The 57671-nt window shown below is 41.1% G+C and carries 42 protein-coding genes, 1 tRNA gene and 4 pseudogenes (1 of these 47 running past the window's edge); 23 read left to right on the forward strand and 24 right to left on the reverse strand.

Annotation, left to right across the window (positions count from 1 at the left end):
• The 3 genes from WN50_RS15145 to pcrA form a co-directional block, all read left to right on the forward strand.
• Positions 1 to 940: endonuclease/exonuclease/phosphatase family protein (locus WN50_RS15145; RefSeq protein ID WP_049559685.1), on the forward strand; the 940-nt coding region annotated here is incomplete at its 5' end.
• Between the two features lie 265 nt (positions 941 to 1205).
• Positions 1206 to 2195, forward strand: coding sequence for an NAD-dependent epimerase (locus tag WN50_RS15150; protein WP_046279546.1), 990 nt, complete (start codon positions 1206 to 1208; stop codon positions 2193 to 2195).
• Positions 2196 to 2302: 107 nt separating this feature from the next.
• Complete coding sequence (gene pcrA / locus WN50_RS15155; RefSeq protein WP_046279547.1) at positions 2303 to 4645, forward strand: DNA helicase PcrA; 2343 nt, start codon at positions 2303 to 2305, stop codon at positions 4643 to 4645.
• Positions 4646 to 5013: 368 nt separating this feature from the next.
• Here the strand turns inward: pcrA and WN50_RS15160 are convergent, their stop codons facing one another.
• From WN50_RS15160 to WN50_RS15190, 7 genes are all read right to left on the reverse strand, one after another.
• Positions 5014 to 5382 carry a YccF domain-containing protein gene (locus tag WN50_RS15160; RefSeq protein WP_046279458.1) on the reverse strand — a complete coding sequence of 123 codons (369 nt, stop codon included), beginning with the start codon at positions 5380 to 5382 and terminating at the stop codon, positions 5014 to 5016.
• A gap of 32 nt (positions 5383 to 5414) precedes the next feature.
• A complete protein-coding gene (locus WN50_RS15165) occupies positions 5415 to 6035 on the reverse strand; it encodes a tetratricopeptide repeat protein (protein ID WP_046279459.1) in 621 nt (206 codons plus the stop codon).
• A gap of 136 nt (positions 6036 to 6171) precedes the next feature.
• On the reverse strand, positions 6172 to 7251 hold the full coding sequence (locus WN50_RS15170; RefSeq protein WP_049559688.1) for an RNA-guided endonuclease InsQ/TnpB family protein: 1080 nt from the start codon (positions 7249 to 7251) through the stop codon (positions 6172 to 6174).
• Between the two features lie 58 nt (positions 7252 to 7309).
• Positions 7310 to 8395: an ATP-dependent 6-phosphofructokinase gene (locus WN50_RS15175; protein WP_046281523.1), complete on the reverse strand. Its 1086-nt coding sequence runs from the start codon at positions 8393 to 8395 to the stop codon at positions 7310 to 7312.
• A 365-nt stretch (positions 8396 to 8760) separates the two neighbouring features.
• Complete coding sequence (locus WN50_RS15180; protein WP_046281522.1) at positions 8761 to 9219, reverse strand: hypothetical protein; 459 nt, start codon at positions 9217 to 9219, stop codon at positions 8761 to 8763.
• A gap of 120 nt (positions 9220 to 9339) precedes the next feature.
• Positions 9340 to 9882, reverse strand: a complete 543-nt coding sequence (locus tag WN50_RS15185) for a hypothetical protein (RefSeq protein ID WP_046281521.1) — start codon at positions 9880 to 9882, stop codon at positions 9340 to 9342.
• 444 nt (positions 9883 to 10326) lie between these two features.
• A complete protein-coding gene (locus WN50_RS15190; RefSeq protein ID WP_046281520.1) occupies positions 10327 to 11610 on the reverse strand; it encodes an FGGY-family carbohydrate kinase in 1284 nt (427 codons plus the stop codon).
• Between the two features lie 228 nt (positions 11611 to 11838).
• On the opposite strand from WN50_RS15190, the gene WN50_RS15195 reads away from it, so the two are divergent.
• Positions 11839 to 12504, forward strand: coding sequence for a peptidoglycan-binding domain-containing protein (locus WN50_RS15195; protein WP_046281519.1), 666 nt, complete (start codon positions 11839 to 11841; stop codon positions 12502 to 12504).
• A gap of 90 nt (positions 12505 to 12594) precedes the next feature.
• Here WN50_RS15195 and WN50_RS15200 read toward each other — a convergent pair whose 3' ends face one another.
• On the reverse strand, positions 12595 to 12945 hold the full coding sequence (locus WN50_RS15200) for a hypothetical protein (RefSeq protein WP_046281518.1): 351 nt from the start codon (positions 12943 to 12945) through the stop codon (positions 12595 to 12597).
• A gap of 255 nt (positions 12946 to 13200) precedes the next feature.
• On the opposite strand from WN50_RS15200, the gene WN50_RS15205 reads away from it, so the two are divergent.
• Positions 13201 to 14445, forward strand: coding sequence for a bifunctional sterol desaturase/short chain dehydrogenase (locus tag WN50_RS15205; protein WP_046279668.1), 1245 nt, complete (start codon positions 13201 to 13203; stop codon positions 14443 to 14445).
• A gap of 70 nt (positions 14446 to 14515) precedes the next feature.
• Here the strand turns inward: WN50_RS15205 and WN50_RS15210 are convergent, their stop codons facing one another.
• From WN50_RS15210 to WN50_RS15245, 8 genes and pseudogenes are all read right to left on the reverse strand, one after another.
• Positions 14516 to 20314, reverse strand: coding sequence for an AAA family ATPase (locus tag WN50_RS15210; RefSeq protein ID WP_046279669.1), 5799 nt, complete (start codon positions 20312 to 20314; stop codon positions 14516 to 14518).
• Positions 20315 to 20632: 318 nt separating this feature from the next.
• Positions 20633 to 21184 (reverse strand): annotated as a pseudogene (locus tag WN50_RS15215) (serine/threonine protein kinase); the annotation flags it as partial.
• A 257-nt stretch (positions 21185 to 21441) separates the two neighbouring features.
• Positions 21442 to 22035, reverse strand: a complete 594-nt coding sequence (locus tag WN50_RS15220) for a VOC family protein (protein WP_046279671.1) — start codon at positions 22033 to 22035, stop codon at positions 21442 to 21444.
• 286 nt (positions 22036 to 22321) lie between these two features.
• A complete protein-coding gene (cmoB, locus tag WN50_RS15225; protein ID WP_235440976.1) occupies positions 22322 to 23320 on the reverse strand; it encodes a tRNA 5-methoxyuridine(34)/uridine 5-oxyacetic acid(34) synthase CmoB in 999 nt (332 codons plus the stop codon).
• Between the two features lie 228 nt (positions 23321 to 23548).
• Positions 23549 to 24310, reverse strand: coding sequence for a carboxy-S-adenosyl-L-methionine synthase CmoA (cmoA, locus tag WN50_RS15230; RefSeq protein WP_046279672.1), 762 nt, complete (start codon positions 24308 to 24310; stop codon positions 23549 to 23551).
• Positions 24311 to 24313: 3 nt separating this feature from the next.
• Positions 24314 to 25033 (reverse strand): tRNA1(Val) (adenine(37)-N6)-methyltransferase, encoded by a 720-nt coding sequence (locus WN50_RS15235; protein ID WP_046279673.1) that lies wholly within the window; start codon positions 25031 to 25033, stop codon positions 24314 to 24316.
• Positions 25026 to 26204 (reverse strand): U32 family peptidase, encoded by a 1179-nt coding sequence (locus tag WN50_RS15240; RefSeq protein ID WP_046279674.1) that lies wholly within the window; start codon positions 26202 to 26204, stop codon positions 25026 to 25028. Before WN50_RS15240 ends, WN50_RS15235 begins: the two co-directional genes overlap by 8 nt.
• A 7-nt stretch (positions 26205 to 26211) precedes the next feature.
• A complete protein-coding gene (locus WN50_RS15245; RefSeq protein WP_046279675.1) occupies positions 26212 to 27444 on the reverse strand; it encodes a peptidase U32 family protein in 1233 nt (410 codons plus the stop codon).
• A 104-nt stretch (positions 27445 to 27548) separates the two neighbouring features.
• Between WN50_RS15245 and WN50_RS15250 the strand changes: the two genes are divergently transcribed.
• The 3 genes from WN50_RS15250 to WN50_RS15260 all read left to right on the forward strand — a co-directional run bounded on the left by WN50_RS15250 (position 27549) and on the right by WN50_RS15260 (position 30660).
• On the forward strand, positions 27549 to 29006 hold the full coding sequence (locus WN50_RS15250; protein ID WP_046279676.1) for an aminotransferase class I/II-fold pyridoxal phosphate-dependent enzyme: 1458 nt from the start codon (positions 27549 to 27551) through the stop codon (positions 29004 to 29006).
• A gap of 61 nt (positions 29007 to 29067) precedes the next feature.
• Complete coding sequence (cbiT, locus tag WN50_RS15255) at positions 29068 to 29670, forward strand: precorrin-6Y C5,15-methyltransferase subunit CbiT (protein WP_046279677.1); 603 nt, start codon at positions 29068 to 29070, stop codon at positions 29668 to 29670.
• A 99-nt stretch (positions 29671 to 29769) separates the two neighbouring features.
• Positions 29770 to 30660 carry a phosphatidate cytidylyltransferase gene (locus WN50_RS15260; RefSeq protein ID WP_046279678.1) on the forward strand — a complete coding sequence of 297 codons (891 nt, stop codon included), beginning with the start codon at positions 29770 to 29772 and terminating at the stop codon, positions 30658 to 30660.
• A 41-nt stretch (positions 30661 to 30701) separates the two neighbouring features.
• Here the strand turns inward: WN50_RS15260 and tnpA are convergent.
• Positions 30702 to 31098, reverse strand: a pseudogene (gene tnpA / locus WN50_RS15265) (IS200/IS605 family transposase); the annotation flags it as partial.
• Between the two features lie 167 nt (positions 31099 to 31265).
• Between tnpA and WN50_RS15270 the strand changes: the two are divergent.
• The 4 genes and pseudogenes from WN50_RS15270 to WN50_RS15285 all read left to right on the forward strand — a co-directional run.
• Positions 31266 to 31508: pseudogene (locus tag WN50_RS15270) on the forward strand (hypothetical protein); the annotation flags it as partial.
• A gap of 113 nt (positions 31509 to 31621) precedes the next feature.
• Positions 31622 to 32512 (forward strand): annotated as a pseudogene (locus WN50_RS15275) (RNA-guided endonuclease InsQ/TnpB family protein); the annotation flags it as partial.
• Between the two features lie 355 nt (positions 32513 to 32867).
• Entirely contained in the window at positions 32868 to 35294 is a 2427-nt protein-coding gene (locus tag WN50_RS15280; protein WP_046280442.1) for a response regulator, read from the forward strand.
• 396 nt (positions 35295 to 35690) lie between these two features.
• Complete coding sequence (locus tag WN50_RS15285) at positions 35691 to 36068, forward strand: response regulator (protein WP_046280446.1); 378 nt, start codon at positions 35691 to 35693, stop codon at positions 36066 to 36068.
• A gap of 143 nt (positions 36069 to 36211) precedes the next feature.
• On the opposite strand, the gene WN50_RS15290 is transcribed toward WN50_RS15285, so the two are convergent.
• The 3 genes from WN50_RS15290 to WN50_RS15300 form a co-directional block, all read right to left on the reverse strand.
• The gene (locus WN50_RS15290) at positions 36212 to 37279 is read right to left on the reverse strand and encodes a putative bifunctional diguanylate cyclase/phosphodiesterase (RefSeq protein WP_046280441.1); all 1068 of its coding nucleotides are present in this window, start codon (positions 37277 to 37279) and stop codon (positions 36212 to 36214) included.
• A gap of 250 nt (positions 37280 to 37529) precedes the next feature.
• Positions 37530 to 38759, reverse strand: a complete 1230-nt coding sequence (locus WN50_RS15295) for a response regulator (RefSeq protein ID WP_049559696.1) — start codon at positions 38757 to 38759, stop codon at positions 37530 to 37532.
• Positions 38759 to 39898, reverse strand: a complete 1140-nt coding sequence (locus WN50_RS15300; RefSeq protein WP_049559699.1) for a sensor histidine kinase — start codon at positions 39896 to 39898, stop codon at positions 38759 to 38761. The genes WN50_RS15295 and WN50_RS15300 overlap by 1 nt, the downstream gene beginning before the upstream one ends.
• A gap of 189 nt (positions 39899 to 40087) precedes the next feature.
• Between WN50_RS15300 and WN50_RS15305 the strand changes: the two genes are divergently transcribed.
• Both WN50_RS15305 and WN50_RS33415 read left to right on the forward strand, forming a co-directional pair.
• Positions 40088 to 40510, forward strand: coding sequence for a response regulator (locus tag WN50_RS15305; RefSeq protein WP_046280440.1), 423 nt, complete (start codon positions 40088 to 40090; stop codon positions 40508 to 40510).
• A 48-nt stretch (positions 40511 to 40558) separates the two neighbouring features.
• Positions 40559 to 43000 (forward strand): PAS domain S-box protein, encoded by a 2442-nt coding sequence (locus WN50_RS33415; RefSeq protein ID WP_049559702.1) that lies wholly within the window; start codon positions 40559 to 40561, stop codon positions 42998 to 43000.
• A gap of 7 nt (positions 43001 to 43007) precedes the next feature.
• Here WN50_RS33415 and WN50_RS15315 read toward each other — a convergent pair whose 3' ends face one another.
• Positions 43008 to 43721, reverse strand: coding sequence for a Uma2 family endonuclease (locus WN50_RS15315; protein ID WP_235440977.1), 714 nt, complete (start codon positions 43719 to 43721; stop codon positions 43008 to 43010).
• Between the two features lie 78 nt (positions 43722 to 43799).
• Here WN50_RS15315 and WN50_RS15320 point away from each other — a divergent pair, with 78 nt between their 5' ends.
• The gene (locus WN50_RS15320; RefSeq protein ID WP_049559705.1) at positions 43800 to 45062 is read left to right on the forward strand and encodes a glycoside hydrolase family 10-like protein; all 1263 of its coding nucleotides are present in this window, start codon (positions 43800 to 43802) and stop codon (positions 45060 to 45062) included.
• Between the two features lie 49 nt (positions 45063 to 45111).
• Here WN50_RS15320 and WN50_RS15325 read toward each other — a convergent pair whose 3' ends face one another.
• The gene (locus WN50_RS15325) at positions 45112 to 46431 is read right to left on the reverse strand and encodes a hypothetical protein (RefSeq protein ID WP_046280001.1); all 1320 of its coding nucleotides are present in this window, start codon (positions 46429 to 46431) and stop codon (positions 45112 to 45114) included.
• Positions 46432 to 46893: 462 nt separating this feature from the next.
• Here WN50_RS15325 and WN50_RS15330 point away from each other — a divergent pair, with 462 nt between their 5' ends.
• Both WN50_RS15330 and gatC read left to right on the forward strand, forming a co-directional pair.
• A complete protein-coding gene (locus WN50_RS15330) occupies positions 46894 to 47415 on the forward strand; it encodes a photosystem I assembly protein Ycf3 (protein WP_046280002.1) in 522 nt (173 codons plus the stop codon).
• A 95-nt stretch (positions 47416 to 47510) separates the two neighbouring features.
• Positions 47511 to 47801: an Asp-tRNA(Asn)/Glu-tRNA(Gln) amidotransferase subunit GatC gene (gatC, locus tag WN50_RS15335; protein ID WP_046280018.1), complete on the forward strand. Its 291-nt coding sequence runs from the start codon at positions 47511 to 47513 to the stop codon at positions 47799 to 47801.
• Positions 47802 to 47983: 182 nt separating this feature from the next.
• On the opposite strand, the gene WN50_RS15340 is transcribed toward gatC, so the two are convergent.
• Complete coding sequence (locus WN50_RS15340) at positions 47984 to 48889, reverse strand: alpha/beta fold hydrolase (protein ID WP_046280003.1); 906 nt, start codon at positions 48887 to 48889, stop codon at positions 47984 to 47986.
• A gap of 729 nt (positions 48890 to 49618) precedes the next feature.
• Between WN50_RS15340 and WN50_RS15345 the strand changes: the two genes are divergently transcribed.
• The 6 genes from WN50_RS15345 to WN50_RS15370 all read left to right on the forward strand — a co-directional run bounded on the left by WN50_RS15345 (position 49619) and on the right by WN50_RS15370 (position 56082).
• Entirely contained in the window at positions 49619 to 51868 is a 2250-nt protein-coding gene (locus WN50_RS15345) for a DUF1796 family putative cysteine peptidase (protein ID WP_046280004.1), read from the forward strand.
• Positions 51869 to 52164: 296 nt separating this feature from the next.
• Positions 52165 to 52347, forward strand: a complete 183-nt coding sequence (locus tag WN50_RS15350; RefSeq protein WP_046280005.1) for a hypothetical protein — start codon at positions 52165 to 52167, stop codon at positions 52345 to 52347.
• Between the two features lie 261 nt (positions 52348 to 52608).
• A complete protein-coding gene (locus WN50_RS15355; protein WP_046280006.1) occupies positions 52609 to 54093 on the forward strand; it encodes an acyl-CoA synthetase in 1485 nt (494 codons plus the stop codon).
• 719 nt (positions 54094 to 54812) lie between these two features.
• Positions 54813 to 55316, forward strand: a complete 504-nt coding sequence (locus tag WN50_RS15360; protein ID WP_046280007.1) for a DUF4168 domain-containing protein — start codon at positions 54813 to 54815, stop codon at positions 55314 to 55316.
• A 49-nt stretch (positions 55317 to 55365) separates the two neighbouring features.
• Positions 55366 to 55860 (forward strand): DUF4168 domain-containing protein, encoded by a 495-nt coding sequence (locus WN50_RS15365; protein ID WP_046280008.1) that lies wholly within the window; start codon positions 55366 to 55368, stop codon positions 55858 to 55860.
• A 149-nt stretch (positions 55861 to 56009) separates the two neighbouring features.
• Positions 56010 to 56082: transfer RNA gene (locus WN50_RS15370), tRNA-Arg, on the forward strand.
• A 22-nt stretch (positions 56083 to 56104) separates the two neighbouring features.
• Here the strand turns inward: WN50_RS15370 and WN50_RS15375 are convergent.
• Positions 56105 to 57671: the 3' portion of an EAL domain-containing protein gene (locus tag WN50_RS15375; RefSeq protein ID WP_046280009.1), read on the reverse strand. 1001 nt of this gene lie beyond the right edge of the window; 1567 of the gene's 2568 nt are visible here — the last part of the coding sequence; its start codon lies off the right edge, out of view; the stop codon is at positions 56105 to 56107.

Genomic DNA, 57671 nt, shown 5'->3' on the forward strand with positions numbered 1-57671 from the left:
GGCGGCAATTGCAACTTTTCTGGGTTTTTTGGGTCGCCAATGGTGGGTTTTCCAACTCCTCGATCATTTGCGAGTTCAATTGAGTTTAATTTTACTGCTGGCTATTTTATTAAATGGGATTAAATATCGCTTTTGGAGTTTAGCTTTTAGTCTCCCCTTATTCCTGAACGTCCTGTTAATTTTGCCTTTGTTTATCCCACATTCTCAAAATATTAACGCTGTTCAAGGGAATAATACTGCTCAAAATTCCTTACAGTTACTTCATCTGAATCTTGACCGCAACAACACAAATTATACACCCACACTGCAATATTTAGACCAACAAAATGCCGATCTAATTTTTCTCCAAGAAGTGACACCCGCATGGTTAAATCAGATTGAATCTAATCTTACTCGTTATCGGGTTGTCGAGTCCCGTCCGCTAAAAAATTCTCATGGAGTTGCCTTTTTAGTCCCGACAAATTTACCCCCATCTCTGCAAATTAAAAACACAGAAATTCTTCATTTTCCCTCAAATTCCGAACGTCCGATGATTGCCACTCAGATACAAGGGAATCAAACCCTATCTATTCTCAGTTTACACGTTACTCGTCCTCGAAATAACGGCACTTCTAACTTTCAACAAACTGAACTAGATGCAGTAGCCGCTTGGAGTCAGCAACAACAAAATCAGGGAAATCAAGTAATTATAATAGGTGACTTTAATCTTACCCCTTGGTCAAGTCGATTTCGTCAGTTTTTACAAGCCGCTCATTTGAGAAATTCTCAACGAGGTTTTGGACTTCAACCCACTTGGTTAGCAGGTTTACCTCCTTTTATGATGATTGCAATTGATCACGCGGTGTACAGCGAGGATCTGATGACTTTAGACCGAAAAATAGGCCCTAAACTTGGCTCAGATCATTTACCGCTTTGGCTAGAAGTCACTCCCAGAGGTTAACTCAGTTGATTGAGGATAGGGCTTGAAAATTACCTAATACTTAACAATTTTGATAAAATATGCTATGACATTAATAGAACGGTTAAAATCATTGAAACGGGTTGCATTTGTCTAAGCTGTTCTTTGCCGTTACAATTAGTGCATAATCTTACAGAACAGCGACTTGCTAATCTGAAGCTCTAAAGCCGATTAGTAAATTGGGTCTATAGAATCAACGTTAACACCAAAAGAAGTCAAAACCTGAAGTTTAGAAGGGGAAAGTTTTGTGAAAATCTTAGTGACAGGCGCGGCTGGATTTATTGGATTTCATTTGTCTAAAAGGTTACTGCAACGAGGGGACACCGTTATCGGATTAGATAACCTCAATTCCTATTATGATGTTTCTTTGAAAAAAGATCGACTTGAGCAAATCAGTTCTTCAAAAGATTTCACCTTTTATCAATTAGACTTGGCCGATCGCGAACAAATAGAAAAGCTCTTTTCTGAACAAAAATTTGAAGTTGTTGTCAATCTAGCCGCTCAAGCCGGAGTTCGCTATTCTATCACGAACCCCCATGCTTATGCTGATAGCAACCTCACGGGTTTTATGAACATTCTCGAAGGTTGCCGTCATACAAACGTGGGTCATTTGGTTTTTGCATCTTCGAGTTCAGTCTATGGGGCAAACAAAAAAATACCCTTTGCGGTTGAAGATAACGTTGATTATCCCGTCAGTTTATATGCAGCCACAAAAAAAGCAAATGAATTAATGGCTCACAGCTACAGCCATCTCTATAATATGCCCTTAACAGGCTTACGTTTCTTTACCGTTTATGGGCCTTGGGGTCGTCCAGATATGGCAGTTTTTCTGTTTACAAAAGCCATTCTTGCAGGAGAACCTATCAAAGTCTTTAATTATGGTAAAATGCAACGAGATTTTACCTATATTGATGATTTAGTTGAAGGCATTGTCCGGGTAATAGATAACGTTCCTCAGCCCAATACAGAAGCTGAAAGCAACTCAAAAGCTCCTTACAAAATCTACAATATTGGCAATAATAAACCCGTTGAACTTTTGCGAATGATCGAAGTTTTAGAGAACTGTATTGGGAAACAAGCCGTCAAAGAAATGCTTCCGATGCAACCCGGAGACGTGCCGATCACTTATGCAAATGTTGATGCTTTAGTTCAAGACGTTGGCTTTAGTCCCGATACCCCAATTGAAGTCGGAATTGAACGATTTGTAGAGTGGTATCGGACTTATTACAACTGCTAATTCTAACTTGATAAGTTTCTCTGTTACTCCTCCCCTGATTAATTTTAGTCAGGGGAACCTTGAACATGGTAGCCTAAACTATAGCGGAAAATTTCCCTTTTGCAGCCATGACTCAGACCGTTGACTTCCTTAGCCATCTCAACCCCTGCCAACGCCAAGCCGTCGAACATTTTTGCGGTCCGATGCTCGTTGTGGCGGGAGCAGGTTCGGGTAAAACTCGGGCGTTAACCTATCGCATTGCCAACCTATTGCGAACCCATCACGTTCATCCCGAGAATATTTTGGCGGTGACATTTACCAACAAAGCCGCCCGAGAAATTAAAGAACGAGTCGAGACAATCTTTTCTGAACAACAGGCGCAAACTCAGTATCAAAAACCCTTTTCCGCCTTGACTCCCCCCGAACAAACGAAGTTGCGATCGCAAGTTTATCGCAGTATTACTAAACATCTGTGGATGGGAACTTTTCACAGTCTTTGTGCGCGAATTCTTCGCTACGATATCAACAAATATACCGACGAAAAAGGCAGACAGTGGCAACAAAACTTCTCGATTTTTGATGAATCCGATGCTCAAAGTTTAGTCAAGCAAATCGTCACCAAACAGCTTAACTTAGATGAGAAAAAGTTCGAGCCTCGAAAAGTTCGCTATCAAATTAGTAACGCCAAAAACTTAGGGCTTTCTCCCCTAGCTTATCAACGAGAAAATCCTGAATATAATGGTCGAGTCATTGCCGACGTTTACAGCATCTATCAAGATAATCTCGCCGCCAATAACGCCCTAGATTTTGATGATTTAATTCGAGTTCCCGTTGAACTATTCCAGCAAAACGAACAAGTTCTAGCCTATTGGCATCAAAAATTCAGCCATATATTAGTCGATGAATATCAAGATACCAACCGCACTCAATATGATTTCATTCGGCTATTAGTCACCAACGGCGAACATCCGAGAACCTTTAACAACTGGAAAAATCGTTCAATCTTTGTCGTCGGAGATGTCGATCAATCGATTTATTCTTTCCGCATGGCAGACTATACCATTCTGTTAGAATTTCAAGAGGATTTTGGGGACGGTTTAGCCGATGACGACACCCGCACCATGATTAAATTAGAAGAAAACTATCGCTCACGGGAAAATATTCTCGAAGTCGCCAATCAACTCATTCAAAATAATACCACCCGTATTGAAAAAGTATTGCGTCCGACACGCGGAGAAGGGCCGCCTATTTTCTGTTATCAAGCCGACGATGAAGCCGCAGAAGCCCGATTTATTGCCACTCAAATTAACAATTTAACCCAACAACATCCCGAATTAGGTTATGGTAGTTTTGCAATACTTTATCGCGTTAACGCTCAATCTCGTGCCTTAGAAGATGCTTTAATTAAAAGCAATATTCCCTATCGAGTTGTGGGCGGCTTAAAGTTTTATGATCGCAAAGAAATCAAAGACGCAATTTCATATTTACGAGTGATTGCCAATCCTGCTGATAGCATGAGTTTAATGCGAATTATCAATACACCCCGCAGAGGAATTGGTAAAACTACCATTGATAGCTTAGTCAATGCGGCGCAACAATTGGGCGTTCCCCTGTGGGAAATTGTCAGCGATCAAGACTCAGTAAATACCTTAGCTGGACGTTCAGCAAAAGCTGTTAATCAGTTTGCTCAAATGATATCATCTTGGCAAGAACGAATCGCATCCTACACGGTGCTTGATATTTTAGACGGTGTAATGCAGGAATCTGACTATATTCTAGATTTGACAAATCAAGGCACAGATGAAGCCGAAAGTCGCCTTGAAAATATTAAAGAATTGAGTAACGCCGTCGCACAATTTCAAGAAGATTCTGAAGATACAACCCTCGGCGGATTTTTAGCCAGTGCTTCTCTAGCGTCTGATTTAGATAATCTCCAGGAAGGGGAACAAGCCGTTTCTTTAATGACGCTTCATTCCGCCAAAGGCTTAGAATTTCCGATAGTATTTTTAGTGGGAATGGAACAAGGATTATTCCCCAATTTCCGCAGTTTAAATGATCCCTTAGCCCTCGAAGAAGAACGGCGACTTTGTTATGTGGGAATTACTCGCGCAAAAGAACAGTTATTCCTCTCACACGCCCGAGAACGTCGTCTCTGGGGATATTTAGAACCCTGCATTCCTTCGATGTTTTTGAAAGAATTACCCCCAGATCTCATCAAAGGTTATCTCCCGGTTACTCAACCTGCAAAATCAACTAAAAAGACTCAAAAAACTCCCGAAAAAAAGAATCAAACCCCCTCAAAAGTCGAAAGCTTTGCTGTTGGCGATCGCGTACTTCATCGATCTTTTGGAATTGGAGAAGTCACCCATATTTTTGGAAACAAAGGTAAAATATCCATCGCCGTTAAATTCACAACTTCCAGCCCGAAAATTCTTGATCCGCAGATTGTTCCTTTAGAAAAATTAGAGTAAAATTTGATGGGGATTTTCCCCCTAATAAAAGTTTATATGATCATGTCCGACTAATCAAGAATCATTCTGTAGGGGCGGGTTCTAAACCATCTCTGACACCTATTACTAAATTAAAAAAACCCGCCCCGCCTTCAGAACACGCATTAATCAACCGGACATGGTATGATAGGAAAAAGTGATGAAAATGGTCAACTTTTATTAGATGAACCTTTAGAGATTAAATCATATGAAATCGAAAAAATAATGCTACAGATCAATTTCCTGCAAGAGGGGGCGGGTTTATTAAGATGATGTGTGGGATATATAAATGGGTTCGGAACCCGCCCCTACAGCATTATCAATCATATGTAGCAAATATTTAATCGTTTTTAACGAAGTTCTCGCCCAAAAGGAAATAGAGCCAGTGGAATCAGTTTAAAATGTTGTTGAGCAAAAGGAATCCCGATAATCGTAATCAATAAAATCAGCCCATGAACTAAATGAGAAAGGGCAATTTCCCAACCAAAAAAGATCACCCAAATCACATTAAAAATCATCGTAAAAGGATTAGAAAAACCTTCTAACACCACATTTTCTTTGCCAAAGGGCGTCATGGTTGCAAAACCGAGTTTAATCGCTTGCAGTCCAAACGGAATGCCAATAATCGTTAAACAAGTTGCCAGCCCACCCAAAATATATCCTAAACCCGAAAGAAAACCGCCAAAAATCAACCAGATAATATTTCCGATCAGACTCATTTTTTATTCTCCTTTATAGCGTTAACGGCATTTTACACCCATTCTCGTAACGTTTGATGCACAACAGCCAGATGCCACATATAATCCTCTAAGGGGTATTCAGAAGCCGCTTTGATAATAAACTCTTTGGCTTGCGCTTCATCCTGTTGGGCTTCATAATACAATCCCACATAGAGATGAGCATAAAACTGTCCTTGTTTTCCTAACTGTTTACCCGTTTTAACTACATCTTCGGGCTGACAATTTCCGCAAAAAAGTTCATAAACCTGTCGCATCACCTGGCGGGGATCATTACGCACAGATAATAGCGCATCTCTCGCCGCTTCCGCCCCTAAAAGTTGAGCCATACAGAGATATCGCCAAATCGTTTCTTCCACATCTTGCGAATTAACGACTAAATCCAGTTCAAATTGATTCGCTCCCGCTTGAAATTGTCGAACATAATAATAGGATAAGCCCCGTTGCCACAAATAAGGCTGAAGGGTTGGTTCAAGTTCTTCGGCTTTGTCAAAATCTTGAATCGATTCTTCGATTTTAGCCAATTTAAAATGAACCATCCCTCGCTGAATATAAGCTTTGGGATCAAAGGGTCGAGAAGCAATTTCATCGTTCCAATGAGCCAATTGATTTTGGAGAAACTCTTGACGATTCATATCAGAAAAAACAGTTCCGGGTGACTAAACATAATCATCTCACTGCTATCGAAAACTGATATAACACGGTATAAACCGTATTAATGTTTCGTTCCTGCATCACCCCGGACTGTCGGCAGCACCCGGTCAGACAGGCTCAAACCGAATAGCCTTCGGCGTAATGCTTTAAGTTGAGGCTCGCATTCAAATCGCGATCAATTGATATGTCGCAAGCTTCACAGATGAAAACTCGTTCTTTCAGTGCTATTTCTTGAACGTGACCGCAATTTGAACAGGTTTTAGTTGACGGATAGAAGCGATCTGCAAAAACCAGAGTCGAGTCGTACCACGAGGATTTATATTCGACTTGACGACGAATTTCATAAAGAGCAGAATCGGCAATAGCACCCGCTAACTTGTGATTTTTCAACATCCCAGAAATATTCAAGTCTTCTAACCCGATGACTGCGTGGTTTTTCCATAGCCATGAGGTGAGTTTGTGAATTGTATCTTTCCGAATGTTGACAATTCTTTGTGAAGCTCTTGCTAATTTGAGCTTGGCTTTATTCCTGTTGTTTGAACCCTTTTGCTTTCTCGAGAGTTCGCGCTGAAGTTTTGCCAGATTTTTTTGAGCTTTTTTGTGAGCTGCTGGATTAACAAAAATAGTACCATCTGAACAGGTCGCCAATGCCTTAACCCCAACATCAACACCCAAATAAACTCTTGATTTAACAGTCTGTTCTGGCTCAAACTCGTAGGCTACAGACAGATACCAAGAATCAGCGACTCGACTAATTGTGACTCGTTTAGTCTGAATTTCCGGGAGGGGTTCATAAGTGAATATCCATCCAATAAAAGGAAGCTTCAATCTCTTCCCCGAAAACCTCATTACCTTGCCACAGTTATCAATCGTAAAGCTATCGTTTCTGCCTTTTTTCTTTAATTTAGGATGTTTGGCAACGCCTTGAAAAAAGCGACTGAAAGCTTCTCCCAAGTGCATAAAGGCAAATTGATAAACTCTAGAACTTAGCGTTGACTGCCAGGGATAGTTTGGCTTAATGTGATTGGTGTAGAACTTTTTTAGCTTATTCGTTGAAGGTTTTAAACCCTGCTTGTAAGCTTCATTCCACATCGCTAACGCCCAGTTCCAGACCCACCTAGAATATCCGGCGTGGGTCGCCATTAAGGTTCTTTGACGGTTGTTAAGTTTGAGTTGGGTTTGAAAGGCTCGTTGCATAGATCTATTATCTGATCTTACAGATCGTACCGTTTTGTACCATAAATCGTCTACTAAGTTACTTCTCTCCCAAATAGATGCCCATACTACGAGCCGTTTTCACTAAAATTTCATTGGGATCAACAGCCCGATATTGAGCGATCGCCTCAGCAATGGGGACACTATCGACCTCTCGATTATGCCAAATCACCATACGATCATATTTTTCCTCAGCAATTAAATCAACGGCCGCCACCCCAAAAGCCGAACCAATCACCCGATCCGTCATCGTCGGTGTTCCGCCCCGTTGAACGTGACCTAAAACCGTCACTCGGGTTTCCGCCCCACTACAAGCCGCAATTTTATCCGCTAAATATTGACCAATACCTCGGAGTCGAGATTCTCCATGAAAATCTGTATTCGTCAGCGCCTCTCCGCTTTCTGTACGCACCGCCTCAGCAACGGCAATCAAACAATAGTTTTTACCCTGTTTTTGACGTTCGCGAATTTGGTCACAAATCTTTTCCAAACTATAGGGAATTTCTGGGATCAAAATCACATCCGCCCCACCAGCAATTCCCGCTCGTAACGCAATATGTCCGGCGTCACGTCCCATGACTTCCACAATCATCACCCGACTGTGACTGGCTGCGGTAAAGTGTAAACGATCAATTGCCTCTGTCGCAATCGTTGCAGCCGTGTGATATCCTATCGATAATTCCGTACTTCCGACATCATTATCAATCGTTTTGGGAATACCAACGAGATTGAGATTTCCTTGTTGGGCGATTTTTCGTAAGATCGCTAAACTCCCATCTCCACCAATCCCAATTAACGCATCTAATTCGAGTAGATGGTAGCCTTCAATGATTTCACCACATCGATCTTGTACGCTTCCATCTGGCATCGGAAACGCAAACGGATTCCCTTTATTTGTCGTTCCCAGCATGGTTCCCCCATGCGTCAGAATTGACTGTACTTTCTCAATCGTTAAATTGATAGCATCCGGTGGACGAGACATCAAACCATTCGTGGCTTGACGAATTCCCCACACTTCCCAACCGTAAGTCCCAACTGCTCGATATACGGCGGCTCGAATGGCTGCATTCAAGCCTGCACAGTCTCCCCCACTGGTTAAGATGCCGATGCGTTTGTGTTCTCCCATAATTCACATCCTGCACTCACGTAATTTAAGATTAAGTCTTCTCCGTTTCAATACCGCTAAATTTTCTTCTGACTTAATCTTTTATGTATTAGTACCCAGTGGTTAAGACCTGGCTTACTGATTTTAACAGCAAACTGTACTTCTGGCGATCGGCTGATTTAAAAGTTCATACTCCCGGTCAAATTCTCTGATGTCCCCCTCTGGGTGCTTTCATATTTATCTTACCCTGAGAATTCAAACCCGACTTCAATCAAAAAAATAGCAGACAGAACGCTTTAATTGTTGCTCTGTCTTGCTATCATAAAACTTAAGCACTCGTTAACTGAGAAATCACATTTTTGCGTAGGTGAAAAGTTCAGTTCATCTTAGAAAGGGCAGCTAATAGGAGGAAATTGTGTTCCAGCGTTGATGCGGTTGTAGCCATTCAGGTCAAGAATTACACTTGTATAAATGACTTTCTTTCCTTCTTTTTTACCCCGACGAACGCGCAGAGAACCCGCCACATCCCAAACAACAAAATCTTCTCCACAATTTCTTAAAATGGCTTCATCACCGGGTTCGGACAATTCTACCGCAGCACCTGTAATGGTATTTCCATTCACTTGACCGCTAATACAAATATTATTAGAACTATTCGCTTGACTCAATTGACCTGTGATATTATTTCCTTTTTTACGGAATAAAAAGATTAAAGATTCAGTTTGAGCCAGTTCTGTTTCTGTAATAGGAGTGCTAGCGGTTACATAGCGATAATTTCCATCCGGTAAGCTAGAAACTTTGGGTTGAGAATAAGATTGTTGGGTTTCAGGTTTGATTTGTACCACGGTAGAACTCCTTTGCTGGTTTACTTATTTGCTTAATTACAATCTAACTTTTCAGTCTTCAGGATGAAAGTCACTTGTTCGAGTGACATAAAACTTTGATAGCCCTGATGGGTTAACCTTTTAACTTTTGAGTGGAGATTTAGTAGAATGAAGTTTCACCTGTTCCCGAGGATTTTCTTGAATAAATTCCACTTTCAAGGATTTAAAACCCTCTCGAATTTCTTCTATTTGCACCTCAGTTTCTGCTTCATATTCCAGATCACTCCGTAAGTTATCCGCTTTCACCAAAATTAGTTCATAGAGAGAAACTCTCTTACTCATGGGAACAGAAGCGATCCAACCATTTAAAGTGAAAGCGACTGTTCCTAAAGGTGTGACTAATTCTTGGATTTCAGGCTTCTTGGAAGATCCACAAATAGCCGTTGCTGCGGTTAATGCTAGTGCAATTCCAATTGACCAACGATTAAATCGTCTTGACCAGATTAACTCTTTATTCTTTTCGGCTTGATAAGCCTTGATTTCCTCAGTAAGCTTGACTTTTTTATTCCCTAAATCTTCATTACTATTCTCATGTTTATCCCCTTGCTCTACAGGATTTAAGGAATCATCAGGCGGAGTTGATGTTGTCGATTCAGAATGGGTTTTAATAGTGGTAGATGTCATGGTTGATTCCTCCTATGCAGGATATCTTTAAGGTTGATAGTTGTGTATTTTTAATCTAACGTTTAGCTGAATCAGCTAACAGTCACTCATTTAAGTGAAGTCAGTTTGTGAGCTAAATATCAGATTCAGTTGCTCTTAATCACACCCAAATCATTGATTCTAATTTACTTCTCTTTTCTCTCAGAGTTACCCTGTAATCCGGATAAATTTTTACTAAGATCACCCTGAATCAGTCACCTTTTTGAGTGATGTTTTAACATCAGTTGATCTAAGTGTCACTCATTTGAATGATACAACTTGACATTTAATAATAGGGGCCTATGGCATAAGCCCATATCCGTGTTTTTAGTTGATGAAACACTCGGTTTTTCTACTTCATCGTAGAAACAGCTATTCAGCAAGCGAGACGCTTGCACTACTGTTATCCTTTTCAATATTTTTTGATCAGCGATTTTGCATCGCTAAACGAGCCGCACCATAAGCAGCAGCAGTATGTATCGGTTTCACCATTGGTACTTGAAGATAACGTTCTCTCATCCTCGCCCAAACTTGATTTTTAGCCCCTCCTCCGGCTGTATAAACTTGAGTTAGCGGCGTCGCGCCTAACTGTTGCAAAAGTTGATAACCCTGGGCTTCAATACGGGCTATACTTTCGAGTAAACCGTGCAGAAACTCTACAGAATTCTCAGGGCGAGGTTCAAGTCGGGGCGGAAGTTCAGGATCATTAATCGGAAAGCGATCGCCTTTTTTTAATAAGGGATAATAATCTAAGGGACTGCTAAGATTAGGATTAATTTGCTCACTCAGCGTTTCTAATTCTTCATCTGTAAAAAACGCCCGCAATACCGCCCCCCCAGTGTTTGATGCGCCTCCAGTCAGCCACAAGTTCCCCAAACGATGGCTGTAAATACCATATCGAGCGTTATTAACGGGGGTATGGCTCAACAGTTTTAACACCAGAGTCGAACCCAAGGAAGTCACCGCTTCACCCGGAGAGGTTGCGCCACTGGCGAGAAAGGCAGCTATACTATCGGTGGTTCCCGCACAGACAACACAGTGTTTTGGTAGGTTGAATTGTTCAGCAATTTCTGAAGTAATTGCACTGATCGGGGTTCCCGGTGCCACCACTTTAGGCAATTTGAGTTTGAGGCGATTTGACTCACAATTCACTTGATTTGTCAACCAACCAGGGTAGCATAAATGAGTGATGTCGTAGCCAAGTTTAAGCGTGTTATGATAGTCGCTAATACCAAGTTTCCCATGTAGCAAAAACCCCAACCAGTCCGCTTGATGCAGAAAGTAGAGCGGCTGAAAAGGAATGCTTAATTCGGAGTGATGATGTTCCCACCACAGCAGTTTTGCTAAACTAGAAGTCGCACTCAAAACAGGATGATTTGCCGGGGCGATCGCTTTTAATTGTTCCATGATTTCCACCCCTCGTCCATCGTTATAAAGCAGAGGGGATGTAATGGGTAAACCCAGTTGATCGCACAAAAGAGCCGTTGCTGATGTACCATCAATCGCGATCGCCTGAGTCTGTCTGCGAAGTTCTAAGGGGATTTTGCCAATTAAATCAAATAAAGTTGTTTTCCAAATAGAAGGCCATTCATCAGGGGAAGAAGATGCAGGAAATGGAGATTCTGCTTCCCCATAGATTTGACCTTTTATATTGGTAATCACCAGACGTCCGCCGGAAGTTCCAAAATCAATCCCGATGTAAAAATTCATCTAAAATTAACCCCAAAATAGTTTTTAACTTCAGATTTTAGAGTATGATAGTGGGTTTGTGATCAATGATTAAAACCGAGCATTTATTAACTTTTGATAAAAAGTACGTGATCGAGTATTTTAGCTCTGGACTTTTAGGCAATTGATGGTTATAAAGTAGGATATACCAGGGAAATCCCACCGGATTAACCCCTGAAGAAATACTTTAACGAGCTTGCAGAGGATTTCATGGATAACCTAGCTTTTACTCACTTAGTCTCCGCTTTTGAATCACCTCGTCAGTCCAATGTTGACGGGAGCCTCGTTCTATTCCGGGGTCTAAACTGGAATAAAGTATCTGGTGCTTGCTGGCTACCGATTGTCTCTCTGGCGATTGGCGCTGCTGTCGTTAGTGCCAGTCAACCTGCCAACGCCGCACTGTACTATGGTGATCGCGGTTCTGATGTCAAAGAGGTTCAGCACAAGCTGGCTTACTACGGCTACTTCCATTACAACGCCACTGGCTACTACGGCAAGCATACCAAGCACGCGGTTAAAGCATTTCAGTATAGCCAAGGTTTACACGCTGATGGTATAGTTGGCCCTAGCACGGCTGCTGCGCTGGGTTTGAACTGCTATAGCAGCTCCTGCTACAAGTCTAGCTATCACAAGCCTAGCTACAAGCAGGCCAGCCATCACAAATCCTATGGCTCTAGCCTGAGTCATGGTTCTAGCGGCTACAAGGTTGTCAAGCTGCAAAATAAGTTAGCTAACTATGGCTACTTCCATGCCAATTCTACTGGCTACTACGGCAAAATTACTGCCCATGCTGTGAAAGCTTTCCAGCGTGACTACGGCTTACACGCTGATGGTGTTGCAGGCCCGAGAACCCTGGCTGCTATGGGTATTTATTAATCTCCTTTAAAGCCCATCAAAAAACCCTACACCTATTATAGATGTAGGGTTTTTTCAGTTAGATTTCGTTTTCAAAAACCGTTAAGCGAACTATTTTTTCATGTCCCGAGCCATTTTGAGGAACTCGTCCATCTTCGTGTCAGGACGCCGGCGCTCTGTAGATGGGGTGGGAGCGGAAAAAGAAGAGGAAGAGGAAGATGAAGGAGTAGAAGCGTTGCCATTAGAAGCAGGTTTCGACATCTCCATCGCCGCTTTCGTCATAGAATCAGAGACCTTAAAGGGCTGTCCACCGGACATCTTGGGGAAGCTCTTCTTGACCTCTTGCTGCTGACGCATGAATTCAACATTGCCAAAGGTTTTGGCATCGTCAGAATCCAGGTAGAAAGCCCCTGATTCAGTATTTTCTGACTTTTTACCAAATAAACCAAATAGTCCTGCCATCTAATACTCCGAATAGCTGTATGATAATTTTTCGTCCTTATGTAAAATATTATCAAATTTTATGTAAATATGAATCGAATCTTAATTTTTTCACGGCTGGCTCCTGCTATTGAGTAGAGAAGGGGTAGAAGTCTTAAAATGTCTATATCTCTTGACTAGAGGTAGATTGAAACCGTCATAGAGTTCTCAACGACTGCACAGAGGCTCACTCAACAGACCAACTCAATATGAGAAAAATTAACAGGTAATCGGTTTATGATTAATGTTTGGATCGGACATATCGCTTGGGGACTGGGTACTGTACTAGGAGCCGAACTGGTGAGAGATTTTTACCACGTCCTGTCTCACATTTGGTCGCCCCTCTACCGTTGGCACGTTTGGCATCATCGGGTATTTCGTCCAGATTATACCGTTGTCAGTGACCAAATATATCGCCAGGGAAACTGGTATCACGACGTACCCGAAGCGATCGCCATGCTAACATTTAGCTTAATATTTGGAATCATCGCCCATTATTTCGCCCCTGAACATCTTGGGTTTGCGATCATTGGTAGTGTGTATAGCCTGAGTTTTTTGTTTCCGGCGATCGCCCGAGGAATGGGTATTCCCAAAGTCGATCAATTAACAGATATTACTCATCTTCCCGGACAATTTTTGAGTCCGCCTTCTCACTGGTTTGTTAACCGTCCCTATCACTGGCGACATCACTTTGACAACCAAAACGCCTATTTTTGCGGTACCCTGACATTTGTAGATAAACTGATGGGAACAGCACTTTCTCTCAAAGGTAAAACAATTGCAGTCACAGGCGCTTCTGGAACATTAGGGCGATCGCTTTTGTTACAACTTCATCAAGCAGAAGCCAAAATTATCGCCCTGACTTCTAGAGATGAAACGGTGACTCTCAATGTCAAGGGCGAAGAATTTCCGGTCAAAACTATAACCTGGAAAATTGGAGAAGAAAATCAACTTAAAGAGTTACTTGAAAAAGTCGATATTCTGATTTTAAATCATGGGATTAACGTTCACGGAGAACGCACCCCAGAAGCGATTTCCCAATCCTATGAAGTCAATGCTTTTTCCAGTTGGCGGTTACTAGAATTATTTCTTTCAACCGTTCAAACGAACGCAGACAAAGCCAAAAAAGAAGTCTGGGTGAATACCTCAGAAGCAGAAGTCAGTCCAGCGTTGAGTCCGTTGTATGAACTTAGTAAACGAACGTTAGGAGATTTAATTACACTGAGACGTTTAGATGCGCCCTGCGTCATTCGGAAATTAATATTAGGGCCATTTAAAAGTAATCTAAATCCGATTGGAGTGATGTCGCCTGATTGGGTTGCCAAACAGATTGTTAAACAAGCCCGTTCTGATATTAGAACAATCATTGTAACCATTAATCCGATTACTTTTCTTGCCTTTCCGATTAAAGAGTTTTTTGTTTCCATCTATTTCAAACTCTTTAGTCAGAAACCTGTTTCGACGAACCGAACCTCTGAATGAGGAGATGGGGAGATAGGGAGATAGGGAGACTGATCACTGAAAAACTGTTACCTATTGCAAGATTGCCTGTTTATTTAATAGGAAGTGTAATCTCAAATTGAGTTCCGTGACCTAAAGTCGAATTAACAGAGATTAAACCTTTGTGTTTTTCGACGACAATTTGACGTGCGATCGCCAACCCTAATCCAGTACCTTTTCCGACGGCTTTCGTTGTAAACAAGTGATCAAATATTTTGGGTTTTACGGCTTCATTGATCCCATGCCCATTATCAGTAATGGTAATTTTAACATTTTCATTTTCGACTGATGTTTTAATAATAATTCGGTTAGGATTTGCTTGAATTTCAGCAAAACTTCGCCCAATATTCGACTCATCCAACGCATCAATCGCATTAGACAAAATATTCATAAACACCTGATTTAATTGCCCAGGAAAACACTCGACTTTCGGTAAGTTACCATAGTCTGTGACCACTTCCATTCCGGGACGTTTATCGTTAGCTTTGAGGCGATGCTTGAGAATTAAAAGTGTACTATCGATCCCTTCGTGAATATTGAATGGCACTTTATAATCCTTATCAGCCCGAGAAAATGTTCTTAAACTGGTGCTAATATTTTTTAATCGGTCACAAGCGATCAACATTGAATCGAGCATCTTGGGTAAATCTTCTAAGCTATAATCTAAGTCAATTTTTTCGGCGTGTTCTTGGATTTCATCACTGGGATTTGGTAGAGATTTTTGATAGAGTTTCAAGTGTTCAACAAGAGCAGCAATAGTCGGTTGAGCCTGTTTGAGACTAGCAAAAATAAAGCCCAAAGGATTATTCATCTCATGGGCAACACCCGCAACTAAATTGCCCAAGGCTGACATTTTCTCACTTTGAACAATTTGTAATTGAGCTTGTTGTAAATCCTGCAATGCTTTTTCTAATTCTTGGGATTTTTGTTGAACAGCCGCTTCTGCTTTTTTGCGATCATCAATGTCAGTACAAGTGCCAATCCATTCATAAATACTGCCATCTTCTGCCAGGAGTGGCACCCCTCGAACCGCAAAATAACGATAGTTTCCATCTGCACGTCGAATGCGATACTCCGTCTGATAAATACTTTTTGTTTCAATGGCATGAGTCCAGTCTTGAACGGTGTGTGAAATATCATCAGGATGAATGGCATTCAGCCATCCGGTTCCTTGGACTTCTTCTTCCGTTTGTCCTGTATATTCCATCCAGTGGACTGTATTGGTGTTCTCTCCTGAAACATTAGCTAACCAAATCATTTGAGAGGTTGCAGTTGCTAGAAAACGATAGCGTTTTTCACTTTGTTCTAATGCCTGGGATTTTTCTTGGGCTTGAGTATATAAACGAGCATTTTCTAGAGAAATTGCAGCTTGGGCGCAAAGTATGTTGAGGATTTTAACGCGATCGCTCGTAAATGCACCTGTTGCTAAGTTGTTCTCTAGATACACCATACCGATCAGCTTGCCCTGATGCAAAATTGGGCTGCACAGAATACTCTTTAAGAGGTGCTTCTGAATGTAAGCATCATTAATAAACTGCGGATCTATCCTGGCATCAAAGATCACAACGGGTTTCAGGCTGCGTTGAACCGTGTAAATTAAGCGAGTGGGTAACTCTTGGCTGTCTTCAACCGGATGAGGAAGCGATAAAACTGGACAACAATCAATGCCAGAGACAGCTTGAACCATCAAACCCTGTTCTTCTGATAAAATCAACACAGCTTTATCGGCTCCGGCATTTTCGATCACCACTTGCAGCAGAGTAGAGAGCAGTTTGTCTAATTCGATCTCCCTCGAAAGGGTTTGGGAAGCTTTCAAAATAGCCGCTAGATCGAAGGAATCCGAGATGCTGCATGAAGAACTCGTCGCAATAGCTGTAAGCGATGCAGTGATGGTTTCTTTGATCGAAAAAGGGGAATGACGCTGCTGCTTCAGGGGGGTGAGGAGTTGGGGATAACGTTGTTCTAAATCAATCACTTTGGCTTTCGCGCCCCAACGAGTATAACAATAATATGCTTCTTGGATATAAACTTGAGCGACCTTTTCTTTACCCCAGTCGAGGTAGAATTTAGCGGCGAGTTCATTCGCCAGCGCTTCTTCTTGGATAAAACCGTTTTCTTTGGCTCCAGAAATAGCGCGATCATAATATTCGATAGCTTCTGTTTTCTGACCCAAAACTCGATAACGTTCCGCTTCTACTAAATCAAATTTATGTTGAAAATTCATGGGCGCGTAAGTTGCCCAGTCTTTGAGTTTTTCTTGGTTATTCGCGATGCTTTCGTTCATCTGTTGCTGTTGCAGGCTTGAACAGTTTCCCAACACCGCTAAATAGGCTAAAGACTCATAGAAATGAAAGATGGGTACATAGACAAAAGCAAGTAGAGCATCCAAATATTGTTTAGCTTTCTCTACCTGTTCTACGGCTCCTTCAAAGTCTGAAAACAGATAGGAAACAACCAATTTATTAATCCAGAACAATCCTAATCCCGTGCGATCGCCCGATGTTTCATGTAAAGGAAGTTGATGCTGTTCATTGTAAGCAGTACCGCTCAACAGCAGTACGTTATCTCTCTCTCCCATTAAATTGAGCAGAATTTGTTGAGTCAACTGAGAATAAGTCAGAGTTACAGTTTGTCGAAGCTGATTGAGCGCTTCACAATATCGGCTAATTTCCGATTCCAGTTGTGGTAAATTTTCGCCCGAAAAATAGGCGTTTAAACTGTAGATCCACGCGGAATAACCCGCAAAAGCTAAATCCCCTAAGTCTAAACAAGTACAATAGGCATTTTGTAAGGGATTTAAGGTTTCGCGCAGGTGTATTTTCCAATGGCGGGTGTATACATAAACGAGTAATAATGTTTTCCCTTTTAATTCTGAATTTGGATAATGTGATAGCAGATCAAGGGCTAACTGACCGAATTCATACCCTAATTCAACATTTCTAATTACACCACACATCAATATCCCATAAGAAGCATAAGCAAAGGGGGAAGTTGACTCATTACCATAAACAACAGATAAATAAACCTTTTTTAAAACCACCAGTAAATACAATTGCGGTTCTGATAAATAAGCGACGGGTGCGGCAGATGTCAAAATGCGAGCGGCTGCTAAAATATTCACATCCGTTGCTTGGGGTAAATTTAGTAATTCGTTCGGTGAGCGTCCAGCGATCGCATCTGAGACGGTTTTAAAGGCTGTTTCTACATCTTCAGGACTGGGTGTTGCAGGCAGTTCTACGCCTAATTGTTGTAAGATAGCGAGTGCTGTGGCGATCGCTTCTGTGAACTGACCCTGAGCCGTTAAAGCCTCAATTTTCACCTGATAAACCCTGACTTGATCGAATGGGGTTTTCGCATGGTTGAGGATCTTATTTCCCAACGTCTCCATCTGCTCTAAATCACCGCCCAAATAAGCCGCTTCCGTGGCGATTTGATGCAGTGTTAGAGTCAATTCATACTGAGTTTGCCAACAGTTTTCAGCTAGTAAATTAATACCCAGTTTAGCATATTTCAGGGCAGCGAGATATGCAGTAGCCGCTTTTGCCTTGCGACTTGCCATCAAGTTAAACTGTGCTAGTTCCTGACGTTCGGTCAATTGGGTAATTAATTCAACGGCTATATTCAGTTGACTAACGATTTCAAAAATGCGGTCTTCGAGGTGAGTTTCTGGTATGTTATTCCGAAGTAATTGTCCAATCTTCAGGTGAACGGGTTGTTTCTCATCGCTGGGAATCAAAGAATACGCAGCTTGTTGAACGCGATCATGAAGGAATTTATAACTAACAATCTGTGAATGTTCTTGAGAAACCGCTTGATTGACTTCCCCAACATAAAACTTATAAACTTCACTTTGGGGCAAAATTAACCCTTCTTGCAAGGCTTTCCATAAACTTGCGGCGGTTTCTATTTCTGAGTGTTCTGAAACAATGGCTAAGGTTGCTAAATCAAATTGATTTCCAATACAAGCCGCTAACTTGAGTACATTTTGGGTTACTTCTGGCAACTTCTGCAACTGCAACGCCATAAATTCAACGACATCATCTGTCAGTGCTTGTTGATTGATCTGGGGAAGATCACATTGCCAACATCCCTCTACTAAATTGAACTTGATTAGCCCATCTTGATGTAATGCTTTCAGAAATTGCGTGGCAAAAAATGGATTTCCTTGAGTTTTTTTATAAACCAATTCAGAAAGCGGCAATGCAAATTTTTCTGTACATTTCAGGGTATCAGCTACTAACTGATTGATTTGCCTTTGACTTAAGGGTTTTAACGTAATGGTATGAATGGCGGCAGTTTTTTCGATTTCACTTAAAGTTAACATTAACGGATGGGCTGGATTCACTTCGTTATCCCGATAGGCCCCTATTAAAAAAAGATGTCCGGTATCAGCCATTAATAACTGCATTAACTTCAGCGAGGCTGAATCAGCCCATTGCAAATCATCTAAAAATATCACTAATGGATGTTCAGCCGTCGTAAAAACTTGAGTAAATTTTTGAAATAATAAATTAAATCGATTTTGTGCTGCCGTTCCTGATAATTCTATAGCGGGCGGTTGTTCACCCATAATTCTTTCTAATTCGGGGATGACTTCAATAATCACTTGTCCATTTTCCCCAATGGCTTCTAATATTTTGCTTTTCCATTGCTGGATTTTAGTCTCGCTTTCTGTTAATAATTGCTCGATTAAATCTCGAAAGGCTTGCACAAATGCACTGAAGGGAATATTTCGTTGAAATTGGTCATATTTTCCTTTGATAAAATAACCCAGTTTCCTGACAATCGGTTTATGAACTTCGTTGACTACGGCTGTTTTTCCAATCCCAGAAAAACCAGCGACTAGCATGAGTTCTCCTCTTCCTTCTGGGGGATTACTGACTCTTTCAAAGGCTTGCAGGAGGGTTTTTACTGAGGTTTCTCGTCCATAGAGTTTGTCGGGGATGATCAAGCGATCGCACAGATCCCGTCGCCCGATTTCAAAAGATTCAATCTCACCCGTTTTTTGAAGTTCAGTTAAACATTTTTCTAAATCATATTTCAGTCCCAATGCACTTTGATAGCGATCTTCGGCATTTTTTGCCATCAATTTTTCGATGATTTCTGATAAGACAGATGGAATTTTTGAATTAATTTCATGGACTAAGGGTGATGCTTTGGCAATATGATAATGTACTAACTCCATCGGATCACTAGATTGAAAAGGCAATTCTCTTATGAGTAATTCATAAAACGTTACACCTAAAGAATAAAAATCGCTGCGGTAGTCAATTCCCCGGTTCATTCTGCCAGTTTGTTCGGGGGAAAGATAGGCTAAAGTCCCTTCTAGGACGTTAGGATTTTCGATTTCTGGGGTTTCTTTGGGTAGCAGCGAGGAAATACTGAAATCTATCAGCTTGACTTCTAGGGTTTCGGCTTGAATGAGAATATTGGCAGGTTTAATATCTTTATGAATCACCCCATATTGATGCAACTGCTGTAGGGTATCTGCGAGTTGAATAGCAATCAAGAGAAATTGCTCTAATGTCAGTGGTTTTTCCAGGGTAAATCGCTCCAAAGAAATGCCACCAAAATCTTCCATCACCAAAGCATAGCCATTTTGGTAGGGTTCTAAGTTGTAGGGTTTGATAATACCTGGAATCTCTAAATTTTTGGCAATGGTATACTGATTCCGAAATTGCACCAGTTCACTAAAAGTGGGATATTGCCGTTTTAGAAGCTTAATGACTACAGGGAATTTGTCATCAATACGGACGGCTCGATAAACTAATGTTCGACTCCCTAAATAAACGGTTTCGGTAATTTCATAGTTAGGAATATTAACAGTTGTTTGAGAGTTGGAGTTATTCATAGTCAGAGTTGATTGAGAGTTGAGCAGGAAGTCTGTTGTTTTAATGATTTGAATTTTACCAATAAATTAACTTTTTATTTCGGCTTTACTAGGTCAAGTGATCACAAATTCTGTTCCTTCTCCCAGTCTAGAGTTGACGTGAATCGTTCCCCGATTCTTTTCAACTACAATTTGACCTGGGATTGCTAACCCTAACCCTGTTTCTTGTACTAGGGGTTTCGTTGTCAATAAAAATGTATCGGCTATTAAGATGATCAAGCGATCGCACAAATCCCGTCGCCCAATTTCAAAGTCTTCTATCTCACCCGTTTCTTGAAAATGCACCAACTCCATCGGATCATTGAATTGAAAAGGCAATTCCCCGGTGAGTAATTCGTAAAACGTCACACCTAAAGAATAAAAATCACGTTGAGTTTCGGGTTGAATCAAAATATTGGCAGGTTTAATATCTTTATGAATCACCCGACAACGATGCAGCCCGGAGAGCGTTTCTGTCAGTTGCAGCCCAATGTTAAGAAAATCGACAATCGATAGGGGGGTTAAGTGATGATCAGGATTTGCTGTTGTTGGTTTGAGGTAATCTGCCAGGGAAATACCGCCCACATCTTCCATAATTAGGGTATAGCTCTGACGATACCGCTCTAACGCTAAGGGTTTAACCACAGTGGGTAGCGCCAGATTTTGAGCAATCACGTACTGGTTGCGAAATCGGACTAATTCTGCAAAGCTTGGGTATTCCTCTGGCAGCAGTTTGAGGACGACGGGATACTGATCGGTTTCACGAATCCCTCGATAGACCAGGGTACCTGACCCAGCATAGAGCTGATTGATAATCCGATAGCCTGGTAAATCGATATTAACGGTATTCATGCTCAACCCCTCCGATCAACCTGCGAAAAATCTTTCTTTTAAGCCCAAAAATTTTCCCTCGTTGCGATACTGTACAACGAATCTGCTCTGACTTCCATTATACAAAGGTTTCCAGTTGCATTGATTTTTGAGCTTTTAACTGAACAATTTGAGGGTTTTTTTTTAAGTAAAGACGATAAAATAACAAATAAGCCAATTAGTGATCAGTGAATCCTAATTGGCTTTCTCTATTTCTGATTGTGTATTAAATTTTTGTTCTAATTCTTGACTTCTGACATTTCTACAACACGTCCGTCTAAATCTTTGACTAGAAAATTAAGGGGTTTTTCACTGCGAATTTTAAATTTTACGCCGCGTGTTTGTACTCGCATTAAGATTTGTTCTAAACAGTCGTGATCGAAACAAACATGACGATGACGGTTTTTCGGGCCATAGCTTGCACCACTAATGATGTGTAACTGAGTATTTTTCATTAATTGATACCATAAACCCTCAGAACTACCCAACTCAGAAGAGGTCCTCGAAGGAGTGGCGAGGCTTGTAGACATATAGAGGGGATCAATTCCTGTTGCTCCTAGTGTTTGCTCATAGTTGTAATAATAGTGCAGGGGAACATCTGCAACGGGCATATCGAGCAAGCCTTCGTAAAACTGTCGGGCAACGTTAAGATCGCTCACCATAATGGTATGTACTTTCGGCGCACTGGTGAGAAACATCCACATAGCCCCAGCATAGGCGGCAAGCAGCATCACCATTACACCTTGAGTCGAGAAGATACTGTCAAGTGCAGGGAAAAAGGCACTCAAGGGGAAATGGGGCAGGGAAAAATCAATCAGACGAATGGCTAGCATGAATGATATAAATGTAAACTAGACTTAACAGTGGGGTTGGCAGAGAGAGTAACGCCCAAATGTCTGGCTAATTCTAATGTTAACAAAAAGTTATCCAAACACGTCGGGTTTGGGGAGCCATACAACGAAGTTCTCGCCTATCGAGGATCTTGGTAACTTAAAAAATTACTAGACCCCAGAGAGGGAGGGTCATATCAATAGTAGCCATGACTGAACTGATCGTTTCCTTTATTATAGCGCTACTGTGACAAACAAATTGGGGATAAAGTCGTTGATTCCCACTGAGTTAATCTTTGTGAGCAATCACATAATAACGCCAAGGTGCGGGATAACCTTCTATCGTTAATGAAGGATTTTCTGGATCTAGAAATTCCGATAAACTCTCAATATTTGCCCAACTTGTGCGGCGTTGTTCTTGAGTTGAAAGCGGTTCAGCAAAAAAACAATTGACGTTCGTAAAACCTGCCCGATTGATCCAATTTTCGAGTGCTAATTGAGTGGGCAAAAACCAAATTCCTCGCGCCTGTGCATAACGTTTTTCAGGGGTGAGTGCAACAGGTAAATCTCCCGGTATTCCCTGACAGTCAATAATAATTTCTCCCGTTTTTTTCAGAGATTTATGCAGTTTTCGCAGTAAACCCACAGGATCAGTATGATGATACAAAATCCCTAAACAGAAAATTGTATCAAAAAAATCAGGATAAAGGTCAATATGTTCGACACCTAAAAGTTCAAAATGAAGCATTTCCTGTTGAACAATATTCTGAAATAATTGAAAATTCCAGAAATGTTTAGCATAGGGTTCAAACCCAACTACACAAGCTGGGTTTTGATGCGCCATTCTCAACATAAAATAACCATTATGACAGCCAATATCAGCGATTTTTTTATCTGTTAAAGGTAGAATATGGGGTAAAATTCGCTGCCATTTCCAATCCGAACGCCATTCGGCATCAATCAAAGTTCCAAACAGTTCAAACGGCCCTTTTTTCCAGGGACAGAACGTTTTGATGGTTTGATAAAATCGTTGCTGTTCTTCGGGAGAGAGTTCATCCGCTTCACCAATTTTCACCACCGAATCTGCAAAGTTAAACTTATTGGTTTGAATATCTCTAACCGCTTTAACCGCTTGATAATAGGGCTGATTTTTAGCCTCAAATCGTTGTATTTGTCGTTTTTGACGAATGTCTAAAATTGTTTCCCGTTCAATCAGATCACTGTATTCTTCAAGATAGTCAGGCGCAACATAGCCAATATTTTCATCTAACATTTTAGATCGATACATTTACAGATTCATCTATCTTAGAGTAGCTTAAGTTGACATTTATAGCAATCAGCAGGGAGCCTGTTTACAACTTCTTTGTGTTCTTGGTGTCTTGGTGGTTAAATTAGCCTGGCTGCTATCCAACTCAACAAAATTAATCAAAAAGTGAATCCTGTAGACAGAATTGAGAAAAATAACGAGTTTACCCCTGAGTATGAGAAATTAAGATGTTTTAGGTTAACGCAGAAACTAAGCCGATTTTAAAGCCACAAATGAAATAAAGTTATGCAGTTTAATAATAGAGTCAACCTGTTCAAAACCACTTTCCTGTAACATGGCAATTTGTTCATTTTCAGTTAACGGAATTAAGACGTTTTCGAGTGCTTCTTTCTTGCGTTCAATTTCATTTTTGGCGTAACCATTACGAGTTTTAAAGGCTTCATAGTGTCGGGTAATTGTTTCTTGAAATAGGGGAGAAGCTGATCGAATTTTTTCACTGAGAAAGAACAAGCCACCCGGAACTAAACCTTCATAGATTTTTCGCAGTAACTTTTGACGTTGATGTAGGGGTAAAAACTGTAATGTATAGTTCATTACCACAACACTACTTTGATGAAATGAACAGTTTTCGGCTTGATTACAAATTAGTTCAATTTGATGAATTTTAGAGATTTCAGCTAACTTTGCTGAGGCTTTTTCTAACATCGCTTGAGAACTATCTATCCCCACTAAGGTTGCAGGTTGCTTCAGAAAACGTCCGAGTAATTCTAAAAAAGTTCCTGTTGAACAACCAATATCAATCACTTTTGTTCCCTCTTGATAATAGGCTAAACTCCAATGCGCCGCACAAGCAACCACCTCTCGATACAGAGGAACGGAACGAGACACCATATCATCAAAAACCCGCACCACTTCTTCATTAAATACAAAAGGTTTGGGCCAGGTTCCTTTCTCAAAAAGTTCGTCTTTTTCGGAACTAAAATAGAGTTCAGTATTGAATAAATCGCTCATTTTTTAATACTTGAGATAAAAATCTTTAACTAAATCAATGAACTCTTGTGTGTAAATATGTCTATCAGTTTCAATTGTTAGAGTATTTTCTGCATAGTTGTTTGAGTTGAGACTAAATTCCATTAAAATTCGCTTGACTGAACTTGTCGGAGTCGGTTTAACAAACAGCTTTTTATTACAAAAAAGACTCAGTTTTTGAGCCATCTTTTGAAAACTGTTCGCCGCTTCTGTGGGATAAATAACCGCTAACCGTCCATCCTCTTTTAAAAGCTGTTTGGCGACGTTTAATAAATCTATCGGTGACAAAAGATCCGTATGTCGCGCCACTGTTCTCGCTGGTTTAGAGGCTTTAGAGGCATTCTCAAAAAAAGGAGGATTTGAGATCATTAAATTATATCGCATTGAACAACAGTTTGTATAGTCCTGAATAGAAAGATGATAGATTTTAACTCGTTCTTTCCAAGGTGATAATGCAACATTTTCTTTCGCTTGAATACATGAACGTTCATCAATTTCTACTGCGTCTATTTTCGCCATTGAACGTTGCGCCAGCATTAACGCTATCAAACCCGTCCCTGTACCAATATCTAATATATTCTCAGTCTTTTCAACCTCTGTCCAGGCGCCTAAAAGTACACCATCGGTTCCCACTTTCATCGCACAACGATCTTGAAAAATCGTAAACTGTTTAAACTGAAAATAAGGATTTGAACATCTAGCCATTCTCTATTTTACCTAAAAGTACAGCACCTGGCATCGCTTTTTTAAACCAATTGGTAATCAAAATTTGTTCGCCGTCGCATTTTGTTATTACTTCCGCTTTTAAATTGCGAAATTCTAGTTCCTCTGGAAGTTCTCGTTCTTCACCTGTTGGCAAAATTAAAGCATGAATTTGTGAAAACTCAAAGGGTTGTAACGCATAAAAAATAACAGCAGTTTTGCTTTCCACCGCTACAATTTCTGCCAGCCCTATTTCATTGCGATATTCAGACAATTTCGCCTTTGACTTCATGCGATGAAAAATAGAAGTCGTGCGGTTCGCTTTAAAAAAAGGTGCGCGAATAGGTTTAGGCCATTGAGTTTTTAGTGTTGTTGGGTTTTCTAAGATTTGCTGACAAATATTATCGATATTTACTGCAACATTATCAGCTTGGCTTAAATGTCTTAAGTCTAAACGAACCGTCTGTAAACCCGCCTTTTCTAACGAGGCTAACTGATCTAAAATAAACTGATCCTTATCCAAAAACATCAACGTACCATGTACCGTTTCTAACGTTGGAAAAGGTCGATTTTGAGTTTCTTCAGATGCAACAGTTGTTTCGATATAACGAATTTCTTCTGAACTGTTAACCGATAAATGTTGGGCTAACAAAGAACGAGGAGAATAAAACAGCAAAATTCGCCCCACGCCTAAAATTTCACAAGCAACAGGAAGCTTTTGACAATATTCTATCAGTTGTTGTTCGGGAAGTTCTATCGATAAAATTAACCGTTCTAGGGAACCAGAAAGAACTTCACACCACCCGAGTAAGGCTTCAAAATTATGATTTCCCGTTTCTACAATAAGCTGTATTTTAAGCTTCGGAAAATTGGTTTTCACCCACCAAGCTGCACCCGGATCACAAACTCGAATTGCTGAAAAGATGTTAAAATTAACTGGGGTCAGTTTTTGACAGATTTCTATCATCATCTGTTCTGTCATTAAAATATCCCAAACTAACACCGGATGCAGTGAACGGTTAACCGCTTCCAAGGCGAGAAATTCTACAGTTTCAAGCGAAAGTTTACCTTGACGCGCTAATAGTAAAGGTTCAAGTAAAACCTCTTGTAAATTCGGCGCATGAACACACCGTTCTAAATCAGCAATAGATGAGACAAAGGTGTTAAATTGCATTAAAAATCTAAGAATAAGTGACTAATTCAGCTTGAACAAGGGTATTTTGTTGGGCGAGTCGAATGACCGTTAATTTTGTAATATTCTGTAGAATATTAACCCTCGGAATACAGACAACACTATCTTTTTGGATGCTGTTTAAACGTTCCCCTGTGACTGAAAACAGTTGAGTTATTTTCCAGTTAATAATCTCTCCTTGCGGTGGAATAATGTCAATTTCATCTCCCACTGCTAAAGGTTCTAATAACTGAATTGCCAAATAATTAGGTGTTGTATCAATAACAATCCCCAAATATTCGTGAGTTCCGCGATTATTTCCCGACAATTGACCAAATACAGAATCACTATCAGCCGGATTTTCTAAGGAACCCGAAGAATAATCCCGATGAGGAATTGATTCTAAATTTTTCGCAATTTTATCAATTAATTCAGGTGTTACTGTTCCCTCAACATAAGCATCAATCAGTTGTCGATAGGCTTTACACGTCATCGCAACATAAAAAGAAGACTTCATGCGTCCTTCTATTTTCAAAGAACAAATTTTATGTTGAAAAAACTCGGCGATTTGATGAACTCCCCACAAATCTTTTGAAGACATAAACGTGATCGGATTTTCCTCTTGATTTTCAAGTTTATAAGGTAATCGACAAGATTGTATACAACCCCCTCGATTAGAATCTCGACCTGCGGTAAAATTAGAAATCGTGCAGTGACCCGAATAAGCCATACACATCGCCCCATGAATAAACATTTCAACATCAATCCCGCATTTTTCTCCGATTAAACCTGTTTCTGCAATACTCAATTCTCGGCCAACAATTAAACGTTTAACGCCAAATTGTTTCCAAAGTTCTGCGGCGGAAGAATTCAAACAAGAGGCTTGGGTTGAAAGATGAATATTCAGGTTAGAACTCTTGCGAACCACTCGTAAAACTCCTAAATCTGAAACAATGACCGCATCAATTCCAATCGATTCTAGAAACTGACAATAGTCTCCTAAACCGTCAAAATCGGCATCATGCAAAAAGGCATTTAAAGTCACATAAAGTTGAGCGTTATACTGATGAGCAAATTCTGCCCCCTGTTGCAAATCATAATCCGTAAAATTATCGGCCCGCGCCCGTAAACCATAGTTCTGTCCGCCCACATAAACCGCATCTGCACCATAAAGAATGGCAACTTTTAATCGTTCTAGATTTTTCGCTGGGGCTAGGAGTTCAGGTTTCCATTTGGTGATCATTTTTATTTTTTGTTAACTCCAATGGGTTCAATTTGTTCTACAATATATTTTAATCGATTCTCTAACCAGTCGGGCGAGTTTATCTAGAAATCATTGCATAAATAATGTTAGACCAAACAAAAGCCCCTTTAGTCGAAACACTACAAACCCTAGCGAACCGTCCTCACGCTGCTTTTTATGCACCCGGACATAAACAAGGACAGGGAATAAACCCTCTTTTGCAGACTGTTTTGGGTTCAAAAGTCTTTCGCGCAGACTTACCCGAATTACCCGAATTAGATAATTTATTTGCACCCGAAGGCGTTATTAAAGAAGCACAAGAACTCGCTGCCGAGGCATTTGGGGCTGAACAAACTTGGTTTTTAGTCAATGGTTCAACAAGCGGAATTATTGCGGCAATTTTAGCAACGTGTCGAACAGGCGATCAAATTATTGTACCGCGAAATGTACATCAATCTGTGATTTCTGGGTTAATCTTATCCGGGGCAATTCCTATCTTTATTCAACCCGAATATGATACTCATTGGGATCTCGCTTATAGTATTACGACTGACGCTCTTAAAGCCGCCCTAAATCAACATTCCGATGTCAAAGCCGTTCTTGCAGTTTATCCCACCTATCACGGCATTTGTGGAGAGATAAAACAACTTGCTGCAATCACTCATCAATACAATATTCCCCTACTCGTTGATGAAGCACACGGCCCCCATTTTCACTTTCATCCAGACTTTCCCATCGCCGCATTAACCGCAGGTGCAGATTTAGTTGTACAGTCTATTCATAAAGTATTAGGCGCAATGACACAAGCTTCAATGTTACACGTTCAAGGAAATAAAATTAATCTAAATCGCTTAAACCAAGCCTTACAAATGGTACAATCTAGTAGTCCGAATTATTTATTATTAGCCTCTCTTGATGCCGCTCGTCAACAGATGGCAACTCAAGGGCGATTTTTAATGGAACAAACGTTAAACTTAGCAGCAAAAGCGAGAATATTATTAGATAAAATCCCGAAAATTTCCGTTCTCGAACTCCCCAAAAGCAAACAAACATCCTTTACCGAATTAGACCCCACTCGCCTGACGATTAAAATTTCAGATTTGGGGTTAACAGGGTATCAAGCCGACGAGATTTTACATCAACAATTCAAAGTTACAGCCGAGTTACCCAGTTTAAAGCATTTAACGTTTATTATAAGTTTGGGCAATACAGAAGCCAATATTGAACAACTGGTGAGCGCTTTCACTCAACTGTCTACAATGGGCAATTTTCAAGTCGTCAACCCTGAATTTCCACTTCCGCCTGGGTTTTTACCTGCGATGCAACTTTCACCTCGGGAAGCCTTTGAGGCGGCAAGTCAGAGGCGAAGCGTTCAAGATTGTCTGGGTTGTATTAGCGCTGAAATCATCTGTCCCTATCCACCCGGAATTCCGATTTTAATGCCCGGTGAACAAATTACTCTAGAGGCAATTACCTATTTACAAAATATTTTAGCTGGAGGTGGAATTATTACCGGATGTAGCGATCCGACTCTGGAAACCCTAAAAATCTGCAAGCCGTAAGCCAGACAAAATAATCTTAGGGTCTATTCTTAATATGTATATCTCAGTTTCAAATTATTTTATGCCTTCCCAACTGTGGCCTTATATCACCCCCGGTATTCCCGATGAATTATTTGAACGTTTACCGGGTATTCCGATGAGTAAGCGAGAAGTTCGCTTATTATTAATATCTCACCTACGACTCCAAGCCGACTCCGTAGTATGGGATATTGGCGCCGGTACCGGAACCATTCCCGTCGAAATTGGGTTATTGTGTCCCCAAGGTAAAATTGTAGCCGTTGAACGAGACTCAGATGTTGCCAGTTTAATTCGCCAAAATTGCGATCGCTTTGAAGTACACAATGTAGAAATCGTAGAAGGAAGCGCCCCTGAGTGTCTAAAAGATTTATCAACCATCCCCCATCGAGTTTGTCTAGAAGGAGGGCGAGATATCAAAGCCATCTTGACAGAAGCTTGGAAATACTTGCAAACTGGAGGTCGAATTGTTGCCACCGCTTCTAACCTAGAGAGTCTCTATGGCATCTCAGAAGGCTTCGCCCAGTTACAAGTTCGGAATGTAGAAGTCGTTCAATCTTCCATTAACCGTTTAGAACGACGGGGAAGGAGTCAAAGTTTTGAAGCGATTAATCCCATGTTTATTTTAAGCGGCGAAAAACTCGATTAGGAAAAGTTGTAACTTGTTTACTCAATGCCGTCATACTTAAAGTTGGGGGGCGTAGTGGTTTAAGCCTTCAACCCAGCATCACGCCATATCATCTGCCTTATGTCTTGGTCTCGCGTCTTTAGTGGAATTGTTGCCATCACCGTCGCTCTCGGAATGATTCTTTGGGGAGGATGGTACTTTACCATTGGCTTTGGAATTATTATTTACCTGGGTCAACTCGAATATTTTCAGCTTGTCCGGGCAAAGGGAATTGAACCTGCGGGGAAAACCACCTTGGTTGTGAGTCAAGCCTTGCTGATTACGGCAGCTTTTGCCCCCAATTTAGTCGATGCAATGTTTGCCCTAGCTGGAACCCTAATCTGTTTTTACCTATTGTTTCAGCCCAAACTCTCCACAATTGCTGATATCGCCTCCTCAATTTTAGGACTATTCTATGGGGGTTATTTGCCGAGCTACTGGGTGCGATTGCGTGTGGGCATTGAACACCCTTCACTGTTAGTCAGTAGCGCGATGATCAACCCTCAACTCAACCTCGACTGGCATCAGTGGTTGACTCATCCGAATAATCTTCCGGTGGGATTAACCGCAACCTTACTGGCGTTTCTCTGCATTTGGGCGGCGGATATTGGGGCTTATATTGTCGGTAAGTTTTTCGGGCGGACTCGCCTCTCAGAGATTAGTCCCAAAAAAACCGTCGAAGGCGCTGTGTTTGGCGTAACTGGAAGTATCGTAGTTGCTATTACTGGGGCTTGGTATCTGCAATGGCCGGGTTTTCCTTGGTCGGGTGGGGCCTTGGGTTTATTGATTGGGATTGCCAGTTTACTCGGGGATTTAACCGAGTCGATGATGAAGCGGGATGCGGGAGTTAAAGATTCTGGACAACTGATTCCGGGTCATGGTGGAATATTAGATCGAGCCGATAGTTATGTATTTACCGCACCCTTGGTTTATTATTTCATCACGTTATTGTTACCCTTACTTTCTCGTTGATGGTTGACCAAAAAAATTGGGATACAAGCCCCGTCCGTGACTGACGGCTTTTCAAGATTGCTGAATATACTCTTTCAGCACTTCAATCGGTGCGCCTCCAACTGAACAAGCAAAGTAGGCAGGACTCCACAAAGCTTCTTTATGCGGTTTTGGGTATCCTGCCTGTCCGTATCTACGGCTAGAGACACCTTTGAGAGTGTTAACAATTTGGGACACTGAAAGTTTAGGCGGATACTCAATAATGGCGTGAATGTGGTCTGATTCTCCATTGAACTCCAATATTTGAAAGTTCATTTTTTTAGCCACTTCTCGGAAAGATTGATCTATTACTCTCAGCCTTTCATTGGTCAAAACAGGCTGACGATATTTGGTTACGCAGACCAAATGGGTGAGCAATGCTGTAACGCTATGCCTTTCGTGCCTTAAGTCTCTTGTCATTTTTGCAGACTCAGCTATAATCATGTAGTAGACCAATTATAGCTGAGTTCCGTGAAAGCCAGGTATCAATTCCGAATTTACCAAGAGAAGCAGGTTTAGAGCAAGGTCGTTCACGACGGATTATTTTATGCTAACATAAGTTTATCGTGGCTTGATGCCGATAATCTATGCTTGTGTATGAAATGAAGCTGCAAGGAACGCAATACCAGTACAGAAAGTTAGACGAAGCTATCCGTACTGGTAGGTTTGTTCGCAACAGCATCATTAAAGCATGGATAGACGGTCAAATCAAAAGTCGTAACGATGCTTATACCTACTGCAAACTACTGTCAGACAACCCGAGTTTTCCCTGGGTAAACAAACTCAATTCTATGGCTCGACAAGCACACGCAGAGAGAGCATGGGCATCAATTTAAAAACGGATAGAGAAGCGGAAGAACGGATTAACTTAACTGTAAAACCCATATATCTTGGCATCTCACAGATAGCTTAATCCGTTAAATCCTTATCCTATCTGTTTTAAATTGAGCGATTTTATCAAAATTGTCGGCAAAAAATACCGGGGAGGAAAGGCTTTCCCCAGTTCAAAAAGTACCAAGTCAGAGCTTCTGTTGAGTATAAGACATCGGGATGGAAACTTTCAGAAGATAGACGCTATTTAACGTTTTCTGATAAGTTTCAAGCAGGTACATTTAAACTTTGGGGAAGTCGAGATTTGCACTTCTATCAACTCCAACAAATTAAACGGGTTAGAGTGATTAGAAGACACGATGGGTATTATGCTCAATTTTTAATCGATCATACCAGAGAGGAAAACAAAGAACTCAGTAACAAACAAACAGGTTTGGATGTAGGTCTAAACCATTTCTACACCGATTCTTTTGGCTCACAGATAGACAACCCCCGCTTTTTAAGAAAAGACGAGCGACGAATTAAAAAGCTGCAACGTCGATTATCTCGAACAAAAAAGGGAAGTCAAAACCGCTCAAAAGCCAGAAATCGTTTAGGTAGAAAATATCTTAAGGTTTCACGCAGGCGTAATGATTGGGTTTGTAAATTAGCTCAACACGTCATACAGTCTAACGACTTGGTAGCGATAGAAAACCTACGGATACGCAATCTGGTTAAAAACCATCATTTAGCCAAGTCAATTAACGATGCTGCGAGGGTTCGATTTAGAGAATGGTTAGAATATTTTGGGAGGGTTTATGGGGTGACGGTGATTGCTGTTGAACCCGCATATACTTCTCAAAACTGCTCAAATTGCGGTGAGAAGGTTGTCAAAACTCTCAGCACCCGGACTCACAAATGTCCTCACTGTGGGTATGTAGCAGACCGAGATGAAAATGCCGCAAAAAATATTCTAAAATCTGCACTCAAACAGCTATCAAATCAAGAAACGGATAAGAAATAGATTAACGGATTAACTTGACTGTAAAACGCATAAATCTAGGCTTCTCACACGTAGCTTAATCCGTTTTTCCGCTTAATATCTGTTTTTAAAATACCGTCGGGCAGATGGAAATCAACGCCTCCCGAGAGACTGATCTCTGCTTAAGTGGGGAAACCCAGTTGAGTAAGTCAACTCATAGAAAGAGGAAACCCAAACAGTGATGTTTGGAATCTCCGTCGTTTACGGCGGAGAGGATGTCAAAAGCAGAATCAAACCGCTTCCACTTCACGGGAATCCGATGCAGTTTCCAGTTATTAGAAGTCGAAGCCGATTCATTTGCATCTATTCTAAGTTAACGATCTGAGGCTAAAATTTCATGCGGTTTTTAGTTGTAGAAGAAGATGAAGCACAAGCTCATCAAATCAAAGTAGCGCTCACAGAACAAGGCTATGTCGTCGATGTCGTTATCGATGGCGAACAGGGGTGGGCTTATGTGGAAACGTTCACCTATGACCTACTTTTAATCAATACTAGCCTGCGCGACCTCGATGGCATTGATTTATGTCGGTGTCTTCGCAATGAGGGCTATAGGGTCCCTATTCTGCTTTTAACGGTTCAAAACAGCAGCATCGATCAAGTCTCCTATTTAGAAGCCGGCGCCGATGATCACCTCGTTAAACCCTTTACTCGAACTGAACTATTTGCTCGTATTCGCGCTTTATTGCGTTCCCCTAGCAGAGCCAATGCTCCCCTACTCCATTGGAACGACTTACACCTTGATCCCGTCTCACGGGAAGTCACCTACCGACAAAAACCTCTATCCCTGTCGCCCAAAGAATACAGTCTGCTAGAACTGTTTCTTCGCAACCCAAAACGAGTTTTAACCCAAAGCGCCATTCTTGAACACCTTTGGTCTTTTGAAAGTCAGCCGAATGAACACACGGTACGAGCGCACGTTAAACGGTTGCGACGCAAGCTCCAAAGTGTCAACGCGGAGAAAATCATCGAAACGGTCTATGGAGTCGGTTATCGCCTCAAACCGCCTTCTCCAGAGCTGTCCAAACAACAGGCTGACATCGCCCCGGCGGAAAGTCCAGAAACACCAGCAGAACTGTTATCTGTCAAGTCTGCGGCTGATGTTTCCCAAGGATCGATCGCTCCATCTAGGGATCTCCCCGCATCCAGGGAACGATTTAAGACCATCATTTTCAATCGCATTCAGACTTTAGAAGAAACGATCAATAATGCTCAAACTTTCACCTCAGAACTGTGTGAAAATGCCGAACTGCAAGCCCACAAACTCGCAGGTTCCCTGGGAATTTTAGGTTTAAAATCCGCGTATCAACTCGCTCAAAACATTGAACAGTGCTTCATTGAAGCCCGTCAAAACCCTCAAACTCAGAGCTTGATCGACACTCTAAAAACATTGATTGCTCAACTCTACCAAGAACTCCAACATCCATTCGACGAGTTCGAGGAAAAAATACCTGTTCAAAGTGAGCAAGAATCAATCTCAGAACAACAAACGTCATTTCAAGTGTTAGTTGTTGATGATGATCTCGAACTCACCGAACAATTAAAACGAATTGCCATCCATTGGAATATCCAACTGAATGTCACGACTAAACTAGAAGAAGCTCGTGTTGCTTTGCGAGAAACTCCGCCTCATTTAGTCTTGCTTGATTTGGTTTTTCCCGATCATCAAGACGGGGGTTTTGTGTTGCTCGAAGAATTAAAATATCAGTTTCCCGAGTTACCTGTGTTGGTGTGGACGGTACGGGATGACATGAGCGATCGGGCTGCGGTGGCTCGTTTAGGGGGAAATGCTTTTTTATCGAAATCGGTTTCTTGTGATCAAGTTCTCGAAGCGATCAAAGATATTCTCCAGTCTACATCAACGGCTCCAACTAAAATTTTAGCAGTTGACGATGATCCGATCACACTCAACTGTTTACAAGAACTACTTCCTTCTTATGGTTTAGAATTAACCCTCTTAGATGATCCGCGTTTATTTTGGGAAACTCTGGAAAAAACCGGGCCAGATCTGCTGATTCTGGATTTAGAAATGCCTCATTTTAATGGAGTGGAATTGTGTAAAACGGTTCGCTCTGATCGCAGTTGGAATGCTTTACCGATTTTGTTTCTCTCGGCTCGCAAAGATCCGCAAACCATTCAACAAATTTATCAATTTGGAGCGGATGACTATATTTCAAAACCCTTTGCTGAAGCTGAATTAATTACTCGTATTTTTAACCGTTTAGATCGGATTCATCTGTTGCGAAGTTTAGCCGAAACTGATCCGATCACTGGTTTGGTAAACCGTCGTCGCTCTACCCATGATTTGCATCGATATTTGCATCTTTCACGCCGTCACTGTCAGCCGTTTTGCTTAGTTTTGATTGCTCTGGATTGTTTTCAAAGCATTAATAATCAGTATGGCTATACGGTTGGAGATAATCTGATGAGACAGTTCGGGCAAATTTTACAGCGTCAGTTCCGCGATGAGGATATTGTGGCGCATTGGGGCGGTGAGGAGTTTATCGTGGGATTGTATGGGAGTTATCAATCTGACGTTGCTAAACGAATTACTCAACTGCTAGAGTTAGTACAAATGACTGTTTTTCCAGTTGCTAATCATGTGCAGATTCAGATGACAATGAGCGCTGGAATTGCCGCCTATCCAGAAGATGGAATGGATTTATCGAGTTTGTATGCGGCTTCTAATGCGGCACTTTATCAAGCAAAAGCTGCTGGGGGAAATTGCTTTTTCACACCATCAAGCTACTCTCGCTCAACAGTCTGAACATTTACGCCTCAACGGGGTTTGTAGAGCGAAACTTTAACATTTCAGCTCTAGTACACCAAGGAGAAACTGGGTTTTTCAGCCATGATGTGCATAAGTCCTCTGTCTGATTCTCTATATCTAGTCAGGCTGAAACCCAGAAAGACAAAAATTGATCATTTATTTTTAACAGTACCAGGATTTAGGCCTCAACCGGGTTGATCGTCCCCGATGTGCGTAAGTCCTCAGTACATTGAACTTTTTGATCTCAAGCCTCAAATGGACTTCGATCTAAGAATGTGAAAAACTTGAGACCAATTTTGGGTTTTTCAATTCTTGATTTAAGTTAATAATAGAGCAGAAAATCACACATTTTATAGGAAAATACAACAGATTATGACAGATGAATTAAGAGAAATGAAACGACGAATCTTAGTGATTGATGATGAGGAGGATATTCGGGAACTGCTACAATTGAGTTTAGAAATGAGTAGTAGTTGGGAAGTGTTCACGGCAGGATCGGGTCAAGAAGGCTTAGAGATAGCCCTGACTTATCAGCCTGATGCGATTATCTTAGATGTCGTGATGCCCGAGATGGACGGGCCAGCAACCTTCAAACAATTGCAACAAAATCCCGCAACTCGGCATATCCCCGTTGTCCTGCTAACTGCCAAAGTGCAAGCGACTGAGCAACCCCGTTACACTCAACTGGGAGTGAAGGCGGTTCTCTCTAAATTGATTGATCCTCTCAGTTTTGCCGAGCAATTAGCAAGGGTTTTAGGTTGGTCCGTCTGATCTTCAAGTCAGGCAAAAATCAGGAAGTTTAGGCGAAATTTTATGAGAAACAAAAAGAATAGCACTGATTCTAAAAAATGGTTGATAATCAGCTCATTTTTTTAAAGATTTTCTCATGAATTGAGCTTTCTTTAATGGGTGTATCAATGACTCGAAAAGTGCTGGGATAGCAAGAGACTCGCGGCTTGACTATCTACAGGACGTGAAAATAAAAAGCCTTGAAGATAGGGACATCCCAACTGCTGGAGTTTAACCCAATCTTGTTCGGTTTCGACGCCTTCTGCTATGACTTCTACGTTTAAGCTATTGGCAAGCATCATAATCGCTTGGATCATATTCCATTTGCCCGATCTGACGAAAGAGTTATCAATTTTTAAAACATCAATCGGCCAGTCTTGTAAGCGAGAAAGGCTGGAGTAACCTGTACCAAAATCATCAATATGTAAACGAACGCCTTGCTGTTTTAAATTCTGCAAGTTGGCGATCGCGATGGTAGAATTTTCCAAAAAAGCACTTTCTGTAATCTCTAATTGTAAGCTTTTGCCATCTAAGTGAGTCTGTTGTAAAATCTCCTGCACTCGTTCACTCAAAAGCGGATCGGATAGTTGGAGAGTTGAGAGGTTAACACTGATGTTGAAAGAGGGATGTAAGGGAAATTCCTGTCGCCAAATTTCGAGTTGCTGACAAGCTTGATGCAGTACCCAGTCTCCGATGAGTTGAATGAGTCCAATTTCTTCGGCTAGGGGAATAAATTCTGCGGGTGTCACCCAACCTCGTCGAGGATGTCGCCAGCGAATTAAGGCTTCAAATCCTGTAATTAGAGCGTTTTCGGTAGAAACAATGGGTTGATAAAACAGGAGAAATTCATCTTGCTTTAAGGCTTTGTATAGGTCTTTTTCTAGACGAAAACGTTCGATGACTTCGAGTGATGAAAGAGAAGCGGATAGAGGTTGATTTTCAAGGATTTGTGTTAAACGAAGCAAGCGGTTTGTGTTATTGAGGGCAATGTCTAACAAACGCTGGCCTTTGGTAGATAAGTTGCCAAGCTGTCCGGTTTGTAAGAGTCGCAATGCTGCTTGAATTGAGGTGATCGGTGTGCGAAGTTCGTGACTAATCAATTGGTTAATATCTTCTAATGATGCTGTAGAGGTCGCCTCTAACTCAGCGTTAGGTTTCGATGGCTTTGAATGGGCTATTTTTATCAGGGTCATGAGGGTTCTCCAGATTTTAATGAGGGTTTTGTTTACATTACTCTGAAAATGGGAAAAAATATGACAAATGGGTTTTTTTGTTCACTTGTCCGGTCATTATCGATCACCCTGCTCTAATCATAGCTTTAAAAGCGGCTTTTCTAAATCCGTAGAAATTCGGAAAAGTTATAAGTTTTTTATACTTCTAATCTTAGTCTTGTTCATCTCTCTGATTGGTCTTAGATTCATCGAATGATTGAGAATCATAATATCACTCTACATCTAAATTTAATGTAAAGTAAAATGTAGCTCCTTGTCCTAGAACTGATTGCGCCCAAATTTTTCCCTGATGACGGTGAATAATTCGTTGAACGGTTGCTAAACCAATTCCTGTCCCCGGAAACTCTTGGGATGAATGTAAGCGTTGAAAGGGTTTAAAGAGTTGATCGACTTGACTCATCTCAAAACCTACGCCATTATCCTGCACAAAGTAAATGGTAGGAAGAGTCTGTTGAGAAGAATTGACTGGAGAGGTGCAAATTGGGGATCGGATTTTTCGTTCAGAGTCTAAAATCGTTTGAGGATCTGATAAAACTCCAAATTGAATGGAAGCTATTTTTTCTTGAGCTGTGTACTTCCAAGCATTCGCAATTAAATTTTCTAAAGCCACCTTTAAAAGCTGCTTATCCCCTTTAACTGTAAGATTCGGTGTAATCACAAAATTAACAGGACGTTCGGGATATTGCTGTTTAAACTCTTGATAAGTTGCGTGAACAATCTCACTTAAGTTAACTTGTTGAATACACATCTGATTTTTTTGAACTTGTGATAATCCCAATAAATTATCAATCAATCTATCCATCCGTTGAACCGCTTCTCGAATGCGTTTAATATAAGATATTCCCTTGGAATTGAGTTGCTCACTATACTCTTTTTCGAGAAAGCAGCTAAACCCATCAATACTTAATAAAGGCGATCTCAAATCGTGAGACACCGTATAACTAAAAGCTTCTAACTCGGCATTTAAAAACTCTAATTGTTGCGTGCGTCTTTCGAGTTCAGTATTCGCCGCTTCTAGCTGAATTTTTTGTTGTTTGAGTTGTTCTTGAGTGCGTTTTCGTTCAATCGCGTAGCAGAGAGAATAAACGAGCAAATCTCCAATCACTAGCTCTTTTTTTAGATAATCTTGGGCGCCGAGTCGCACGGCTTGAATCGCCATTTCTTCATCATTGAGTCCGGTTAAAACAACGATAGGTAAATGATTGGCTTTGGGCAAAATTCCGGTAAAGGTATCGAGTCCTTGACTATCGGGAAGAAATAAATCAAGCAAAATAATATCAAAATTTTGCTGATCTAAACTCAAAAAAGCCTCTTGCAATCCTTCAACCTGAGTGACTTTAAAGTGCATGGTTGTATGCCGCTTTTTCAAACTTTCTTGAATCAGAAAAGCATCTCCTGGATTATCTTCAACTAATAAAATTTTAATTAATTCTTGATACATCAAGGGTTCTCCGATGAACTCAATAGAGGGTTTATTTGAACAGAGCAAGGAATCGTAAAATAAAAAATTGAGCCTTGTTGAGTTTGGGAATCAACCCAAATACAACCCTGATGTAACTCAACAATTCTTTTGGCGATCGCTAATCCCATGCCAATCCCAGGGTAATCTCGTTGAGAGTGAAGACGCTGAAAAATATCAAAAATACAAGCATAATCCTTGGCATCAATCCCAATGCCATTATCTTGAACTGAAAACACCCAGACTTCAGCTTGAAGTTGAACGGCTATTTCTATTTTTGGCGGGCAAGCGCGGCAATATTTAATCGCATTTTCAATTAAAATTGTGAATAACTGAGTGAGTTGGGGGCTATCTGCGATTACCTTGGGTAAAGCGCTGGTCTTGATTTGTGTTTGAGTTTGAACAATCTCTAATTGTAGATGATTGATTGCTTCTTGTAGAGCGATATGAGCATCAATCAATTGGGGAGGTTGATGTCGTATTTTTAGACGAAAATAGACTAACAACCCATCTATCATCTGTTGCATTCGTCCAGCCGCATCAACCATAAAATGAATCATTTGATCGGCGCTAGAGTCGAGTTTTCCCCCATAGCGTTGTCTCAATAACTGGCTAAAGTTAACAACCATTCGCAACGGTTCTCGTAAGTCGTGAGCGATCCGATCCATTAACTGTTCAAGTTCAAGTTGTTGATCGTCAGATTTTGCTGAGGAGTAAGAGCGCCTCGAAACTGTTGGAATACAATTTTGCAGCGTCAACAACCCATAAAAACCTTCTCCTGCGATCGCCGAGATGGGAGTGAGCGAGACTTGTCCGAGAGAAGACGCTTCTGTGCTGTGACAGGCGGAACTCTTCCACTCGTTCAAGGGTACCGAAAAGTGAACTGAGCCTCCCTGCTGAAAGACTTGATAGCCGTAGGAGTGAAATTTCTGTGGGTTCAGTTGGTGAAAATGAGCAAATAATGGAGTTCCAACAATCTGCTGTTTGGGAATTTGTGTGTATTGTTCTAAGTAGCGGTTCCAAAACAATACGATCCAGTCTGATCGCAGCAAACATAAACCAACCGCAACAAAATCTAGAATATTATACTGTATGGTAACTGTTTCTATTTCATTATCCATTGGAATTGAACAGATGTTTAAACATTGACTGGATTGGTGGTATCAGGATTTTGTCTGTTTTTTGAGGTTCACCTCTGAGCAAAGTTATTTTTTTGACAGTTGAGGCAAATATTGATGGTCACAGGGGTCACTTCAATCTATATTAGATGTACATAACTGATTCTCAAAATAAACGGAAGGAAGTCTAACATGAATTATAACTCTTGTCCGGTCAGTCTTGAAATTCTTTTGGTTGAGGACAATCCCGGTGATATCTTTCTGACTCAGGAAACCCTGAAAAATTTAACAATACCGAACCATATACACATTGTTCGAGATGGAGAAGAAGCCCTGGCATTTCTCTATCAGCAAGATCCCTATAAAACTGCTCCTCGTCCCCATATTATTTTACTTGACTTGAATCTTCCTAAAAAAAATGGTCGAGAAGTTTTAGAAGCCATTAAAACCAATCTCAGTCTGAATCAAATTCCTGTTATTGTTCTAACGACTTCAGTCGCCGATGAGGAGATCCTCAAAAGTCATCATCTCCCGGCTAACTACTACATTCCCAAACCCTACGATTTGAGTCAATTTTCTCAGATTGTCCAGGCGATTGAAAGCTTGAGAGGATAAAACCTTAAACCCGATTTAACTCTATTCTAATTGATGATGAAGTTTTCAATGAATTTATTAACAGATTTTAATTTCTATTTAATTGCAAATAATATCTTAATTCTATTCAGCCTTGACTCAAAAATATCTGTAGTTTCAGATGCTTTGTTCACCCTAGCTTTAGGCTCATTATTCCTCACATTAGGGTATTGGATAAGCCAGGGAAAAGATTCACCCTTTAAACAAATTCTGGGCTTATTAAGCCTCCTGAGCATTTCGATGGGAACCCCTCATGTTGTCGCGATTTTAATCGGGTGGTGTGCGCTTAATCAAGGGTTGAATCTGATCAACGCAATGGCAGCCCTGATCTCTTGCTGGATAGTTTTCCAGATGATGTTTTACATCCCTAAAATTTTAGCAGTGCCGAGTTCTTATCAGTTAGAAGAAGCCAATCTTGCTCTACAACGAGAAATTTTAGAACGCCAACAAGCAGAAGCCGCTCTGAGGAACTCTGAAGAACTATTTCGAGCGACTTTTGAACGAGCCGCTATCGGTATTGCTCACGTCGGACTTCAAGGTGAATGGTTGCGAGTTAATCAGACGTTATGTGATCTGGTGGGCTACAGTCGTGAGGAATTGCTGCAACTGAGATGTCAAGATCTCACTGATTCTGATCGTCTCATTCATGCTTCTAATTCTGTTGATCGTCTTTTAAGCGGAGAAATTTCTAGTTGTTGCTTAGAAAGATGTTTGCTTCACAAAGAAGGGACTCAAGTGTGGGTTCATCTGTCTGTCTCATTAGTTCGAGATGTCAGTAACAAACCTGCTTATTTTATTGCGATACTGGAAGACATTACAACTCGCAAACAAACCGAAGCAGAAATACAAAAACTCAATCACGAACTCGAACAACGAGTTCAAGAGCGAACCGCTCAACTCCAACAGATTAATCGAAATTTAGAGTCTGAAATTAGCAAATGTAGCCTGATTGAAAATCAATTAAATGTGACTCAAGAACGACTTCAATTTTTGCTGAGTTCGAGTCCCGGCGCGATTTATACCTGCAAACCAAGCGGAGATTATGGCGCGACTTACATGAGTCAAACAATTTATTCGATTACAGGTTATCAGGCTTGGGAGTTTGTGGAAAATTCTCAATTTTGGGCGAATCACCTTCATCGAGAAGATTTTGAAAAAACGTTTAATCAGTTATTAAAGATTTCAAAAACAGAAACGGATATTCTAGAATACCGATTTCTGCACAAAAATGGTACTTATCGCTGGATACGGGATGAAGTGAAGTTAATTCGAGATCAAACCCATCAATCGACTGAGGTTATTGGCTATATGATTGATATTACCGAACGCAAACAAATAGAAGAAGCTTTGCGGGAAAGTGAAGAACGTTTTCGGTTAATGGCAAATAGTGCGCCTGTGTTAATTTGGATGGCTAATGCTGAGGGTGAATGTACTTTTTTTAATCAAGTTTGGCTAGATTTTACTGGACGAACTTTAGATCAAGAATTAGGAAAAGGCTGGCTTGCTGGTGTACATCCCGATGATGCTCGATATTTGCTGGAGAGTTGTTCTTCAAGACTTCAACACCGAGAGCATTTTATCATGGAGTTTCGTCTGAAACGTTGGGATGGAGAATATCGCTGGATTTTAAACCAAGCTGTTCCTCGAGTGACTCAAGATGAGCATTTTTCTGGATATATTGGTTCCTGTATTGATATTACTGAACGCAAACAAGCTGAAGAACAATTGTTTACTCTCAACCGAGAGTTACTTCTGTCGAACCGTGAACTTGAACAGTTTGCTTATGTGGCGTCTCACGACTTACAAGAACCCTTGAGAATGGTGAGTTTATTCTCCCAGTTATTGGCTCATAAATATCAGGATAATCTCGATGAAGATACTCAGACTTATATTCATTATATCGTGGATTCTGCCACCAGAATGCAACAACTGATCACCGATTTATTGGCTTACTCGCAAGTGGGAACCAGTAAGAGCAAAGGAAATTTTAAACTGATAGATTGTAATCAAGTTTTACAGCAAGTTTTGCAGAATCTCAAAATAGCGATCGCCGAATATAATGCTACTATTCATTTGGCTCCATTACCGACAGTGATTGCCGATGAACAACAGTTAGTGCTCTTGCTACAAAATCTGATTTGTAATGCCATCAAATATTGTCATCCTCAGATTTTACCTCAAGTTGAAATTGCCGTTCAATCCTTACCCGGAGAATGGTGTTTTAGCGTGCGAGATAATGGAATTGGGATTAAATCCGAACATTTTGAGCGAATTTTTAAGATTTTTCAACGCTTACATCATACTCAGGAATATCGAGGAACGGGTATGGGTTTGGCGATTTGTCAAAAAATTGTTGAACGTCATGGCGGGCGAATTTGGGTTGAGTCAGAAGTTGATCAAGGTTCAACGTTTTATTTTACAATTCCGATGTCAAAAAATTCCGGGATAACTGCACAAGAATTGATTCTTTAATGTTAGATTATTCTGGATTATGAGCGGTGATTAATTGCCGTTGAAAAGCTTGATGTTCGGCTGAGGCTAACCCCGTTTGCAAGGTGTTGATAACTTGAGACATTTCTCCGGCTAAAAGTGCTGAAACAGCTAACCACAATCCCGGAAATATCCGACTGCGAATGATTTCATTTTCGGGCATGAGGGAAATATAATCTCCGTCTTCTAAAACAAACCAATCCAATTTATGATCGCTGACTTGCCAAACAATATATTCCTTTACGCCATTGCGACGATAAGCCCGTTTTTTATCTCTTAAATCAATCGTTGCCGTACTCGCAGAAATCTCAGCAATGAGTTCCGGTGCGCCCTCAATATAACCATCATCACTCAGGCGAGATTGTCCCCCATATTGGCTATCAATCAGCAAAACAATATCAGGCTGGGGTTCGTTATCAAGATCTAATCGCACTGTAGGATTATCGCCCAAACGAACACCAGGAGTTGATATTTTGTAAGTCCCTAACCAAATCATTAAATCAGCATGAGGTTCAGCATGAGGTTCAAATCGTAAAGGTGAAGCCATATAAACAATTCCTTCAATCAGTTCAGCTTTTTTAATGTGAGGCATAGTGCTATAGCGTCGCTCAAATTCGGGGCGCGTTAGGGAGTCTCCATTTTCTAAAGGAGGAATGGAAACATTTCTTTTCTGTGTGTGTGAGATGGCTGTCATATTAGTCATCAGTCGTGAGTTGAACAAAACAAGCTAATCTTTGCTCTATTATAGAGTAAAATATATTCATCAACACAAGACTAAAGAATGATCAGAAAAAGACGAAAGCCCATTGATCTATTAACTTTTATTTTTTTTAGTTTATGCTTGATCTTTTCCCTGACTTGGACAAGCTTTTATCCAGCAGAAATCTCTCAAAGTTCTGTTGCCGCTCGTGATGAAATTCGAGGCGTTTGGATTACCAATGTCAACAGTGGAGTTTTATTTTTACCGGGTGGAATTCAACGAGCATTAGATCAACTTTCACAATTAAATTTTAATACCATTTATCCAGTCATCTGGAACCGAGGAACCACTTTCTATCCCAGTGCAAGCGCTCGTCGAGTCACAGGACGTTTTCAAGATAGACTCCTGAATTTAATGCACTTAGGAAAAGATACTTTATCAGAGATTGTTAGCAAAGGAAAACAACGAGATTTAAGAGTCATTCCTTGGTTTGAATATGGGTTGATGGCACCGATAAATTCTCAACTGGTTCAACGCCATCCCGAATGGATTACTTTACCGCAAAGTTATCAATTTTCAGCTATTCCCTCTCTCAAGGAATTAGAAGATGCTTTACTTCCAAATTATCCCCCCAGTAATCGAACTGCTGGCTGGTTTGGCATTAAAAATTTGTGGTTAAATCCCTTTCATCCTGAAGTTCAGAGATTTATAGAAGATTTAATTATTGAAGTGGTGATCAAATATGATATCGATGGGATACAATTTGATGATAACTTTGGAATGCCCATTGAACTTGGTTATGATTGGTTTACCCGCAAACTTTATAAACAAGAACATGAGGGTAAACTTCCTCCGAAAAATCCCGCCGATCCCGAGTGGATGCGTTGGCGGGCGGATAAAATCACAGCCTTTATGAAAACCTTACATGATCGGATAAAATCAGTGAAACCTGACTGTATGATTTCTCTGGCGCCAAACCCGAGCGAATTTGCTTATAATGAATCGCTACAAGACTGGCCAGCCTGGGTTAAACAGGGTTTAATAGAAGAGTTAATCTTGCAAGTCTATCGAGACAGTCCCAAAGCCTTTTTAAAGGAGTTAGAAGATCCGGCAGTCAAGGAAGTTCGGCGTAAAATTCCTGTAGGGATTGGCATTTTAAGCGGAACATTATCACACGCTGTTGAGATCAAACAAATTCAGCAACAAGTTCAAGACGTTCGCGATCGCAAATTTAAAGGAATTTCATTTTTTTACTGGGAAACGTTGTGGAGTTATTTGACTCCAGATGCACCCAGAGAACGTCGGAGAGTGTTTAAAACTTTATTTTCGCCTTCGCCCTCCTAACGTTCTAGGATTAATTCATGTCACTGATTCAAACTCAAACCCTGAAAATTCAAGAATTAGATTCATTCAATCGTTTTTGCCATTCAGCATCAATTTTATCCGTTTGTTCAAGTTCTTGTTCAATCAAATCCGATTCTGTCGTGTAGGCTAAATCTTTCTGAGTGATCACTGTTTCGGCAGCAAACTGACGAGCATAGCTCAGTTTTTGCTGTACAGAATTATCAGCTTGATTTAACAAAGCGACTCGTTCTTGTCGGTGATGATTGCGGACTTCTATTCTAGCGTTGCGCCATTTCATCAATAGATAACGCACCAAAGGAACGGTTAAAAATCCAATGCCATAAACCAATAAAAGAGGAAAAATTCCCTCGACAAATGCGACTAATCCTCCCAGGGTTTGAGCAATCGTACCCTCTCGTAATAAACTACCCAAAATGATCGCACCGACAATGTTAACAACTCCTAAACCTGCCGCTAACATGAGTTGACCCGAACTCGCTTGACTAAATTTCCACAACTGTTCTTTGAGATAACTAGAAATCGGTTGAGGACGATATTGAGTTGCTGTCATTTGCAACTCTGGAAAATGATAGACAAATTCACCTTCGGGACTGACTTTTGGATAGCCGTTAAACCGAGTCAAAACAGGCAACATATAGTCCTCGTATTCTTCCTGTTGACGGCTAATGTCATCAAGATAGGGTGCAACTTGTTCGGCAATAATTGCCCCTTGATTGTTGCGAATTAACGTAGCAATCGTTTTCCATCGCCATTCCTCTAAATTGGCATTCGGATTCCCCTCTCCAAACAAGAAAGAAAAGACCGATTCTAAAAAGTTGTATTGATCAGTTTGGGAAGTTCCCACACGCGGGCGTCGATGGGAGGAATAATCATCATAATCCCAATACAAAAACCAATACCAATTAGGGCCGAACCAAACGCGAGGAACAAAGAATATTCCCCCTCCGCCCTCACTACTTCCGCCCGAATCATCACCGTCTCGACTGGAATTAACCGCCATCAAAATCAGGGCAATGCTAACAAAAATTAGCACAATCGAAACTATCAGCAAAATCCCGAAGGAAATGCGGATGAGATAAAATAATACCCGCCAAACTTTTTCCCACCATTCCTGCAATTTTAACCGCCAAAACTTATTGCGGAGAATGCTACGAAAGTCCTGGGGAAATAGAAAGGCAATTTCCCCAGACTCGGCAACTTGCAGGTGTCCACCTGCATCAGAAGCAAGTGCTAGAAGTTGTTGTTGAGCGACATTAACATCAATTCCGGCTTGGGCGGCGACGTCCCCGGTGGTGACGCGATAGCCCAACTGCTCAACCGCTTTCATAATTGAAGGGTTTGGTATCATCGGCGTTGTTTCGCTCTCAAGCTATTCACTATCTATTTACAGTATAGATTTTTCAGCAATACTCAGAAAGAGCTACAGTAGACAATAGGCCATTTTCAGAGCGTGAACGCAGGTTGAGGTTAAACGGGAGCGGGAATTGGGACTGACTCTTTTCTAGAGCCGCCTTCAAAGCCAGCCCGGAGGCTATTCAACCGAGCGCTTTTTTTGTGGTAACATACAAAGTACCCAATTGAGGCTAGATGGGATCTCTCGGAGATGTAAGTCATACACTTAAACTCCGAAAAGCTCTCAATCAAAAATCTAAGTGTTTGTTTTAATTTGTAACATTTAGAGTTCGATTTGTTGTAGTTTTTAACCTGAATCAGACCGTGAGGTTTTCGTCTCAAAACCTTGGGACTTCAAGTTGACCAGTCGGTTTCATCCTGGGAATAACAAAACACTTAAAACTGGAGATTAGAGCCAATGCCAAGATCGCAACGCAACGACAATTTTATCGATAAAACCTTTACGGTGATGGCAGATATTATCCTCAAAATTATGCCCACGAATCAAAAAGCTAAAGAAGCTTTCGCCTATTATCGGGATGGAATGTCCGCTCAAGGTGATGGTGAATATGCAGAGGCTTTAGACAACTACTATGAAGCCCTCAAGCTCGAAGATGATCCCTATGATCGCAGCTACATTCTTTATAATATTGCCTTAATTCATACCAGTAATGGCGAACATGAAAAGGCATTAGAATATTATCGTCAAGCCATTGATCTTAATCCCCGGATGCCTCAAGCTTTGAATAATGTTGCGGTGATTTTTCACTATCAAGCCGAAAAAGAAAAAGAGGAAGGAAATGGGGACAAAGCTGAAGAATATTATCGTCAAGCGGCTGAATATTGGGTACAAGCGATTCGTCTCGCTCCCAATAACTATATTGAAGCACAAAACTGGCTCAAAACCACCGGACGCTCCAATATTGATGTCTATTTCTAAGTTTGATTTTGTTGATTTCAGTGGCTTGTCTAATGTCATCAATTAGCCCTGAAAAATTCTGGTTTTCTGATTGACTCTTTTCTCTTGATTTAATGATGATTGATCGCGAACAAGTCCGCAAAGTTGCTCATTTAGCTCGGCTAGAAGTCACGGCTGCTGAAGAAGAAAAGTTTACAACTGAACTCGGCAGCATTTTAGAATATTTTGAACAGCTTAAAGAACTCGACACCGAAAACGTTCCGCCAACAACCCGAGCAATTGATGTCAGTAATATTACCCGAGTTGATCAATTACAGCCCTATGAAAACCGAGATTCTCTATTAGGAAGTGCGCCGGAAGCTGATGGGGATTATTTTAAAGTTCCCCGGATTTTAAAAGAAGAATAGAGATGTAGGGGCAATTCATGAATTGCCCTTACCCATTAGTCCCATTTTAATTATTTTTTGTTCCCGAAACCAGTCCCTATATTATTGTCTGTACTCGCAAGTTTAACCCTGACAATTGAGAACATTTTGGAGAAACCCAGTTTTTGAAATTAACCGGGTTTCTGACGAACATCCTCAAATAATTAGAGACTAAATTCTACGGTTTTCAACCAATCCAAGATTTTGGGATTAACAATTTCCGGGCGTTCATCGTGGGGACAATGACCCGTTTTTGGTACAGAAACAAACTCAACAGGTTGTCCCGCATCCACTAAATCTTGATAAATTTTCGCCCCTTTTATCGGAGTCCAAGGGTCATCTTCGCCCCATATTACTAATAAAGGCTTTTTGACTTTTGGTAATAATTGCGTCGGATGGGGGCCAGCCGGAGCCGTTAAAATCGCCGCAAAAACTTTCTGAGCGCCTTGATCATTTGAAGGGGTATAAAGTAATTCAACTAATTCATCAGTAATCGCTTCTTTATTCCCATAAACCTGACGCAAAGTATTACGAATGCGATGTTTTTGACGCACTTGGTTGAACAGAAACGAACCAATAACCGGAGAACTCACCATCTTACTAAACGTTCCCATAATCAATCGTAACGGCAAATTTAACTCCTCTGGGCGATGATTTAAACCGCCTGCACAGTTGAGTAAAACAGCCCCGGCGGAAAGTTCGGGATATTCCGCCACCATCATCAAACTGAGTAACGCCCCGATAGAATTTCCGATAAAAACAGTCGGTTCTTGAATCTGTTCCGCCCAGAAATCATGCAACAGTTCAGTCCACAATTCCAAAGAATAATTAATCGCAGGTTTAGCCGAACCTCCAAACCCAAGTAAGTCTAACGCAAAAACTCGATAACCGCCTTCAGCCAATACCGAAATATTCTGGCGCCAATGTCCAATAGAAGCACCAAACCCATGCACTAAAACAAGAGGATGTCCGTTCCCTTGAACCGTGTATTCGATGGAATGTCCCCGCCATTGCCAGGTTTGCAGGTTTAGGGGAAAGTTGGAAAGAGGTTTTTCAGTTGAAAGCGTCATGTGATAAACTTTTGTAAACAGTGTTACTCTCACATGATAATGGGTTACAAGAGTATTGGGAAAGCCGCCTATTGATCAAAAACCCTAAACAGAGTTTGAGAACAAGTTTGTTGCATTATCAAACCCATTGACATTTCGGAGATTTGTCGAGTTTTCTATGGAAACCCAAGAATTTAAAATGGGGCTTTACAGAATCTTGACTCGGTTCGCGAGTCTACGCCACGCACCGCCTTTTCGCTTGCGGTGAACGGATGACATCCTACTTGGAATAACATCTCTAAATTTCTATGTGCGGGACAAATCCACTCGACGGCTTTGGTATACTGATAGACAAACATTCAGACTTAACTGTGCTATTCTAAAAATGCTTTCGCAAGCTATTATTTCTTTAGATGAAGAAGAATTCAGAAGTCAGAATACATCCGTCAGAATCAATCAGTGGGGGATTGGGACCCGCCACTGATTGTAGACCGCTAAATCTTCTATTTATCGGGGGTCTTCAACCCAATTATTCATCTGCCACTCGCACAGAATTCAATTCTGAATTCTGGCTCCTGACTCCTGAATTCTGTTTGATAAGCAGTTTGCATTTTTCAATCGCTTTAACCGTTCGGTCTGGCCTAGTATTTTTAAATATTACAAGGGATATACGCAGTTTGCATTTTCCCTTTGACTTTGAACCTTTCTGTCTAGATAGTATTTTAAAACATTATTAAGAGACATACATATATGTATCGGTTCCAGGTAAGGGCGCACACAGAAACCGGAGAATTCATCGGACTCGTCGGTTCGACTCAGGACTTAGGAATGTGGGACGCAAACAATTGCATACCTCTACGCACCAGTGGTGAAAGTTATCCTTTATGGTGGGCAGACATTGAATTGTTAGAGTCGCCCAATAACCAAAGCATTAATTATAAATACGTTCGACTCAGTGCAGACAATAGCGTGGAATGGGAAGCTTGGGGAGCAGACCGTTGGATACCGCTCGAACCCAATCTACCACCGTCCACCATTATTGTAGAAGATGGCTGGTTCGGTTACGTCCAGCCTTGTCCTTACGGATATTTTAAAGAACCATTCGCCCAAAAGCCACTCATCAAAGCAGAACAAGGTCTAAAAATCGCCGTTGTGGGGAGTTCTGTCGCGATAGGATGCAGTTCATGGTTATTGCGGGGCTGGGCTTGGCATCTGGAAAAAGCATTGCATGAAAAATATGGTCACATCCTGGTCAATCTATCTGAACTGGGTGCCAATGTTAGCACAACAATTGACAGGTTTCCCTTGATTGTCGCACCCGAACAACCCGATATCGTCATTATTGCCCTATCTCTGGGTAACGAGGGCTTGGCTTATTGTCCACCTCACCAACAACGAGCCGTGCAACGCCGTTATGAAAGAGGATTGCAGCAACTCGTCAAAATGACCAAAGAATTGGGAGCAATGCCCATTTTAGCAGGACTATACCCAAACGGGGATTATACCTTAGAACATAATTTACTGTTGCGAGATACCCACAATCGGATGCTCAGTTGGGGTGTGACCGTACTGAATTGGCTGGATGCTGTAGATGATGGGGAGGGGCGTTGGAAACCGGGGATCTCCTTTGACACGGCTCATCCCAACAGCTTAGGACACCGCCTGATGTACGATCAGATCGATCTTCGCTTATTCGAGATAGATAAAGACAAATTAATTCAAGCAAAACAACTCTCGAATCAGAAGCAGGAAGTCCCGATTTATCGCGATAATTGGGGTTTCCATGTATTTGCTTGTCAGGAAGAAAAGAGTTTGCGAGTGATTAATACTTCAAAACATCCTTACAGCATCACGAGCGACTGGAAAAAACTCCAAACAGCGATTCAACGTCAAGCCGGATTAATCCCTGGTATTTATATCACGAAAACCATTGAAAAAAATATGATCCCCTTCTTTTGGGTGCGAGAAGATGGGACGATTGAAACGTTAGTTAATATTCCCCCAGGTGCTGACATTGAATATAGTGCAGCTTTCAATTTCTTGACACCCAAAGTCTCACAAGTTTTACACTACGACGGACTTTTAGGACTGTTGAAAGAAAGCGATTCAACTCTGCGCGTGATCAATGAATCAGAACACGAATATAACATCCACCCCATGTGGAAAGAAGTCCGCAGCGCCCTTAAACAAATGCCATCGGGTGTTTATGAAGATTTAATAGAACCCGATATGCCTTTTCGCACGATGATCATTGGCAAAGACGGACTAGAAAGCCGAGTCAAAGTACCCGCTAAATCATCGGTAATTTTTCAATACAAATGTAAATTATCAGACATTAGCCGAGTGGGAATTATTCCGTTGGGCGCTCGTTGTGCGGCGAGAATGTTGTTATACAAAATGGAATATGATGGGCCAGCTTTTCCCTTTGATCTAACCCGAACAACCAATCTTGGAGATGTAGCCGATATGATTGAAACGGGTTTTTCTGATATGTGGAACCCGAACCTTTTACATTACAATCACGACGAAAGGAGAATCTATCATAGCAAATGGACAGGGCTATCTTTCGCTCATGAAGTGGAAGAAACAGACGACCCCTTAAATGATATGTTACCTATCTATGAACGAATGCGCGTGCGTTACTCAGCGCGAGCGAAACGCTTTTGGTATACGCTACAACAATGTGACGAAGCCCTGTTTATTCGCGCCGGTATTACTAATCGCGGTTATGTGATCGATTTGGTCGATAAATTGACAGCAAAATGTCAAGGAAAACCCTTCCGCGTCTTGCTGATTTCTCCCCAATCTTCTGACGAATTTTCAGAACTTCCTCATGTGCTGCATTATAATTTGGAGTTCAATCCAGATACAATGTATGAAGATTTGGAATATTGGATGCACTGCACAAATATAATGCGAGGAATTCTTGAATCCTTGGGAGTATCGAGTAAAAATTTATATTGGTGTCCGCCAAATGCTCCTAAAGAGCAACCGAAATAAAGATAAAATCAGTAGGATGGGTTAAGTTGGGGAAGCGATCGCACTTTGCTATTTATAGATAATAGTGAAGTCGCGATCGCTGAGAATTTTAACACCTATTGATTGTTGCGATCGCAATAAATATAGCAGTTTTCAGTTCTGTGAGGTACACCGATTGGTAGAAACCCGGTTTCTGCTAGAAACCGGGTTTCTGGTTTGTACCTCATAGGAGCGCACACCGCTATAAAATAAGTAGTGATTTTGAATATGAGTTGCCGACAATTTGTACACCTTATGAGCTAGTGGAGAACTAAATCATGTGGCAAGATGAGATTTTAGAAGAAATTCATCGTATCCGCGAAGAACACGCTAAGTCTTTTAACTATGACTTAGATGCAATGTTTGCAGATTGGCGGAAGAAGCAAGCTGAAAGCGGAAGACAAGTAGTATCGTTACCTCCAAAGCGACGAGTTAAAAAATCCTGGCATCCGACTGTTTAAGAAGCTAATTGTGGCGATCGCACTTTGCTATTTATAGATAATAGTGAAGTCGCGATCGCTGACAATTTTAACACCTATTGATTATTGCGATCGCCATAAATAAAACAAGTAGTGATTTTGAATAACAAGGTATAGAAGTGCTGCCACCTAGCGGTAACATTAGAAGTTTGTTTAGTGCTGGATAACGCAGGAACTTTGATCACTCAGAAAGTCTCGGGCAATGATATCCTTGATTTTAACGAAATAAACTGATGAACTAACATGAACCTCCCACTCATTGATCGCGCCCAACAAAACCCAAACAAAATCGCCATTGTCGCCACTGAAGGAACTTTTACCTATCATAATTTGCTCCAAACTTCAGCTCAAATTGCTACCAAACTTCTCGAAAATCAAGACGATTTACAAGAACAGCGAGTTGCTTTTCTGATTCCTTCGGGATTTCAGTATGTGGCGACACAATGGGGAATTTGGCGTGCGGGTGGGATAGCTGTACCTTTGTGTGTTTCCCATCCCAAACCAGAGTTAGACTATGTAATTGCAGATTCAGGCGCATCAATTATTATTGCACATCCGAGTTTTGAAGCACTATTGCGAGCGATCGCTGAAGATCGAAATATACGATTTATTTTAACATCAGAAACGCTTCCTGAAAATGTCAGTTTACTTCCAGAAATTGAGATCACTAGACGCGCATTAATCCTTTATACAAGCGGTACAACAGGTAAACCCAAGGGAGTTGTTAGCACACATCAAAATATTCAAGCACAAGTAACTAGCTTAGTTTCGGCTTGGGGATGGACGGCAGACGATCGCATTCTACACGTCTTACCTTTACATCACATTCATGGCATTATTAACGTGTTAACTTGCGCGTTGTGGAGTGGTGCTGAGTGTCATATTTTACCGAAATTTGATGCAGAAATCGTTGGCGATCGCATTAGCCAAGGTGACTTAACTTTATTTATGGCAGTACCCACAATTTATGTCAAGTTAATAGCCGCTTGGGAAAATTCCGATCGCGATCGCCAACAAAAAATCTCCTCGGGTTGTGCTAAAATGCGCTTGATGGTTTCAGGATCAGCCGCTTTACCCGTTCAAGTCTTAAAAAAATGGCAAACCATTAGCGGTCATTTTCTGTTAGAACGGTACGGAATGACTGAAATCGGCATGGCTTTATCTAATCCTTTGCAGGGTGAAAGATTAGCAGGATTTGTCGGGAAACCTTTGCCACAAGTCGAAGTTAGATTAGTCGATGAAAGCGGAGAATTAGTCACTCCAGGAACACCGGGAGAAATTCAAGTTAAAGGATCAACTGTGTTTCTTGAATATTGGCAAAAACCCGAAGCGACTATAAAAGCATTTCGCGACGGTTGGTTTTGTACAGGTGATTTAGCCGTATTAGAAAATGAGAACTATCGCATTTTAGGTCGAATCAGTGTAGATATTATCAAAACTGGCGGTTATAAAGTTTCAGCTTTGGAAATTGAGGAAGTCTTACGAACTCATTGTGATATTCAAGATTGTGCAGTTGTGGGAGTGGAAGATGCCGAATGGGGTGAAAGAGTTTGTGCCGCTTTAGTCTTAAAATCAGGAACTGATTTAACCTTAGAAACCCTCAGAAGTTGGGCGAAAGAACAATTGGCTACCTACAAAGTTCCGAGCAAAATTATAGCGGTGGAAGAATTACCGCGCAACGCGATGGGAAAAGTAACCAAGCCTAACGTCGCCAAGCTATTTCACTGAGATCGGATTGTTCTTTCATCTGCGATTAGCATTATAATGTCTTTACGGTAAAGTGCAGAGATCAAAACCTGTCGGTGATTCCCGCACCACACCAACCCAAGCTTAAAGATCAATCAAAACTGACTAGGGTGCGTCTCGACCGGAACTTCTGTTAACAATTTATTGATCGCAGTTGACATCCTCCCGTCGCTAAAAGCGAGGGATTCCTAGACTTCACAATCTAGGTTTCTGCTTCACCCACATCTGCGTACACTACCAACCTTGGTTGATTATGTTCCCGTCTTACGTCATGTCCACAGACTTTCGACCCATTGCAGAGTCCCGATTCCGCCAGCCCGGCGGTACGGTGTCTTGTCAGACTTTGTACTTGTTGCTTAGAGTTTTTACCCAATCAAGCTTTCCTGATTGGAACCCCCAAACTCGAGTTTTCAAGGTGCTAAACCGATTACTTGATTTTTGTATTTCGGTATTTTTCAATTATACAACTATGGGAGGCACGGCTTTCCTCCCGTCGCTTTTAGCGAGGGTCGACCGCCGAGAGAAAAGATGAAGAAGACAAAGATATAATTTCCAGAAGGCACTATGAGACAAATAACCCCTTTGGATTGGCTAGGTTTGTGCCGTGAGGAACTTCTTACCCGGAGAAAGACTCAAAAATACTGAGCCTGCCATCTAGAGTGGGTAGCCATAAGTTTCTCAGCTTGGAGACTTTTAATGAGATGACCAATTTTTCACGGGACCGTGTAGATCTGCACATCAACTCAAGACTGAGCCAGTTTTTACTGGTCAGCGTTTTTTCTATGATAGCCGCGATCGCAGGAGTTGTACCCAATCTAGCAACGCTACCGTCTACATTCACTCAGACTCCCGTTGCATCGGCTCAGTCGAGTCAGGAGTTCAGCGAGGGGGAAATTCTCAACTATGCTCGTGCTGTTTTAGCCATTGAACCCAAGCGTCAACAAACTTATGACGAAATTCGACAAATCATCGGTGAATCTGTTCCGGTGGTGGTTTGTAATGAAACGGGTAGCCTTAACCGCTTAAAGCAAGACGTGCGGGTGTTGGCGACAAATTACTGTTCTCACGCCAAAAAAATGATTGAAGACAATAACCTCACCGTTGCGAGATTCAACGAAATTACTCGCAAACAACAAAGCGATGCTCAACTGCAACAACGAATTCAAGCCGCGTTGGTCCAACTGCAACAACCCCCTAGAAACTAAAGGGCTTTGTTTTCTCGACTCTATTCTCCCTATCTATAATACACTTGGTATGAAAACTCACACTCAACTGTCCTCTCTAAACTGGTATCACGCCATCTCCAAAACTCTCGGCGTCAGCGTTATTTCTATCGTCAGTCTGTTGAGTGGGTTGACTCCCAGCCTCTCAGGACAAGATCTGAGCTTTGGTGTGAGCGCTGTTCACGCTCAAGTCAATCAAAACTTTAGCAACGAAGAAATCACCAACTATGCTCGTGTGGTTCTCGCTCTGGAGTCGAGAAGATATCAAGTATTCAACGAGATTAAAAAAATAGTTGGCGAAGTTCCTCGCATTGTTTGTGATGAACCCGGTAGTATTAACGCCCTTCCCGGAAATGCGCCCCAACTGGCGGTGAGTTACTGTGATCAAGCCAAGCAAGTGATTGAAGCTAGAGGCTTGACTGTGACTCGGTTTAATGAAATCACCCTTCGCCAACAAAATGATCCTCAATTTAGGCAAAAAATTCAAGCCGAAATCTTACGACTGATGGAATCTTCTAAACCATAATATTGACTCACCCGAACGATAGGCAGTTTAATCAGTTTGGCAGTGTTGGTCACAACTCTGCCCAATGGGAGCATCTTTTTGTTTGAATTGCATCCCTGTTAAATAATTTCCCAAATCGTTTGAAATTATGGTATAGTTAATCAAGATATGGGTATGTAGCTCAGTGGATAGAGCATCAGATTCCGGTTCTGAGGGTCGGGGGTTCGAGTCCCTCCATACTCGTTTAATACATTTCCTGACCGATCTACCAACAAGGTTCAGACTCAATAAATGCGATGACAATATCAGCCGGAACAGGTCTGAGAAAATAATACCCTTGAGCAAATTCGCTACCAAGTGTTCGCAATTGTTCGACTTGTTTTGCGGTTTCGACTCCTTCGGCGATCACCGCCAATTTTAACACATGAGCCAGGGTAATAATCGTCTGCACAATCCCGAAATTTTCTCCTTCTCCTTCCGCTTCCATTTGAGAGATAAAGCTACGGTCAATTTTGAGAGTATCAATGGGGAAACGATTTAGAGAACTGAGGGAAGAAAATCCGGTGCCAAAATCATCAATACTCAGCCGCACATTTAATGCTTTTAACTGTTGTAATAAAGCAATGGTTTCGTCTACATCTTTCATAACAACACTTTCGCAAATTTCTAGCCGTAAATACCGAGGATCAATACCCGATTCTAGAATAATATCGTGAATTTGCTCAACTAAATCGGGTTGCGAAAATTGGCGACCTGATAAATTAACACCCATAATTAATTCTAAGTCTCCAAACCGATCTTGGATTTCTTTTAACTGATGACAAGCTTCTCGGATCACCCATTGACCCATCGGAATAATTAACCCTGTTTCCTTAGCGACAGACATAAACTCATTCGGGAAAAGTAAATCTCGTTGGGGATGTTCCCAACGAATTAATGCTTCTAACCCGATTACTTTACCTGTTTTTAAGGAGATTAAAGGCTGATAATAAAGGACAAATTCTTGACGTTGTAAGGCGAGTCTTAAATCGGTTTCTAGCTGAAGATGCTGTTTCCCGTCAACATTCATTTTTTGCTCAAAAACTTGATAGGAACCTGTACCTTGACTTCTCGCTTGATACATCGCAGTATTGGCATTTCTTAATAAATCCTCAGCACTCATATCAGTCGAGTCATTTAAGGCAATCCCAATACTCATCGTTCTAAAAACCTCTTGTCCTTGTAAAAAAAATGGCAAAATTAAAGCTTGTTGAATTCGTTCCGCTACCCAAATTGCATTTTGAGGTTGTCTGAGATTTTCAATCAAAATTGCAAATTCATCGGCACTTAATCGAGCAATCACATCACTGGTTCGCACACAAGTTTTCAAGCGGTGAACCAGATCAACTAACAGTTGATCTCCGGCTTGATGACCTAAACTATCATTGATCACCTTAAATCGATCAACATTTAAAAATAAAACTCCACAGAGTCTATTCTGCCATCGACTTCGATAAATTTCTCCTTCTATTCGATGCAAAAAAGTCGAACGGTTTGGTAAACGAGTTAAGGAATCATGGGAAAGATAATAAACCTGTTTATAAGCAATCACACTAATACTGGTGAGGATAAAAGCTAGCCCTGGCGCAATCAGAGGAAGCCATCCTTTAAAAATAAATAATCCATAGCCAATTGCGAATAAACCCATCAGTACAATACTCAGGGTAATCGCTTGTTTTACCGGATGTCGAATTTGCCAGGTGATTATCCCACCGATGATCGCCCAACCCCAAATCCAAAGAGGTTCTAAACCTAATGGTAAAAACCAAAATAATCGCGGTGATTGCCAAAAA

Source organism: Limnoraphis robusta CS-951 (assembly GCF_000972705.2).

Coding starts and splice junctions, on each gene's coding strand:
- gatC (WP_046280018.1), top strand. CDS start 47,511: ATGATTGATCGCGAACAAGTCCGCAAAGTTGCTCATTTAGCTCGGCTA.
- WN50_RS15210 (WP_046279669.1), bottom strand. CDS start 20,314: ATGAATAACTCCAACTCTCAAACAACTGTTAATATTCCTAACTATGAA.
- WN50_RS15185 (WP_046281521.1), bottom strand. CDS start 9,882: ATGACATCTACCACTATTAAAACCCATTCTGAATCGACAACATCAACT.
- WN50_RS15205 (WP_046279668.1), top strand. CDS start 13,201: ATGATTAATGTTTGGATCGGACATATCGCTTGGGGACTGGGTACTGTA.
- WN50_RS15365 (WP_046280008.1), top strand. CDS start 55,366: ATGAAAACTCACACTCAACTGTCCTCTCTAAACTGGTATCACGCCATC.
- WN50_RS15170 (WP_049559688.1), bottom strand. CDS start 7,251: ATGCAACGAGCCTTTCAAACCCAACTCAAACTTAACAACCGTCAAAGA.
- WN50_RS15290 (WP_046280441.1), bottom strand. CDS start 37,279: ATGACCCTGATAAAAATAGCCCATTCAAAGCCATCGAAACCTAACGCT.
- WN50_RS15165 (WP_046279459.1), bottom strand. CDS start 6,035: ATGAATCGTCAAGAGTTTCTCCAAAATCAATTGGCTCATTGGAACGAT.
- cmoB (WP_235440976.1), bottom strand. CDS start 23,320: ATGTATCGATCTAAAATGTTAGATGAAAATATTGGCTATGTTGCGCCT.
- WN50_RS15220 (WP_046279671.1), bottom strand. CDS start 22,035: ATGCTAGCCATTCGTCTGATTGATTTTTCCCTGCCCCATTTCCCCTTG.
- WN50_RS33415 (WP_049559702.1), top strand. CDS start 40,559: ATGAATTTATTAACAGATTTTAATTTCTATTTAATTGCAAATAATATC.
- WN50_RS15320 (WP_049559705.1), top strand. CDS start 43,800: ATGATCAGAAAAAGACGAAAGCCCATTGATCTATTAACTTTTATTTTT.
- pcrA (WP_046279547.1), top strand. CDS start 2,303: ATGACTCAGACCGTTGACTTCCTTAGCCATCTCAACCCCTGCCAACGC.
- WN50_RS15315 (WP_235440977.1), bottom strand. CDS start 43,721: ATGACTAATATGACAGCCATCTCACACACACAGAAAAGAAATGTTTCC.
- WN50_RS15330 (WP_046280002.1), top strand. CDS start 46,894: ATGCCAAGATCGCAACGCAACGACAATTTTATCGATAAAACCTTTACG.
- WN50_RS15360 (WP_046280007.1), top strand. CDS start 54,813: ATGACCAATTTTTCACGGGACCGTGTAGATCTGCACATCAACTCAAGA.
- WN50_RS15240 (WP_046279674.1), bottom strand. CDS start 26,204: ATGCAATTTAACACCTTTGTCTCATCTATTGCTGATTTAGAACGGTGT.
- WN50_RS15295 (WP_049559696.1), bottom strand. CDS start 38,759: ATGTATCAAGAATTAATTAAAATTTTATTAGTTGAAGATAATCCAGGA.
- WN50_RS15355 (WP_046280006.1), top strand. CDS start 52,609: ATGAACCTCCCACTCATTGATCGCGCCCAACAAAACCCAAACAAAATC.
- cbiT (WP_046279677.1), top strand. CDS start 29,068: ATGCCTTCCCAACTGTGGCCTTATATCACCCCCGGTATTCCCGATGAA.
- WN50_RS15345 (WP_046280004.1), top strand. CDS start 49,619: ATGTATCGGTTCCAGGTAAGGGCGCACACAGAAACCGGAGAATTCATC.
- WN50_RS15350 (WP_046280005.1), top strand. CDS start 52,165: ATGTGGCAAGATGAGATTTTAGAAGAAATTCATCGTATCCGCGAAGAA.
- WN50_RS15245 (WP_046279675.1), bottom strand. CDS start 27,444: ATGATCACCAAATGGAAACCTGAACTCCTAGCCCCAGCGAAAAATCTA.
- WN50_RS15260 (WP_046279678.1), top strand. CDS start 29,770: ATGTCTTGGTCTCGCGTCTTTAGTGGAATTGTTGCCATCACCGTCGCT.
- WN50_RS15195 (WP_046281519.1), top strand. CDS start 11,839: ATGGATAACCTAGCTTTTACTCACTTAGTCTCCGCTTTTGAATCACCT.
- WN50_RS15175 (WP_046281523.1), bottom strand. CDS start 8,395: ATGGGAGAACACAAACGCATCGGCATCTTAACCAGTGGGGGAGACTGT.
- WN50_RS15305 (WP_046280440.1), top strand. CDS start 40,088: ATGAATTATAACTCTTGTCCGGTCAGTCTTGAAATTCTTTTGGTTGAG.
- WN50_RS15325 (WP_046280001.1), bottom strand. CDS start 46,431: ATGATACCAAACCCTTCAATTATGAAAGCGGTTGAGCAGTTGGGCTAT.
- WN50_RS15300 (WP_049559699.1), bottom strand. CDS start 39,898: ATGGATAATGAAATAGAAACAGTTACCATACAGTATAATATTCTAGAT.
- WN50_RS15280 (WP_046280442.1), top strand. CDS start 32,868: ATGCGGTTTTTAGTTGTAGAAGAAGATGAAGCACAAGCTCATCAAATC.
- WN50_RS15190 (WP_046281520.1), bottom strand. CDS start 11,610: ATGAATTTTTACATCGGGATTGATTTTGGAACTTCCGGCGGACGTCTG.
- WN50_RS15285 (WP_046280446.1), top strand. CDS start 35,691: ATGAAACGACGAATCTTAGTGATTGATGATGAGGAGGATATTCGGGAA.
- WN50_RS15200 (WP_046281518.1), bottom strand. CDS start 12,945: ATGGCAGGACTATTTGGTTTATTTGGTAAAAAGTCAGAAAATACTGAA.
- WN50_RS15235 (WP_046279673.1), bottom strand. CDS start 25,033: ATGGCTAGATGTTCAAATCCTTATTTTCAGTTTAAACAGTTTACGATT.
- WN50_RS15250 (WP_046279676.1), top strand. CDS start 27,549: ATGTTAGACCAAACAAAAGCCCCTTTAGTCGAAACACTACAAACCCTA.
- cmoA (WP_046279672.1), bottom strand. CDS start 24,310: ATGAGCGATTTATTCAATACTGAACTCTATTTTAGTTCCGAAAAAGAC.
- WN50_RS15160 (WP_046279458.1), bottom strand. CDS start 5,382: ATGAGTCTGATCGGAAATATTATCTGGTTGATTTTTGGCGGTTTTCTT.
- WN50_RS15340 (WP_046280003.1), bottom strand. CDS start 48,889: ATGACGCTTTCAACTGAAAAACCTCTTTCCAACTTTCCCCTAAACCTG.